At 51.1% G+C, this 57671-nt stretch carries 50 protein-coding genes and 1 riboswitch (1 of these 51 running past the window's edge); of the genes, 42 read left to right on the top strand and 8 right to left on the bottom strand.

Features of this window, described 5'->3' with window-relative positions; all coding sequences use genetic code 11:
- Positions 1-88: 88 nt before the first annotated feature.
- Entirely contained in the window at positions 89-391 is a 303-nt protein-coding gene (locus BLT35_RS27475; protein ID WP_074727064.1) for an ABC transporter substrate-binding protein, read from the top strand.
- 410 nt (positions 392-801) lie between these two features.
- On the opposite strand, the gene BLT35_RS03975 is transcribed toward BLT35_RS27475, so the two are convergent.
- Together BLT35_RS03975 and BLT35_RS03980 are read right to left on the bottom strand one after the other, a co-directional pair.
- Entirely contained in the window at positions 802-1098 is a 297-nt protein-coding gene (locus BLT35_RS03975; protein ID WP_074727065.1) for a hypothetical protein, read from the bottom strand.
- A gap of 39 nt (positions 1099-1137) precedes the next feature.
- Positions 1138-2328: a helix-turn-helix domain-containing protein gene (locus tag BLT35_RS03980; protein ID WP_074727066.1), complete on the bottom strand. Its 1191-nt coding sequence runs from the start codon at positions 2326-2328 to the stop codon at positions 1138-1140.
- Positions 2329-2729: 401 nt separating this feature from the next.
- Between BLT35_RS03980 and BLT35_RS03985 the strand changes: the two genes are divergently transcribed.
- The 7 genes from BLT35_RS03985 (at position 2730) to BLT35_RS04015 (ending at position 9487) form a co-directional block, all read left to right on the top strand.
- Positions 2730-4043 carry an NtaA/DmoA family FMN-dependent monooxygenase gene (locus BLT35_RS03985; RefSeq protein ID WP_062409365.1) on the top strand — a complete coding sequence of 438 codons (1314 nt, stop codon included), beginning with the start codon at positions 2730-2732 and terminating at the stop codon, positions 4041-4043.
- Between the two features lie 2 nt (positions 4044-4045).
- Positions 4046-5407 carry an LLM class flavin-dependent oxidoreductase gene (locus tag BLT35_RS03990; RefSeq protein ID WP_062409364.1) on the top strand — a complete coding sequence of 454 codons (1362 nt, stop codon included), beginning with the start codon at positions 4046-4048 and terminating at the stop codon, positions 5405-5407.
- Positions 5408-5433: 26 nt separating this feature from the next.
- Positions 5434-6333: a transporter substrate-binding domain-containing protein gene (locus tag BLT35_RS03995; protein WP_074727067.1), complete on the top strand. Its 900-nt coding sequence runs from the start codon at positions 5434-5436 to the stop codon at positions 6331-6333.
- 17 nt (positions 6334-6350) lie between these two features.
- Complete coding sequence (locus BLT35_RS04000; protein WP_235594139.1) at positions 6351-7037, top strand: amino acid ABC transporter permease; 687 nt, start codon at positions 6351-6353, stop codon at positions 7035-7037.
- A gap of 23 nt (positions 7038-7060) precedes the next feature.
- On the top strand, positions 7061-7774 hold the full coding sequence (locus BLT35_RS04005; protein ID WP_062409362.1) for an amino acid ABC transporter permease: 714 nt from the start codon (positions 7061-7063) through the stop codon (positions 7772-7774).
- Between the two features lie 8 nt (positions 7775-7782).
- Complete coding sequence (locus BLT35_RS04010; RefSeq protein WP_062411002.1) at positions 7783-8544, top strand: amino acid ABC transporter ATP-binding protein; 762 nt, start codon at positions 7783-7785, stop codon at positions 8542-8544.
- Between the two features lie 100 nt (positions 8545-8644).
- Entirely contained in the window at positions 8645-9487 is an 843-nt protein-coding gene (locus BLT35_RS04015; RefSeq protein ID WP_074727068.1) for a sulfurtransferase, read from the top strand.
- Between the two features lie 89 nt (positions 9488-9576).
- Here BLT35_RS04015 and BLT35_RS04020 read toward each other — a convergent pair whose 3' ends face one another.
- From BLT35_RS04020 to BLT35_RS04030, 3 genes are read right to left on the bottom strand one after another with little or no spacing between them, the layout of a single operon-like run.
- On the bottom strand, positions 9577-9873 hold the full coding sequence (locus BLT35_RS04020) for a hypothetical protein (RefSeq protein ID WP_074727069.1): 297 nt from the start codon (positions 9871-9873) through the stop codon (positions 9577-9579).
- Positions 9851-10099 (bottom strand): hypothetical protein, encoded by a 249-nt coding sequence (locus BLT35_RS04025; RefSeq protein WP_074727070.1) that lies wholly within the window; start codon positions 10097-10099, stop codon positions 9851-9853. Before BLT35_RS04025 ends, BLT35_RS04020 begins: the two co-directional genes overlap by 23 nt.
- A gap of 1 nt (position 10100) precedes the next feature.
- Positions 10101-11435, bottom strand: a complete 1335-nt coding sequence (locus BLT35_RS04030; RefSeq protein ID WP_074727071.1) for an LLM class flavin-dependent oxidoreductase — start codon at positions 11433-11435, stop codon at positions 10101-10103.
- 907 nt (positions 11436-12342) lie between these two features.
- On the opposite strand from BLT35_RS04030, the gene BLT35_RS04035 reads away from it, so the two are divergent.
- From BLT35_RS04035 to BLT35_RS04105, 15 genes are all read left to right on the top strand, one after another.
- On the top strand, positions 12343-12525 hold the full coding sequence (locus tag BLT35_RS04035) for a YezD family protein (RefSeq protein ID WP_054818916.1): 183 nt from the start codon (positions 12343-12345) through the stop codon (positions 12523-12525).
- A 208-nt stretch (positions 12526-12733) separates the two neighbouring features.
- Positions 12734-13693 (top strand): aldo/keto reductase, encoded by a 960-nt coding sequence (locus BLT35_RS04040; protein ID WP_074727072.1) that lies wholly within the window; start codon positions 12734-12736, stop codon positions 13691-13693.
- A gap of 95 nt (positions 13694-13788) precedes the next feature.
- On the top strand, positions 13789-14898 hold the full coding sequence (locus BLT35_RS04045) for an ABC transporter ATP-binding protein (RefSeq protein ID WP_074727073.1): 1110 nt from the start codon (positions 13789-13791) through the stop codon (positions 14896-14898).
- 37 nt (positions 14899-14935) lie between these two features.
- Positions 14936-17911, top strand: coding sequence for an extracellular solute-binding protein (locus BLT35_RS04050; protein ID WP_062409345.1), 2976 nt, complete (start codon positions 14936-14938; stop codon positions 17909-17911).
- On the top strand, positions 17874-18797 hold the full coding sequence (locus tag BLT35_RS04055) for a carbohydrate ABC transporter permease (RefSeq protein WP_254777515.1): 924 nt from the start codon (positions 17874-17876) through the stop codon (positions 18795-18797). The genes BLT35_RS04050 and BLT35_RS04055 overlap by 38 nt, the downstream gene beginning before the upstream one ends.
- Positions 18798-18845: 48 nt before the next feature.
- Positions 18846-19649: a carbohydrate ABC transporter permease gene (locus tag BLT35_RS04060; RefSeq protein WP_082661008.1), complete on the top strand. Its 804-nt coding sequence runs from the start codon at positions 18846-18848 to the stop codon at positions 19647-19649.
- Between the two features lie 14 nt (positions 19650-19663).
- On the top strand, positions 19664-21817 hold the full coding sequence (locus BLT35_RS04065) for a YIP1 family protein (protein WP_254777504.1): 2154 nt from the start codon (positions 19664-19666) through the stop codon (positions 21815-21817).
- Positions 21814-24084, top strand: coding sequence for a DUF5696 domain-containing protein (locus tag BLT35_RS04070; RefSeq protein ID WP_074727076.1), 2271 nt, complete (start codon positions 21814-21816; stop codon positions 24082-24084). The genes BLT35_RS04065 and BLT35_RS04070 overlap by 4 nt, the downstream gene beginning before the upstream one ends.
- A complete protein-coding gene (locus BLT35_RS04075) occupies positions 24081-24947 on the top strand; it encodes a carbohydrate ABC transporter permease (protein WP_054818923.1) in 867 nt (288 codons plus the stop codon). The genes BLT35_RS04070 and BLT35_RS04075 overlap by 4 nt, the downstream gene beginning before the upstream one ends.
- 63 nt (positions 24948-25010) lie before the next feature.
- Positions 25011-25943: a carbohydrate ABC transporter permease gene (locus BLT35_RS04080; protein WP_306274332.1), complete on the top strand. Its 933-nt coding sequence runs from the start codon at positions 25011-25013 to the stop codon at positions 25941-25943.
- A gap of 22 nt (positions 25944-25965) precedes the next feature.
- Positions 25966-27282: an LLM class flavin-dependent oxidoreductase gene (locus BLT35_RS04085; RefSeq protein WP_062409341.1), complete on the top strand. Its 1317-nt coding sequence runs from the start codon at positions 25966-25968 to the stop codon at positions 27280-27282.
- 24 nt (positions 27283-27306) lie between these two features.
- Positions 27307-28623: an LLM class flavin-dependent oxidoreductase gene (locus tag BLT35_RS04090; RefSeq protein ID WP_062409340.1), complete on the top strand. Its 1317-nt coding sequence runs from the start codon at positions 27307-27309 to the stop codon at positions 28621-28623.
- A 22-nt stretch (positions 28624-28645) separates the two neighbouring features.
- Positions 28646-30106 carry an ABC transporter substrate-binding protein gene (locus BLT35_RS04095; RefSeq protein WP_083351178.1) on the top strand — a complete coding sequence of 487 codons (1461 nt, stop codon included), beginning with the start codon at positions 28646-28648 and terminating at the stop codon, positions 30104-30106.
- A gap of 22 nt (positions 30107-30128) precedes the next feature.
- Positions 30129-31451, top strand: a complete 1323-nt coding sequence (locus BLT35_RS04100; protein WP_074727078.1) for an LLM class flavin-dependent oxidoreductase — start codon at positions 30129-30131, stop codon at positions 31449-31451.
- Between the two features lie 41 nt (positions 31452-31492).
- Positions 31493-32863 carry an ABC transporter substrate-binding protein gene (locus tag BLT35_RS04105; RefSeq protein WP_074727079.1) on the top strand — a complete coding sequence of 457 codons (1371 nt, stop codon included), beginning with the start codon at positions 31493-31495 and terminating at the stop codon, positions 32861-32863.
- 23 nt (positions 32864-32886) lie between these two features.
- Here the strand turns inward: BLT35_RS04105 and BLT35_RS04110 are convergent, their stop codons facing one another.
- Positions 32887-33915, bottom strand: coding sequence for an NAD(P)-binding domain-containing protein (locus tag BLT35_RS04110; RefSeq protein WP_074727080.1), 1029 nt, complete (start codon positions 33913-33915; stop codon positions 32887-32889).
- A gap of 352 nt (positions 33916-34267) precedes the next feature.
- On the opposite strand from BLT35_RS04110, the gene nfsA reads away from it, so the two are divergent.
- From nfsA to BLT35_RS27870, 10 genes are all read left to right on the top strand, one after another.
- The gene (nfsA, locus tag BLT35_RS04115; RefSeq protein ID WP_054818935.1) at positions 34268-35020 is read left to right on the top strand and encodes an oxygen-insensitive NADPH nitroreductase; all 753 of its coding nucleotides are present in this window, start codon (positions 34268-34270) and stop codon (positions 35018-35020) included.
- 139 nt (positions 35021-35159) lie between these two features.
- Positions 35160-36521 carry an LLM class flavin-dependent oxidoreductase gene (locus tag BLT35_RS04120; protein WP_074727081.1) on the top strand — a complete coding sequence of 454 codons (1362 nt, stop codon included), beginning with the start codon at positions 35160-35162 and terminating at the stop codon, positions 36519-36521.
- A 42-nt stretch (positions 36522-36563) separates the two neighbouring features.
- Positions 36564-37541 (top strand): aldo/keto reductase family protein, encoded by a 978-nt coding sequence (locus BLT35_RS04125; protein WP_074727082.1) that lies wholly within the window; start codon positions 36564-36566, stop codon positions 37539-37541.
- A 172-nt stretch (positions 37542-37713) separates the two neighbouring features.
- The gene (locus tag BLT35_RS04130) at positions 37714-38322 is read left to right on the top strand and encodes a PadR family transcriptional regulator (RefSeq protein WP_074727083.1); all 609 of its coding nucleotides are present in this window, start codon (positions 37714-37716) and stop codon (positions 38320-38322) included.
- Entirely contained in the window at positions 38319-40151 is a 1833-nt protein-coding gene (locus tag BLT35_RS04135) for an ABC transporter ATP-binding protein (protein ID WP_083351179.1), read from the top strand. Before BLT35_RS04130 ends, BLT35_RS04135 begins: the two co-directional genes overlap by 4 nt.
- Positions 40152-40180: 29 nt before the next feature.
- Positions 40181-41944: an ABC transporter ATP-binding protein gene (locus tag BLT35_RS04140; RefSeq protein WP_062409332.1), complete on the top strand. Its 1764-nt coding sequence runs from the start codon at positions 40181-40183 to the stop codon at positions 41942-41944.
- Complete coding sequence (locus BLT35_RS04145; protein WP_074727084.1) at positions 41919-43745, top strand: ABC transporter ATP-binding protein; 1827 nt, start codon at positions 41919-41921, stop codon at positions 43743-43745. Before BLT35_RS04140 ends, BLT35_RS04145 begins: the two co-directional genes overlap by 26 nt.
- A gap of 73 nt (positions 43746-43818) precedes the next feature.
- The gene (cysK, locus tag BLT35_RS04150; protein ID WP_074727085.1) at positions 43819-44763 is read left to right on the top strand and encodes a cysteine synthase A; all 945 of its coding nucleotides are present in this window, start codon (positions 43819-43821) and stop codon (positions 44761-44763) included.
- A 348-nt stretch (positions 44764-45111) separates the two neighbouring features.
- Positions 45112-45597 (top strand): amino acid ABC transporter permease, encoded by a 486-nt coding sequence (locus BLT35_RS04155; protein ID WP_302848185.1) that lies wholly within the window; start codon positions 45112-45114, stop codon positions 45595-45597.
- A complete protein-coding gene (locus BLT35_RS27870; RefSeq protein ID WP_074727087.1) occupies positions 45578-45826 on the top strand; it encodes an ABC transporter permease subunit in 249 nt (82 codons plus the stop codon). The genes BLT35_RS04155 and BLT35_RS27870 overlap by 20 nt, the downstream gene beginning before the upstream one ends.
- A gap of 211 nt (positions 45827-46037) precedes the next feature.
- Here BLT35_RS27870 and BLT35_RS04165 read toward each other — a convergent pair whose 3' ends face one another.
- Positions 46038-46526: a cation:proton antiporter regulatory subunit gene (locus BLT35_RS04165; RefSeq protein ID WP_054818933.1), complete on the bottom strand. Its 489-nt coding sequence runs from the start codon at positions 46524-46526 to the stop codon at positions 46038-46040.
- Between the two features lie 21 nt (positions 46527-46547).
- The gene (locus tag BLT35_RS04170) at positions 46548-47765 is read right to left on the bottom strand and encodes a cation:proton antiporter (RefSeq protein ID WP_062409328.1); all 1218 of its coding nucleotides are present in this window, start codon (positions 47763-47765) and stop codon (positions 46548-46550) included.
- A 499-nt stretch (positions 47766-48264) separates the two neighbouring features.
- Positions 48265-48368: riboswitch (purine riboswitch) on the top strand.
- Between the two features lie 170 nt (positions 48369-48538).
- Between BLT35_RS04170 and BLT35_RS04175 the strand changes: the two genes are divergently transcribed.
- The 9 genes from BLT35_RS04175 to BLT35_RS04215 all read left to right on the top strand — a co-directional run.
- Positions 48539-49147, top strand: a complete 609-nt coding sequence (locus BLT35_RS04175; protein WP_074727088.1) for a xanthine phosphoribosyltransferase — start codon at positions 48539-48541, stop codon at positions 49145-49147.
- 1 nt (position 49148) lies between these two features.
- Positions 49149-50438, top strand: a complete 1290-nt coding sequence (locus BLT35_RS04180) for a nucleobase:cation symporter-2 family protein (RefSeq protein ID WP_062409326.1) — start codon at positions 49149-49151, stop codon at positions 50436-50438.
- A gap of 203 nt (positions 50439-50641) precedes the next feature.
- Positions 50642-51652, top strand: coding sequence for a LacI family DNA-binding transcriptional regulator (locus BLT35_RS04185; RefSeq protein WP_074727089.1), 1011 nt, complete (start codon positions 50642-50644; stop codon positions 51650-51652).
- A 181-nt stretch (positions 51653-51833) separates the two neighbouring features.
- Positions 51834-52886, top strand: coding sequence for a sugar ABC transporter substrate-binding protein (locus tag BLT35_RS04190; protein WP_062409324.1), 1053 nt, complete (start codon positions 51834-51836; stop codon positions 52884-52886).
- A gap of 76 nt (positions 52887-52962) precedes the next feature.
- Positions 52963-54471 (top strand): sugar ABC transporter ATP-binding protein, encoded by a 1509-nt coding sequence (locus BLT35_RS04195; protein ID WP_074727090.1) that lies wholly within the window; start codon positions 52963-52965, stop codon positions 54469-54471.
- Entirely contained in the window at positions 54468-55493 is a 1026-nt protein-coding gene (locus BLT35_RS04200; protein WP_082660823.1) for an ABC transporter permease, read from the top strand. Before BLT35_RS04195 ends, BLT35_RS04200 begins: the two co-directional genes overlap by 4 nt.
- Before the next feature lie 71 nt (positions 55494-55564).
- On the top strand, positions 55565-56566 hold the full coding sequence (locus tag BLT35_RS04205; RefSeq protein WP_074727208.1) for a dihydroxyacetone kinase subunit DhaK: 1002 nt from the start codon (positions 55565-55567) through the stop codon (positions 56564-56566).
- A 46-nt stretch (positions 56567-56612) separates the two neighbouring features.
- Positions 56613-57269, top strand: a complete 657-nt coding sequence (dhaL, locus tag BLT35_RS04210; RefSeq protein ID WP_062409322.1) for a dihydroxyacetone kinase subunit DhaL — start codon at positions 56613-56615, stop codon at positions 57267-57269.
- Between the two features lie 126 nt (positions 57270-57395).
- A protein-coding gene (locus BLT35_RS04215; protein ID WP_062409321.1) for a class II aldolase/adducin family protein crosses the window boundary here: on the top strand, positions 57396-57671 show its start. Its footprint extends 390 nt past the window's final position; the window shows 276 of its 666 coding nt (coding positions 1-276); its start codon is at positions 57396-57398; its stop codon lies off the right edge, out of view.

Genomic DNA, 57671 nt, shown 5'->3' on the forward strand with positions numbered 1-57671 from the left:
GTGTTTTTCTATTTTTACAACATCCGTATTGAATCTGCTGTTTGTCTAGTCACATCATGCAATTAAACCGATTTTCGCTCTGCGAAAGTTGAGTTTAAAAGATTTAGTCGGGAAAACCGTTTCCATCACAACCAAAGGCAGTACCGTGGAAACCCAACTTCGCATGCTTTTAAAACAGGAGGGCTTGGCTGTTACAAACGATGAAACGGGAGTACAAATCATTGCCCGTTCTCCTTCCGATACATTGACAGCCTTCCGGCAAAATGAAGTTGATGCTGCACTCATCCCTGAACATTGGGGATCCCTGATTGTGCAGGAAGGCTACGCAAAAATATTGGTAAACTGGGATGAAATCCCCCAAATAACGGAAATATGCCGTTTACAATCTTAGCCGCCAGCGATAAATTTTTGAAAGAGCATAGGGACTTAGCCAAGAAGGCCATTAAAGCAAATCTGGCGAACGGGGTACGACTCACGGCTTGGCGCAATCGAATTCGACAGGGTTGCCTCAAAGCAGCATTTCATAGTTGTCACCGCCTCGCTGCCCAAACCGGTTTATCCGGATAGTTTGACCTTTCTTTTCGCGATGGTGCATGTGATGTGCCAGAAATACGCAGATAGCTTGCCGCTGCACAGGCAGGAGCAGCAGTTCGCCCGTGTGGGATATTACGTTGTCGCGGCAAAGGCGAACAGGCTGTTTATTGGAGCCCTTTATGCCATAGTCACGTCACATCCGGACTCTTGTCGTTTCACCTAATCTTTTTCCATCATACACTCACTCCCACTGTTGCTAGGTGGGGGTTATTTGACGTACACAGCGAAGCTGTAAGAAATGTAGTCCGCGAGAATACCGCCGAGGACGGGGGCGGCACTCCCGCCATGCCTAAAGAGATCTTTGCTTTTGTAGAGGACTGGACAGCCCCCAAAATGACTTGTATCCACGCCTAGAACACCCGTTCCTATTTGGCTTCGTTTGCTTAACCATTGACCGACAAAGTCGGGTCTGGGGATCGACATCACGTATTTGAGCGGATGGGTAAAGGACCCATGTCCCTGTTTATCATCGATTTGGTACAGCCGCAAAGTGATCGCTTTCAATTCAACATTCCCTTGCCTTCTTTATCCTTAGCAGTAACTTCAATAAAGAACCTCCTTTTGCCAAGCGCCTTTCATCGGAGATAAAGGAAGTGCCGGCAGCTGTAACTCCTGTGCAGCGATGCTCAGATATCTGATATTATATGAAATCTCCATTTGGCTTTCTGGGGATGTGTTTTGACCCAGATGCGCTGTGGGGTCGAAGTAATTCATCATGTTCAGATCGTGTTGGTACAGGGCTGCATCCCATCGGATTTTTGAAATGGACAGGCGGATCACATCGGAAGGGAAACCGGTTTCGGCCGCGAAAATTTGTACTGCCTTATTCGGTTGCTCCCGGATCAACCGGTGGGCATGCAGATGCGCCTTTAAATAAGCGATGGTCAAATCCTCGTGGTCCAGTGACCAACGTTCGTCCGCCACCACAAAGGCTCTGAACCCTAAGCCCAGCTCATAATTGAAGATCGATTTTCCGATGTTTTGGTGATGAACGAGGCTTAAGAAGGGCTCCCACATGATCGATGCGCTGATCCTCCCTTGGCGCAAGCTTTCGATGCTGTCCTCGATAGAACGGTGAATGATCTTCCACTCATGCATACTGTGGGCTTCCAGCATTTTTCTTAACCGGTACTCTGCATTGGTGCGGAAGGTCGTCGCTATGGGCAGAGCGGCAAGCTCGGATATGCTCTGCAGCGTCAAATAGGTTGGCACCACCATCCCGAATCCTTTGCCGTCTTCGGATTTCCCGCCAGCAGCAAGCAGAACCGGACGGAAGTCCGGCAATAATTTGCTGATGGTATGGCTGACCGCAAGGGCGTAATCCCCGAAGGTAGCAAGCTGTATTTGGCCCGCAACCATTCCTTTAACCAATTCCATCCCATCCTTGGCTTTGTGCCACTTGATCTCGATCCGGTTATGGGGACGGATGCGCTTGAGTTCGCCTTCAAGCAGTCGGAATTCCTTTATGATTAATGGGCTCCACATATGTGTTGACGCAGTGGTATAGCCGATGGTTAAGGATTCGTCTTCCGAGGAAGGGGGAGTCGAGTACCGCATTTGGCTTAGCTCCCTGTACCAGCGCAGTACCTCATTTCTATCGAAATATATTTCTTTGCCGATTTTTACGCTTGGCAGCTGCTTAAATTTGCGCCAGCGGTCAATGGTCGAGCGGCTAACATCCAATAGTTCCATAACCTCCAGGATATGAATTAAATTGAATTGCTCTTTAAGCATCTGACAACACCTCTTACCTGTAATATAATGGCAATTTTCTTCAATTTTGGTCAATGTTCTTTGATATTTGTCAAATGATTGACACAATGAAGTTTGAATCCTAGTATAACGATATGAATGCATGTATTTCAATCTTGTTTTGGAAGGAAGGGGGTGCCGCTGGCCGAATACGGATCATGCAGAACGGCTTCACAAATGGTTGAATGGTCAAAAAACGGGGGCTCGTTTATTTGATCTCACTCCTTATTCATCCGATCGACCGTGTGAAAATAAAATCATCCAATAATAGCTGACTGGAAAACCGGAGGCTAAGATTATCGCTGCGTGCCATATCAGTGGAGGTCGTGGATGTCTTAGCCTTCTATTTTGCAACCCCATTTAGGAAAGGAATCGACAATGACATGAACAAGAGAAAAAGTCAGCTGCATCTCACGGTATCCGTGCAGGGTGCCGGCTATCATCCGGGGAGCTGGCGTCATCCTAAAGCGGAAGCCGAGAAATTGCATGAATCGGCTTATTTCTACAGATTGGCACAAACGGCCGAGCGCGGAAAATTCGATCTGCTCTTCCTGGACCACACATCCATCGGCGAGCATTTACGCGCTGCGGGCAGAGAGCCCGGGCTGCTCCTGGAGCCGTTCACTTTGCTGGGGGCGCTGGCTTCGATCACAAAGCACATCGGACTGGGTGCTGCGATATCGACATCCGTTATGGAACCCTTCGCTGCTGCAAGACAACTGGCTGTCTTGGATCATCTCAGCGGGGGAAGAACGGCCTGGCTGGCGAGTACGGTGGAACACCTCGGGCCGAAGCGGCGTCTCGGGGGACCTCCCGAATTATCCGGCAGGGAGCTGATCGAACGGCAGCAAGAGTTTGTCGAAGTGGCAGGACGCCTTTGGGATAGTTGGGAAGAAGGGGCTGTTGTTATAGACAGGGAGCAGGGGCGCTATATCGACTCCGACAAAGTGCACTTGATCCATCACGTTGGGAAGCATTTTAGCGTACGGGGCCCTTTAAGTATACCTCGTCCGCCTCAGGGCCATCCTGTTCGGATCGGCTTGTGCTCCACCTCGGATAATTGGCAGGAGCCGGATTTCGACAGCATCGATATCCTGTTCAGTTCACAGTCTTTCATCGGGGACGCAGCCCATGCTTATGCGAGGGTAAAGAAACGCAGCTCCTTGCTGGGGCGATCCCCGGATAAATTGAAGGTGTTGACAACGGTGTTGCCGATATTGGGGGAAACCGAAGAAAAAGCCGGAAAAATAGCCTCCGAGTTCCGGGAGCTTATCGAACCGGAGGCTGGGCTTGCCATCTTATCCGATCTGCTGAATTCCGATTTGACGGGTTATCCTGTTGACGGTCCGCTGCCGGATATTCCCGGTTTGAGCAAGGCGATCAAAGCTGCGGGACTTGAGGGATTGAGTCTCCGCGAGCTTAGCCGCCGGATCCTGGAACTAAAAGGGACAAAGGTGTTTGTCGGCACTCCGGAGCAGCTGGCAGATTGGATGGAGGCGTGGTATCACGATTACGGCAGCGACGGATTTCATATTCAGCCTTCCGTTCTGCCGAGTGGACTTGAGGAGTTTGTCGAGCAGGTGATTCCAATCCTGCAGCATAGAGGCCTTTTCCGCACCGAATATACCGGGAAAACGCTGCGGGACCATCTGGGGCTTCCGATTCCGAAGAATGGGAGATTAAGAAAGGAGGGGTAACGATGGGAACTGCCAAAAAACAACTGCACCTGGGAGTCTTTCTTTTAAATACCGGCCAGCATATGGGAGGCTGGCGGCATCCGGAAACGATGGCCGATCGGATGCTTGATCTATCCTTCTATCAAGAATTCGCGAAGCTGGCGGAGAAAGGGAGGTTCGATACCATCCTGGTGCTGGAGCAAATCGCTATCGGTGAACGGAACGGCAAAGTCGTCGAGGAAAGGCCAATCCCCACGCCGGATACGGTGACCTTATTGTCCGTTATGGCGTCCGCAACAGAAAAAATCGGCTTAACGGGGACGGTATCCACGACTTACAACGATCCTTTCCATGTCGCTGCCAGATTGGCAACTCTGGATCACTTAAGCGGCGGCAGGGCGGGTTGGAATATGGTGACATCGCAGGATCCTCTGATCGCTTTCCAATTCAGCAAGGATGCTCATATGGACCACACCTTGCGGTATCGGCGTGCGAACGAATTCGTGGAGGTCGCCATGAAGTTCTGGGACAGCTGGGAAGATAACGCGTTGCTCGCCGCGCGAAGCAGCGGTCTTTACATAGATCCCGATAAAGTGCACGATATCCATCATTCAGGGACCTATTTCTCTCTAAGCGGCACTTCTTACATTCCGCGTCCGGTTCAGGGGCATCCTGTTCTTTTTCAGGCAGGGTCCTCGCGAAGCGGCCTGCAGTTTGCCGCCCAAAAAGCCGAAGTTGTCTTCACGGCTCAAGATAACCTTCAAGACGCCAAAGCCTATTATGCCGATTTGAAAGGAAGGCTGAAACGTTTTGGACGCCGGCCGGAGCAGCTTCATATTTTGCCTGGCCTCGCTCCGATGTTGGGATCTACGGAAGATGAGGCAAAAAAACGGATGGAGCATTTTAATGAGCTGATTTTGCCGGAGATCGCCGCAAAAATATTATCTGCAACGGTTGACGTGGACCTGTCGTCGTATCCGCTGGACAGCCCCTTCCCCTACTGGGAAATTGATCCGGAGGCCAATAACAGCAAGAAAAGCCGATTGCAGCTTTTGAAGGATTTGGCCCAACGCGAAGGGTTGACCATAAGGCAGATGAGCAAACACGTGATAGCCGCAGGCGGGCATCATACATTCTGTGGAACGCCGGAACAGCTGGCTGATCTCATGGAGGAATGGCTGGACCAGGGAGCGTGTGACGGTTTTAACATTATGCCGTCCCACTATCTTCGCGGGCTGGAGGAGTTTGTCGACCATGTTGTTCCGATCTTGCAAAAAAGGGGGCGGTACCGCAAGGACTATACCGGCAACACGCTGCGCGATCATCTGGGCTTGACTCCACCGCCCCATGGCTTGCCGGCGCTTCGACAAAGCACATTCATTTGATATGTAAATTCGGGAGGAATAATAACATGAAAACCATTCGTATTCACCTTATTTTAGCCGTGGTGCTCCTTATATTCTTGGCAGGCTGCGGGACAGCTGCGACCGTTTCGGAAGGCGGCCCGGGAAATGCCTCGGACCCAAACGCGTCTTCATCCTCCCCTAAGTCGGGTCCACAAGTGGTCAAAGTGGCTTTAAATTCCGTTCCAGTACCGTTATTCAGTTTTCTTGACGAGAACAATAAGCCGGCGGGTTTTATTATTGACTACTTGAGAGAGCTCGAGAAGAAGCTGCCGGAATATAAATTCGAGTACGAATCCGTAGATAATGAAGGCCAGTTGATTGGCACGGACTCCGGCAAATACGCTTTTGCGGCTAATTTCTGGTTCAAGAATCCGGAGCGGGAGAAAAAATATTTGTATCCGGAGCATGCTTTCGGATACGCGATTACAGCTTTGGTTGTGAGGCAGGACCGCAACGATATAAAAACTTTGGATGATTTGGTCGGCAAGAAATTAGTGCCGATGTCTCCGGTTTCCGGCTTCCGATACATTTTGAAGGACTATAATCTCAGGCACCCCGGCAAGGAGATCAAAATTGAGGATGTGGACAAAACGACGCACGCTGAAGATTTGAAGCTTGTTGACTCCGGCAGGTACGATGCCCACTTGATCAACGTTAATCAATTTGAAGACGTCATGAAGAAGCTCAATCTGAACGTGAAAATCGGCGGAGTGATTTCGAAAGAACCGGTATATTTTATATTCAACAAAAATCAGACGGAGCTTGCTCAAAAGGTGGATGCAAAAACCGTAGAGCTGATTGAGGACGGTACACTCTCAAAGTATTCGGAGCAATGGTTTAAAGTGGACGTCTTTAAAAGCTTGGAATATGTACAGCAAGGCTACAAGTTCCGGAAAGAAAATTAAGGATGTACGGTACCGGTATGGACGCCATATGGAAGCAGGTCATTCAAATCGCCGGGAGGCTGCCTGTTACGTTGACGATGTTGATTTTATCGGTTCTGTTCGGTTTGTTGCTTGGGTTGATTATCGCCCTTGTCCGAATTCAAAAAAGAAAAATTCCGTATGCCATAGCTACGTTTTACTTGTCATTCATACGGTGTACTCCGACAATCGTCCAACTTTTTCTGATCTATTACGGGCTTCCCCAGCTGCTCATCCTTTTTGGGCTTGATGTGAACAATTGGGACAAAATCATCTTCGCGGTCATTGCTTTCTCGCTGCATAGTGCGGCCTTCTTCTCCGAAGTCATCCGCTCGTCCTACCTGGCGGTAGGCATCGGTCAACTGGAGGCCGCATACAGTATTGGCATGAGCCACGCCCAATCGCTTAGACGCATCGTTTTACCGCAAGCCTTCGGCATCGCGATCCCGAATTTGGGCAACAATGTCATTATTTTATTAAAAGAAACGTCACTGGCTTTCTCGATTGGGATTACGGATATTATGGGACAAGTTCAGATCATGGTCGGAAACAGCTATGGCCAACATATTTTTCAAATGTATATTCTGGTCGCATTGGTTTATTGGGTGATAAGCATTATCCTGGAGAAAGGTTTCGGGAGATTGGAGAGGAAGTATAAAAAGGGCCATGTCAGCATTGCGAAATAGGGAGGAAAGGAAGGAGGGCAATATTGGCTAATTTCAGCTTGGAATACGCCATTGAATATTTTCCTGAAGTATTAAAGGGTGTCCCCGCAACGCTGATGGTGGCGGTGATTTCCATGCTTATGGGCACACTCCTCGGACTTGTCATCGCCCTATGCAGAATGTATAAAGTGCCGATCCTGGATAAGCTGGCTGCGCTGTATGTTTCTTTTATCCGGGGAACCCCGCTGCTCGTGCAGATTTATGTCGTTTTTTATGGTACACCGCTATTGATCGAGACACTGAACCGGGAATGGGGATGGCATTTGCCGATTCATGACATGTCTCCCCTTGCGTTTGCCTTCATTGCATTTACGATCAACTCGTCGGCATATCAGTCTGAAGTGATTCGCGGTGCGCTGATTTCAACGGATTCGGGGCAGATGGAGGCCGCGCTTTCCGTAGGGATGACGACAACGCAGGGATTATTAAGGATTATAGCTCCGCAGGCGTTTGTCGTCGCTCTCCCCAATCTGGGAAACATCTTTATCAATCTGATTAAAGGAACCTCGCTCGCATTTGCCATAAAGGTTCTCGAAATTATGGCCTATGCCAAAATTGTGGCCGGCGACAGCTACCGGTATCTGGAAATGTATTTTGATGCATCGATCATTTATTGGGTCATCTGTTGGACGTGCGAGAGGCTTTTTGCATGGCTGGAAAATAAATATAGCCGCCACGAAAGAAGGTTAACCGTATGAAAAAGAACATGATCACCATATCCAACATAAAAAAATCGTTCGGCCATAACCAGGTGCTCAAAGGCATCGATTTAAACGTGAGCAAAGGTGAAGTTGTCGTGATTATTGGTCCCAGCGGTTCGGGCAAAACGACGCTGCTGCGCTGCTTGAACTATCTGGAAAAGCCGGATGAGGGCAGCATCACCATCGGTGATTTTTCCATCGACTGCAAGCACGCGGGCAAAAAAGATATCTATCAGCTTCGTCGAAAGTCGGCTATGGTGTTTCAGCAGTACAATTTATTCAAGCATAAGAGCGCGCTGGAGAATGTGATGGAAGGCCTTGTGGTAGTTAAAAAGCTTCCAAAGGCAGAAGCCAGGGAAAGAAGCGTCGAGCTGTTGAAAAAGGTAGGGCTTGCGAATAAGCTGGATGCGTTCCCTTCACAATTATCCGGCGGACAGCAGCAGCGCGTGGGCATCGCCCGGGCGCTGGCGCTTAATCCTGACGTGATTTTGTTTGACGAGCCGACTTCTGCGCTGGACCCGGAGCTGGTCGGTGAGGTGCTGTCGGTCATTCGCAAAATCGCTAAGGAAGGAGTTACGATGATCATTGTTACCCATGAGATGGGCTTTGCGTTAGAGGTTGCCCATCACGTCATTTTTATGGACCAGGGCGTAATTGTTGAGGAAGGAAAGCCGCGCGAGCTGTTCAGCGATCCGAAAGAGGAACGTACCAGGCAATTCCTCAAGCGGATGCATCCGGAGCTGAATGCGCTGAGCTATTCCATCTGAGAGGACATTCCCGGATTCTGGGCAAAGTCAGGTTTGCAGTGAATCTGGCTTTTGATCACCGAAGGGATACATATGAACGATAGAAAAGGAGCGTACCGAGATGTCGTATATTGTAGATTCACATTGGGTAAAGGATCAGATCGAACGTCTGGGGGAGAATTTGGTGCTTGCCGATTGCCGCTTTGTTCTAGGCCAATCCGAATCGGGAAGAAACGCTTATGCTGAAAGTCATTTACCCGGTGCCATCTATGTGGATCTGGAAAAGGATTTGTCTGCTCCGGTCGGGGAACATGGAGGACGGCATCCGCTGCCTGATCCGCAACTGCTCGCTGACCGTCTGGGTCAACTTGGCATCCGTTCTTCCTCCACTGTCGTTGCTTACGATGACCAGGGCGGAGCCATGGCCTCCAGACTATGGTGGGTGCTGCATTATCTCGGGCATGATAAGGTGTCCGTGTTAAACGGCGGCTTTGCTCAATGGGTGAAGGACGGGTATGAAACCACAAAGGTGATACCGGACCCAACGCCCCGCACTTATGTACCCCAGATTCGGGAGGGACTATTATTGCATGCGGAGGATGTCAAAGCCAGACTTCATCGTCCAGGAACGATTTTGGTCGACTCGCGCGAGCCAAAACGTTATTTAGGATTGGAAGAACCGATCGATAAGGCGGCGGGACATATACCGGGAGCCGTTAACCTGTTTTGGAAGGAGGTGTTGACGACTCAGGGCCTATGGAAAAATGAGGAGGATCTGAAAGGTCATTTTGCTCAGCTTCCGTCTGACCGGGAAATCGTCGTATATTGCGGCTCAGGTATAACCGCTTGCCCCAATGTACTCGCTTTGAAATCGGCAGGCTTTGCCGATGTAAAGCTGTATGCCGGCAGTTGGAGCGATTGGATTTCGTATGGGGAGAATCCGATTGCGACGGGAAGCGAGTAACGCTTGCGGTCTCCAATAGACTTCATTTAAACGACGCAGTAATCCGCAAAGCCGCTGTTGACAGTGATTTTGCGGATGGCGTCCTTGTCTTATTCCTTTTCGATATTGCGCAGCGTTTCGATTTCGCGTTTGATCGCTATTTCCGCGTTGCGCAGCCCCGTATTTACGTCAATGCCGTCCAGAGCGACCTGCTTGGCCGCTTCCGACACAAATGTGAGCACCTGATCCTCATAACGGTGAATTTTATGATTCTTCTGCTGCTCGCCGACAAAGACATTTTCGATATGTTTCCCCGCGAGCACAGAGATATCCGCTCCGAATTCCTTTTCCAGGTCAGGGTTGATAATGGCAGGAACGCGCGCATTACGGGCCAGAATCCGCTGCACGAAGAGCGGGCTTCCTATCCTTGATGAATGCATCGCGTCCTCCCGTCTCGGAATCGAGAACCGGCAGCGCCAAATCTCTCATCAGCGCAGTAGGCCCGCCTGTATCATAGCCGATATAATGAATTCCGTCGTCGGTTCTCGTGAGCTTCTTGCCCAACTCCAGCACCATGACGGTAAGCAGCGAGGACAACAGCTTCAATGCCCGACTCTTGCATCTTAACATCATGTTAATTTCCCGCCTCTATACTTTGCCGGTAACGGGTGTTGGCGGGGCGAGCCAGTCCGTAATGGTCGCGAAGCGTCTTTCCTTCGTAAGCCGTGCGGAATAATCCGCGGTTCTGAAGTTCCGGCACCACCTTGTCGACGAATGCTTCAAGTCCGCTCGGATAAAGCTGCGGCATAATGTTGAATCCGTCGGCTCCTCCGTTCTTGAACCAGCGCTCGATGAGGTCGGCCAGTTGAATCGGCGTCCCCGTGAAGGTGATATGTCCGCGGGCTCCGGCCAGCCGGTACGTCAATTCGCGGATGGTCAGATTCTCGCGAACGGCAAGATCGACTACAAGCTGGTAACGGCCTTTCCGTCCATTTATCGCATCTACTCCCGGCAGCTCGTCGATCGGCAGCGGACCGTCAAGCGGATAAGAGGACAGGTCGATGCCGACCCGCTCGGACAATCTTTTTACCGCAGAGTCCAGATTAATAAATCCGTTCAGCTCTTCCTCGATTTCCCTGGCCTCTGCCTCCGTATCGGCAATAATCGGGCTGAGACCGGGAAGGATATGAAGCTGATCCGGCGTTCGTCCGTACTTCGCCAATCTGGATTTGACATCGCTGTAAAAAGCCTGAGCCTCTTCCAACGTCTGCTGCGCGGTGAATACAACCTCGGCTGTCCGGGCTGCAAGTTCCTTGCCCTTCTCCGAGGAGCCGGCCTGGACAAGCACGGGATAGCCCTGAGGAGGGCGCGGAATATTAAGCGGCCCTTTGACGGAGTAATATTTTCCTTTGAAGTTGATTTCATGAACCTTGCTGTCGTCCACCTGAACGCCGCCTGCCTTGTCGTACTTGACTGCATCATCCTCCCAGCTGTCCCACAACTGCTTGGTCAGCTCTACGAATTCTTCGGCGTAGTCATAACGAAGCGAATGCTCCGGATGCGCATCGAGGCCGAAGTTGTAGGCTGTGGACTCCGTTCCGGTCGTCACGATGTTCCAGCCCGCCCGGCCGTTGCTGATATGGTCCAGTGACGCGAATTTCCGCGCTACGTGGAACGGCTCGTAATAGGTGGTGCCGACTGTCGCGATCAAGCCGATATGCTCTGTTACGGCAGCCAGCGCCGCGAGCTGGGTAAACGGCTCCAGCTTGCCGGACGAGCGGCCCGAATAGCCGTCCGCTACGAATAGGGAGTCCAGCAATCCCCGTTCCGCGATTTGGGCGATTTTTTGATAATGGCGAATGTCAAGTCCAAGCTCCGGCGTGCTGGCGGGATAGCGCCAGGCGGCTTCATGATGCCCCGTTCCCGTAATAAAAGCATTAAGATGCAGCTTGCGTTCCTGTGTACTCATGGCATTTCCTCCAGACGTTTTTTTGATAAAAGACAAGTCTGATGACCTGTCTCCGGTTAACCGGTCGATATGACGAAGAAACGTTCTGCCTACGGGCACGGGGTTGGCAATGTCCGACAGCCGCCATGGTTATGCTGAAAAACAGGATGAAATGATGTCGCAATGATGGGAGGCGGACAAGTTCCCGGTCAGGTCGGCTGCCTTGACGATCGGCATAACAAAGATCTGCGGAGTAATAACAAAAGCCGGAGACGAGCTTGCTGCTCAAATCTCCGGCTATCCGGTCGAAAGCTTATTATTCCTAGTTAATAAATAAGGATTCTGTTCATCTATCATAACAACCTTGTTTTGAGCTTGTCAAACCCGTTTTTTTACTAAAAAATGGATTTTCGCATAAATGGAAATTAGTTTGGTAAGTATGTTGACATACAAAATGGAGGATGCTAAGATTGGTATCAACAAAAATCGAACCAAGTCGATTGGAATTGTGTGTGATAATTTGAAACAGTTAAATCACCATTGACCATTCAAATGGAGATGTATATTTCAGTTTCGTTACGGTCACTTGCGAAAGTGCGTTAACCGGCGAAATCGAAGGATACATCTTTTTTTACTGGATAACAATAGCGGTTTGCTTTATGCTAACCAGTAAAAAACGTTGTATGATAGGTTCAACATTTTGAAAGGATGGAAGGGAGGTGCAGTCCATTCAGACAGGATACTGCCGGTCGTACAAGTCAAGGGGGAAAGCTTGAAAGGCGTATGGAATCTCCGATATGTTAGGAATAAGGAAAGTACGGCGCTCGCTAGAAAACTGGAGGCGCATGATGTCCGAATCAGGATTCGGTTATCATGCGCCTCTTTGAATGGGGACAAAATTCAAAACTTTTGGAGAGGATGTTGAACTATGCTGCAAGTTGCTAAGGTAACTGATGAATGGTTGGAACGTATTAAAGAACAGGTAACGGGCATCCAATACGGAACCGTTCAGATTACCATACATAACGGTCAAATCGTTCAAATCGATCGCACGGAACGCAGCCGCTACGATGTGGCGAAAGCGCCGGCCGCCGTTAGAAGACAAAGATAGCCGAAAAAGGAGGAGATCGACTGCGCTCAAAAATCGTTATTTTGTCTTCCGCTTGCCGGAGGAGACCGCCGACCGTCCGAACAGCGCATCGTCTCGGTTGGGCGAAGAAGCGGCGTTCATTGTTTTTTGATAGGCGGAGGATGATTCCGGCCTATCCGGATCGCAGATGCAGTTGTAATCAATTCAATTTAATCAGGAGGAGCAAAGAATGGAATATCGCAAATTGGGAAGAACGGGGTTAAAGATATCGGCAGTGAGTCTGGGGACGATGGCGTTCGGGCGCTGGATCGACGAGCAGGCTTCGGCAACGATACTGAATCTCGCGCTGGATCACGGCATCAATCTGGTGGATACGGCGAATGTGTACGGGGGCGCCGAACGGATTCTGGGCAACTTGCTGAAGGAAAGAAGACATGATATCGTACTGGCCACCAAGGTGCATGGCCGGGTTGGCGAAGGGGTGAATGACGGTGGGCAAAGCCGCTATCATATTTTCAAGGCGGTGGAAGACAGTTTGAGAAGGCTGAAAACGGACTATCTGGATCTGTATCAGGTTCATCGCTTCGATCCGAATACTCCGCTGGAGGAAACGCTGCACGCGCTGGACGATCTGGTGCGCCAAGGCAAGGTCAGATACATTGGGGCTTCCAATTTTGCGGCATGGCAGCTCGCGAAGGCTCATGGAATAAGCGCGCTGCACGGCCTGCACCGCTTCGAAAGCCTGCAGCCGGAGTACAGCCTGATCTCGCGGGAAATCGAGAAGGAGATTATCCCGTTCGTGCAATCGGAAAATGTGGGCGTGATTGTTTACAGCCCGCTCGGAAGAGGGATCTTGTCAGGCAAGTACCGCGCTGGAGAAGCGCCTCCGGAGGGATCGCGTCTGGCGGCCGGCGAACAAAGGCTGGAGCAGCTGCTGCAGAAAAATGCGCTTCAAATTGCTGAGGCGATCAAGCCGCTGGCTGAAGAACGGGGCCTGACCCGCGCGCAATATGCGCTTGTTTGGGTACTGAGCCGTCCCGGCATTACCTCGGCTATTCTGGGAGCTTCGAAGCCGGAGCATATTACGGAAGCCGCGAAAACGTGGAACGAAAGATTAAGCAGTGAGGAGCTTGCCAAGGCGGACGAAGCCACGGCGAATATTCAGGCCAAGGAAGCGGTGCCCGGCTGACCGGATATTTTTGCCGCAGCCGAATCAAATAGAGGTTATCAGAGCAAGCTGTGATATCCTCGTTTTATTATGCAAAGATCTGATGGGAGGGCACCATGGCAAGCGTTCGTATTCATCATTTGTACAAGAGGTATGGCAAAGACAAACATGCAGTTGTAAAAGATTTCCAGTTAGAGATCAAGGACAAGGAATTTATCGTGTTCGTCGGGCCGTCCGGCTGCGGCAAATCGACGACGCTAAGAATGATAGCCGGACTTGAGGATATTTCCGAAGGCGAAATTTATATCGGCGATCAATTGGTCAACAAGCTTCCGCCCAAGGATCGGGATATTTCTATGGTGTTTCAAAACTACGCCCTGTATCCGAACCTTACCGTATACGAGAATATTGCGTTTGGCCTCAGAATGCGCAAGCTGCCCAAGCATGAAATTGATTTGGCGGTAAAAAACGCCAGCCGGGTATTGGAAATCGAGCCTTACCTGTACCGCAAGCCCAAGGAACTGTCGGGAGGACAACGGCAGCGGGTGGCGCTTGGGAGGGCGATTGTCCGCAAACCCAAGCTGTTTCTGATGGATGAGCCGCTGTCCAACCTGGATGCGAAGCTGCGCGCAACGATGAGGATGGAAATCACGAAGCTTCATAAAAAATTGGGAACAACGTTTATATTCGTGACGCACGATCAGGTGGAAGCGATGACGATGGCGGATCGGATCGTTGTTATGAAGGGCGGCGTTATTCAGCAGTGCGATACGCCGGAGCTGATTTATTCCAAACCGGCTAATACGTTTGTGGCGGGCTTTATCGGATCCCCACAGATTAATTTCATCCACGGCAAAATTGTAGAAAATCCGCAAGGGAAGCTGGAGTTTCAGACGAATCGCTTTCAACTGAAGATTCAGGACATGGAAGAGGAAATTTTGCGCAAACATAACCAGGTAAACAAATCAGTTATATTGGGGATCAGACCGGAGCATGTCAGGCTGGAAGGCTTGTACTCGGAGACGGTGATAACCGGAATTTACAAGGAGAACGAATTGATGGGCGCAGACCGGTTTCTGTATCTGGATATCGGGCAGGAAAAACCGCTGATCGCTCGCGTCGATCCGGACATTCAGTTTGCGGAGAATGAGAAAGTGAAGGTTGAACTTCATCTTTCCAAGGCACATTTTTTCCATAATGACACAGGGGAAAGATTTGCGGAATGAGCGGATTTCTGTATAGGGGGCGAGGTGAATTCTTGTTTTGAGAAAGAAACGCAACAGGTTTCTGCTTGGCAGTACGATGATGACCGCAGGATTGCTGCTATTGTTCTTCGGAGCGGTTGAAACCGCATTTCAGACCGGCGATGAGACGGTCCGTTACGATGACTTGGTTTCCACATTCGAATATGAGACCGATCCGTATTTCAGCTCGGCGCTGGCGAAGTGGCGGGAGCAGGGGGTCAGGGACGCGACAACCAGCGTTTACGCAGAAGGGGCGAAGCCATCCGCCGTTTCGGACGGGCAAGCGATCTATGCCGGAGAATATGCCGGCAAACCGAATGTGCTGATATGGAAAACGGAAAATACCGGATGGGTTGAATATCAAGTTGACGTTGCAGAGAATGCGCTGTATGAAATCCATGTATCGTATTATCCGCTCAAGGAGGGGGGGCACAAGGGGCCGGTCCAATGGGATGTGACGATTGACGGCGAAAGAGCTTTTCGCGAAGCGTCCTCAACCGTCCTGTACCGCACTTGGGAGGATGTCCGTCCTATCCTGAAAAACTCGGACGGCGACGAGATTCGCCCCCGGTCGATCGATGTATCGGACTGGAGCATAAGGCCGCTGATCGATTCGGGAGGAGCATACACGCAGCCTTTACAATGGCACTTTACGGCGGGAACGCACACGATTCGCCTTACGGGTTATACTCCTGTCGCGATTGAACGCATCGAGCTTGCGCCGAGCCAACCGGTACCTGCTTACGGGGAGGTTGCGGCCAAACATGCGGATGTGCCCCCCATAGATGGAGAGGCGTTGACGCTGCAAGCGGAGGATTTCGCTTACAAGAATGATACGGCCATTAAGCTTTTTTCGGATAAAAATGCCAGAACCGTACCGCGATATACCGGTCGGATCATCTACAATACCGTTGGCGGTCTAAGGTGGCTGGAGCAAAATCAGGAAATTACCTGGTCGTTCGAGGTGCCGGAGACCGGCCTGTACAAAATCGGCTTCCGCGCACTGCAAAACACGATCGCGCAGAAAACGTCCTTCCGGACGATCCGGATTGACGGGCAGGTGCCGTTCCGGGAGTTTTTGGCTTACGGATTTCCGTATTCCGCGTCTTGGAGAGGCGTCATCTTGCAGGATGACGACCGGAATCCATATTTGGTGAAGCTTGAAAAAGGGGCGCATACGCTGTCGATGGCCGTGACGCAGGCTCCGGTCAAATCCATCATTGTGGACATCGAAAAGACGATCGCCCATCTCGATTCCATCGATTGGGATTTGCGTACGATAACGGGCACGAAAAACACAGGATCGCTGGACCGCAAAGGGACGCTGGACCGCAACCGGACCTGGTCAATGGACCAGGACTTTCCCGGTCTGACGGACCGGATCGAGCTTGCGGCAGCGGTCATGGAGTCGCTGTCCAGGCGGGTGGTCGAGGCCAACGGAAACAAAGACTCCATCAGCCAGGGGCTGGAAACGTCGGCGAAGGATTTACGGTCACTGCTGGAGAAGCCGGAAGAAATTCCTTATAACATCGATGAAATATCATCGATGCGGGAGAAATTCGCCACGTTCATTGATACCTTGTCCAAGCAATCGCTGCAGCTTGACGAAGTGTATATCATTCCGGAAAAAGCCGATGCTCCCTCCATGGAAGCGGGCTTCTTCGAACGCATATGGGGCAGTGCGGCCAACTTCGTTTACTCGTTCGATCCGAGAGACAGTCTGAGAAATCTGGATGATACCAAGCTGAACATATGGGTTCAGAGGGGACGGGACTACGTCGATCAATTGCAGCAATTGGCCGACGAGTCGTTTACGCCGGATACGGGCATCGAGGTAAAGGTGAATTTGCTGCCGAATCCCGAGCTTTTGCTCATGTCGAACGCCGCAGGTGTCCAGCCGGATATCGCGCTTGGCCTGACGCAGGATTTGCCGGTCAATTATGCGATCAGAGGCACGCTGCAGGATCTGTCGAAGCTTGAAGGCTTTGAGGAACTGCATGCGAAATTCAGTCCCGGCTCCTGGCTTCCGCTTTATTATGACGGCGGCTATTACGGCGTGCCGGAAACCCAATCGTTCCAGGTGCTTTTTTACCGGAAGGATATATTGGAGCGGTTGAAGGTCGGCATACCGGACACCTGGGAGGACGTCTACGAATTGCTGCCGACTTTGCAGCAAAATTTCATGAATTTTTATGTCAATCCCAATGAATTCACTTACTATTTCTATCAGAACGGCGTGGAATTTTATGAACCAGGCGGTGTAAAGCTGGGACTGGATCGGCCGGAAGCGTACAAGGCCTACAAACAGTGGACCGACTTGTTCAATACGTATGCGGTGGAGCGCGAGGTGCCCAGCTTCTATCAGCATTTCCGCAGCGGAACGATGCCGATCGGCATATCGGATTACAATATGTACGTTCAGTTGTTGGCGGCAGCTCCGGAGCTGAACGGCCGGTGGGGGATTGCATTGATACCCGGCACGAGGCAGTCCGACGGTACGATCAGCCGGTGGGCGGGCGGCGGACAAAGAACGGGCGTTATATTTGACCAATCCAACAAAAAGGAAGAGGCCTGGGCCTTTCTGAAGTGGTGGCTTTCCGCCGAGGTGCAGGAGCAATACGGCTCCGATCTGGAGGCGGTTAACGGCGTAGCCTTCCGCTGGAATACGTCCAATGTGGAAGCACTCCGCAACTTGCCGTGGAAAAAGGAGGATGCCGAGGTCATTCTCAAGCAGTGGATGTGGTATAAGGACATCCCTAACGTGCCGGGCGGTTATTTCCTCGAACGCGAAATCCATAACGCCTGGGTTCGAACTGTGGTTAGGAAAGCCAACTACATGTCGTCCCTGGAGCAGACCGTTAGAGATGTTAACCGGGAGCTTCTAAGAAAACAGCAGGAATTCGGCTTTATAGACGAGCAGGGCAACCGGGTAAAGGAATTGGACATTCCAATCGTCGATCGGCCTTGGGAAGGGATTGACCGTTATGTGGAATAGAGTGTGGGCATATCGGACATCGTATCTTTTTATTGCACCTTTCTTGATTTGCTTTGCTCTTTTTATTGTCATTCCGATCGTTGCGGCGATTGGCCTGAGCTTCACCTATTATAACGGGATCGAGCCACCGCGATTTATTGGATGGAGCAACTATCAATATCTGATTGCACAGGACCTGCTGTTTCTGAAATATGCGCTGCCGAATACGTTTAAGTTCGCGGTCATTGTCGGACCGGGCGGCTATGCGGCGGCGTTCCTCCTTGCCTGGCTTATTTCGCGTCTACGCGGAAGGTACCAAAAGTGGGTTGCGCTTGCTATGTATACGCCGTCGCTGACGATCGGGATTGCAATGACCATCATATGGCTGCCATTGCTGTCCGGAGACCGCATCGGATATTTGAACAGCTTCCTGCTAAGGCTGGGCCTGATCGACGTGCCTAAGCTTTGGGTGACCCATCCGGATCTGCTGATGAATTCGATGATCGTGGTGACGTTATGGTCCAGTATGGGCGTAGGATTCCTGGCGATGCTCGCAGGCATTCTCAATGTGGATACCACGCTGTATGAGGCGGGAAGAATCGACGGCATCAAAAATAATTTGCAGGAGCTGTGGTATATTACCATTCCTTCTATGAAGCCGCAAATGCTGTTCGGCGCCGTCATGGCGATTGTGACGACCTTTAAGACGGGCGCCATCGGCGTCGAACTGTCCGGGCAAAATCCGACGCCGGAATATGCCGGACATTTGATCGTCAACCATATTAACGATTACGGCTTTATCCGGTTTGAAATGGGGTATGCAGCGACGGTTTCCGTATTTCTGCTTATATTAATGTACTTTGCGAACAAGCTTAGCTGGGGATTGTTCGGCACCAAGGAGGAATGACATTTGAAAAAGTCGAACCTCGCTGCAAGAATCAGCTTTAACGTTTTTATGCTGGCGTTATCTGTCATCATGATCCTGCCTATTGTTTATGTATTCAATCATGCCTTCAAGCCATATCATGAATTGTTCGTGTACCCGCCCAACTTTTTGGTTAAGGAGCCGAATTTTCAGAACTTCGTGGAGCTGTTCTGGGTAACGTCGAATTCCATTGTTCCGGTATCGCGGTATCTGTTCAACAGTCTGTTTATATCGTTTCTGAGCGTCATCGGCATAACGGTGGTAAGCGCGCTATGCGCTTATCCGCTGTCGAAGCATCCTTTTCCGGGGAAAAATATGATATTCTCGACCATTATCCTGATGCTGATGTTTACGCCGGAAGTGATTCAAATTCCCCGCTATCTGGTCGTCAGCTATCTGGGGATTATGAATACGTATCTCGGCCATCTATTACCGGTGCTTGCCTTGCCGGTGGGCGTGTTTCTGCTTAAACAATTCATGGACCAAATTCCGGATACGCTGCTGGAGGCTTCCAGAATCGATGGGGCAAACGAGCTGATCGTATTTGTGCGCATCGTCATTCCGATGTGTATGCCGGCTGTCGCTACCGTAGCGATTCTGTCGTTTCAGAATTCTTGGGGAAATGTGGAGACATCGATGCTGTTCATGCAGGATGACGAGATGAAGAACTTCCCGTTCTTCCTGTCCACGCTGACCAATAATCTGGCCAACAACGTGGCGAGACAGGGCGCTGCAGCGGTTGCTGCGCTGATTATGCTCGTGCCGAACTTAATCTTTTTTGTCATTCTTCAAAGCAAGGTCATTTCAACGATGGCCCATTCGGGTATTAAATAAATGGGGGGAACCGTTTGAAGAACAGGACGCTGCGGATTCTTCCGTTCATGCTTGTCATCTCGTTCGCGATAGGCTTCACGCTGCCGGGCTTGCAGGCATCAGCCTCGCAGCTGCCTTATGAAACCTTCTATAAGGACGGCTTCGGCCAACTAGTGAAGACGCAAGCGGCGTATATTCCCGGAAGAATTATCGGTTACAACGAAGACATTCCCGTACAGGACGAAAATGCCGATTCCGGAAGGCCCGCCAAGCTGCAGCTGAATCAGCCCAAGGATATATTTGTGGATAAGCAGGATCACATTTATATCGCCGACACAGGCAATAACCGAATCGTGCATCTCGATGATGAAGGAGCCTATATTCGCGAGATTACGGTAAGCGAAAGTCCGCTTAAAAGACCGAGCGGGGTTTTTGTCGATAAGAACGGCGTTATTTATGTCGCGGATACGGGCAATAACCGGATCGTCCGTCTCGATGCGGACGGCAAGCTGCTGAAGTCGTTCGGCCGGCCGGAATCGGCTTATATTCCGGAGTCCTTCAAGTACGATCCGATTAATCTGGTCGTCGACAAGCGAGGCTTTCTTTATGTTACGACGCTCGGAGCGTATCAGGGACTGGTGCAGCTTGATCCGGAAGGCAATTTTGTAAGCTTTTTTGGTCCCAATCAAGTGGCGTTTTCATTGTTTGACGCGTTTAAGCGGTTCGTATATACGAGGGAAATGTACCAGCGGGAGCTGAAGAAGCTTCCGGGGGCCATTGCGAACGCTACGATTGACGACAACGGCTTTATTTATACCGTAACGAAGGAAATCCAGACCGGCCAGATCAAGAAGCTGAATATCGTAGGTCTCGACCAGTTGGAAGGGAAAAGCGATTTTGCGGAGCTGCAGACGGACCGCTCCTATGGAGAATATATTCATTACTGGCAGAGAGACGTAAGTCCGCAATTAAGCGATATCACGGTCGATGCGGCCGGCAATATAACCGTTGTCGATACGGTATGGAACATCATTAGCCAATACGATACGAATGGCAATTTATTGTTTTTCTGGGGGGGCGACGTCATTACGGCCACCTCCAAGACAGGGGTCGTCAAGACGCCGGCGGCTATTGCGGGCAATTCGAAGGGCGAGCTGCTGGTGCTGGACAGCACAAACAATCTGATTCAGGCGCTAAGGCCGTCCGAGTTCGGCGAGCTGGTGCATAAGGCGAATGCATTGACCCAGGAAGGGCGATACGAGGAGAGCGAACCGCTATGGAACGAGGTGCGCCGTTTGAATGCGCAGTACTCGCCAGCCCTGATCGGTCTGGCCAAGGCGGCTTACAAGAAAGAAGACTACAAACGTGCGGAGGAACTGTTCTACCAGGCGGGCGTAGTCGGAGGCTATTCTGAATCATTCTGGCAAAACCGATTGATATGGTTTCAAAAACGGTTCGGGCTGCTGATGAACATAGCGATCGGGTTCGGCATCCTTTATCTTATTTGGGCCAGAGTGTCCCGCAGGCTGCGTCCCAAGAAGGGCTGGGGCTTCCGCTTTCGTCTGAAGAGCTCCCTGGTTGAACGCCTCAAGCATGTTTTTTATTTGATGAAGCATCCGATTGACGGATTTTATGCCATCCGATACGAGGGGAAGGCCGATTTCGCCAGCAGTCTGATCCTTCTTGCCCTGGCCGTTGCAGCCTTTGGGTATATGCAGTCCGGCACCAGCTTCATGTTTAATCCCGCCATCCATGTCGGTGTCGATTTGCTGCCTTTAACGGTGCAATTTGTAGGCATATGGCTGGGCTGGGTCATATCCAATTATTTGATCAGCTCGCTGCTCAGAGGCGAAGGGCGGTTCCGGGACGTATTTTTCAGCAGTTCTTACGCTCTATTTCCAATTATTCTCATCGGAATACCTGTGACGCTGCTGTCAAACACATTGACTTTAAACGAGCTAGCGATTTTCAATTTCCTGAAGCTGACGATCTTCGTTTGGATTGCGCTGCTGACGATTTGGATGGTTCAGGGCATACACAATTACACCTTTATCGAAGCGCTGTTCATCATTTTACTATCGCTCCTGACTCTTGTGATCATCATTATTCTGATCTTTATTTTTATCAGCCTCAGCATCGAGCTGGTTAACTTCATCTATTCGTTATATCAGGAGGTGTTCATCCGTTGACAGGCCGCAGAATCGCTTATGTTCCTATAATTAAAATCACATTTGCTGCAGCGTTGCTGGCATTCATAGGATGGCTCGCCTTACAGCTTTGGAATCCATGGAGCAAGGAGGAAACGGCATTCGTTGATATCTCGGCTTTATTCGAGAAGCAAAGGGCAAGTCCTTATCGGGCGGGCTTGCCCGACGAGCGGAACTTTAAGGTGATCGCGGAGAACGACGCCTTCAGGCTGCTTGCGGATGCAACGACGGCTCACTTCCAGATCGTCGATAAGTCGACCGGCAAGCTGTGGCGCTCTTATCCGGATCCCGAGCATTGGCAAAATGAAACCATTCCGGGAACCTGGAAAAATCATTTGTCTTCCCCGATTATGATCGAATATGTAAACGCCAAAAATTACAAATCGTCGTCGGTTACAGCGGGATTAATCGAAAACCAGGGTTACCTGGAGCAGTTTCAAACGACCGGAAACGGGTTTACCGTGACGTTCGCCTTTCCCAAGGTACAGTTTAAAATTCCGGTCGAAGTGACGCTCCATCAGAACTATGTCGAGACGAAGCTGATAGATTCCGGCCTCGTAGAAGGTGAACTGAGCTTGTTGAATGTGAAGTTGTACCCGCTGTTCGGAGCGCAGCCGTCGAACGGCCAGGAGGGGTATATTCTGCTGCCGGACGGCTCCGGTTCGCTCATTCATTTCCAACAGGATCGCATTATGCCGCAGCTCACCTATAACGAAAGCGTATATGGTCACGATTTGTCGTATTACAACGAGAATACGGGCAGGCAGCGCATCGCGATGCCGGTATACGGGTTGAAATCGGGTGATCAGGCCTTCGTCGCCATTATTGCGCAAGGAGAGGAATTTGCCAATATTTATGCGGCGCCTTCGGGCGCAGTCGGCCTTTCCAACTGGGTAACGACCGAATGGAAGTATCGAAAGCGATTCTTCCAGAGCGTCAGCAGAAGTACGGGCGAAGGCTTCTATACTTACAGCGGTGACAAATTTCTGACGGACAGCCGGGCTACGAGATATTACCCGCTTGCTCCCGACAAAAGCGATTATGTCGGCATGGCGGAGGTGTATCGGCAGTATTTGATTGAGGAGCAGGGCGTGAACCCTGTGACGCCGGCCAGGCAGGACATTCCGTTGTATCTGGATATCGTAGGTGCGGATATTGAGCAAGGCTTATTTTTCGACTCCTATTTGAAGGCGACCACGACGGAGGAAGCGGCTGAACTCGTCCGGCACATTTACGATCTTGGCATCCGGCATCTGAACATTAACTATGCGGGCTGGCAGCAGGACGGTTACAGCACGCATGGAGGGTATTTCCCGGTTGACAAGCGGATTGGCGGCAACAACGGCATGAAGCAGTTTATCTCTTTCGCGCATTCGCTGGATATTCCCGTCTACTTAACGGCGAACTATACGATCAATACGAACGGGGATGACGGTTTCTGGTGGAGAAGGGACGGGCTGCGCAATTTGGCGGGTACGGTGCTGGAAAATCAGAAACATCCGGATCAGGATGAAAGTATTTTTGTAAGCCCCGGATTTTACGAGAAGGTCGTTTATTCGGATTTGGACGAATTCAAGAAGCTGGGTGCGGACGGCATTTATTTCGAGGATGGCATCGGCCAGCAGGTGAATACCGATTTCAACACCCGCTACCTGTCCAGCCGTGCCGATGTCGTGGATATCCAACGCCGAATCTTAACGCGATCGAAGGAGGAGCTTGGCTCCGTCATTGCCAACAACGTGAATTTTTATGCGCTGGACCAGATCCGTCATGTGCATCGCCTGACCAGCGACTATTCGTATGACGTGTTCATAAGCGAGGCCATTCCGTTCGCCCAGATCGTTCTGCATGGACTTCGCACGTATTCGCTGGAATGGTCGAATGTGCGGGACGAGTGGGAAAACGAATTTCTGCGCAGCGTCGAATACGGCGCTTATCCGGCGTATGTCTTGAGCGGAGACCGCGCCGATAATTTGAAGAGATCGTATTCGTTATGGCACTACAGTCTGAATTACAAGGACTGGATCCAACAGATCGCCCAGGAATACCAAAGAAGCAACGAAGCGTTGGCGGAGGTCCAGGATAAGTTTATTACGGGACACCGCACGCTTGCGCCGGGTGTTAAGGAAACGGAATACGGCGGAAATTACCGGATTATCGTCAATTACAACCATACGGAATTCCGCAAGGACGGCGTCACCGTTCCGGCAAGAGACTTCGTAGTCATGAAAGGAGAAAATACGCCATGAAATGGAATCGCGGATTGGAGACGAATACGCTTCGCAAGATCGAAGGTTCCCTGTTTATCGCGCCTTGGGTGTTCGGATTCTTAACCTTTGTCGCCTTTCCGCTCGGCTATTCGCTCTATATGAGCTTTCATCAGGTCAAAATTACAGTCAACAGCGTCAATTATACCTTTATCGGCTTTCAGCATTACAGGGAGATTCTTATCGCCAACGGAAGCCTACTGTATGAAGAGCTGCTGCCTTTCCTGAGGGAATCGGCGATGATGATCCCGATTATTCTGGTATTTTCCTTGCTTGTCGCGATTTTGCTGAATATGCGGTTTCCGGGGCGAACGCTGTTCCGGGTGATATTTTTTCTGCCCGTTATTTTCTCCTCGGGGCAGATTGTTCAGGAGTTTATCGCCCAAGGCGAAGGCTCGCTCAGCATCATGGAAACGCTGCGCATCGATTATTATTTGCAGCAATATATGCCGTCCGCATGGGTGGGGCCGATTCAGAAGGTAATGAACTCCTTCGTGCTGGTGCTCTGGTATTCCGGCGTCCAGATTCTGATTTTTCTGGCAGGAAGACAGACCTTGCCGCCCGCCGTCTACGAAGCTTCCCGGATCGACGGCTCGAGTCCGTGGAATACCTTCTGGAAAATCACGCTGCCGGGACTCGTGCCGTATATTTTCCTGAATCTGATGTATACGGTCGTCGACTTGTTCACCTTCCCGTCCAATCCAATCGTCAGCCGGGTAAACACAAGCAACTACGGCAGCTCAAGCGCGTTGGCATGGATTTATTTTTCCATTATTTTGACGTTTGTTCTGCTTACTTTATGGCTTTACAGCCGAGTGGACAAATCGATTTCGGGCAAACGATAAACGCGAGGAGGTGAAGGTTACGTGAAAATAGTCAGAAGAGAGAGCGGAACGGCGGCAAAATGGTTGTCGGAGGATAAGCTGCGCACCGGGCTTCAGGCGCTTCGCTATCGGACTTTAGGCACGGAGATCGACAAGGGGCTGCTCTTCAAAGCGACGGTATACATTATTCTGATCAATGTCGCTTTTATTTACATCAAGCCGATTCTGTATATGATGACGACGATGGTCAAGGATGCGAAAAACATTCTCGACCCTTCGGTTATCTGGGTTCCACGATCGATATTTTTGGGCCATCTGAAGGAAGCGAGCGAAATGCTCAGTTACGGTAGCAGCTTCCTTATCAGCCTGTCGCTTGCGTCTTCGGTGGCCGTACTGCAGGTATTTTCCTGCGCCGTAGCGGGTTATGCCTTCGCAAGACTCGATTTTCCGTTGAAAAAGCTGTGGGAAGCGCTGCTGCTGTTTACCTTTATCATGCCGCCGCAAGTTACGATTTTGCCGTCGATCATGCTCTTCAAGGAGTTTGGCTGGCTCAACACCTTTTTGCCTATGGTCGTTCCGGCTTTATTCGGGCACGGACTGAAGGGGGCGATGTTCGTCATTATTTATCGAGCCTTTTATTCCACGCTGCCCAAGGAGCTTGACGAGGCTGCGCGAATCGACGGGGCAGGACCCTTCCGCATGTTTTTCCGCGTGATGTTTCCAATTTCCAGGTCGGCGACGGTCGTCGTCATGTTGTTCTCGTTTGTATGGAACTGGAACGATTTTTATTTCCCGTCGCTCTTTATGTTCACCGCCGAGAATGTGCCTCTGTCGATTACGTTGGCGCGTATGGCCGGGGAAATGGCCGTCGCGGAGGGAGCGGGAGAAATTACCGTTTATGCCGAGGCGATCAAGATGGCCGCTTCTTTCCTGATTATTATGCCGCTGCTGGTCGTCTATCTGTTTGCACAGCGCTGGTTCATCGAAGGCGTGGAACGTACGGGGTTGGTGGAGTGAGAATGGAAACGGGAGGAAAAGGATGAAGAGTCAATCGGAACGAAAGCTCAACCTCAATGCTTTTCTTGCGGCTTCGGGACATCATCAGGCGTCCTGGCGGCATCCAGATGCACATCCGGAGAAGGGCCTGGACATTAAGCATTATTTGAAGCTAGCCCGAATTGCCGAACGCGGCTTGCTGGATTCCGTCTTCCTGGCTGACGGGTATTGGGCTAACGCCGGAACGCTGGAGCCATTCACAATGCTGTCGGCGCTGGCGGCGGGGACGAAGCATATCGGCCTGATCGCAACAGTGGAAACAACCTATAACGAGCCGTTCCACGTTGCCAGAAAGTTTGCTTCCCTCGATCACATCAGCAAGGGCAGAGCGGGCTGGAACATCGTAACCGGCGCCGGTCCGGCGTCGGAGCAGTTCAGCAGGGAGCGCCATCCCGAGCACCATGAACGCTATGCATCGGCTGAGGAATTCGTCGAGATCGTCAAGCGTCTGTGGGACAGTTGGGAGGACGATGCAGTCCGCAACGATAAGCACGGCGGCGTACGGATCGACGAGAGCAAGGTCCATACGATCGATTATGTCGGCCAAAGGTATACCGTGAAGGGGCCGTTAAACATTGCGCGCCCGCCGCAAGGCTATCCGGTGCTTGTGCAGGCCGGCTCCTCCGAGACGGGCAAGGAATTCGCCGCCAAGGTGGCGGAGGCGATCTTCACCGCGCAGCAGACTTATGAGGAGGCGCAAGCCTTTTACCAGGATGTCAAAGGAAGGCTTGCGAAATATGGCCGTGTGCCCGGGCAGTTGAAAATTTTGCCGGGGTTGAGTCCGATTCTGGCCGATACGGAAGCAGAAGCCCGGGATATTGAGCAGGAGCTGTTCGATCTGATTGACTTGGATCGGACCATCGATCAATTATCGTCCCGACTGGGTATCGACCTGACCGGTCACCCGCTTGATCAGCCGGTTTCGCTTGAAGGCGCCCTAACAACCGGGCAGGTCAACGGAATGAAAAGCCGTCACCAGTTGATTCTGGATTTGGTTGAGCGGGAGAGACCGACGCTCAGGCAGTTGATTCATCGACTGGCAGGGGCAAGAGGACATTTCACCTTCACGGGAACGCCGCTCCAGTTGGCGGATTTGATAGAGCGCTGGTTCCGGAACGGGGCGGCGGACGGCTTCAATGTGATGCCGCAGCTTTATCCCGGCGGACTGGAGCGGTTCGTCGATAAGGTCATTCCCGAATTGCAAAATCGTGGATTGTTTCGTACAGCTTATGAAGGAACGACGCTAAGAGACCATTTGGGACTGGCGCGTCCCGAAAATACAAGGCATGTCCATAAATAAAACGGAAAACGAGGTGTTTTTACAATGAGCGAAACGAATCGTAAAGTTCATTTGAACGTCTTTTTACGGGCAACGGGTCATCATGCGGGGGCCTGGCGGCATCGCGATTCCCGCCCGGATCTCGAGCTGGACATCGATTACTTGGCGAAGCTGGCGAGAATCGCCGAGAGGGGCCTGCTGGATTCCGTCTTTCTCGCTGACGGCTATGCGGGCGGAGGAAGCAAGCTGGAGCCGTTCACGCAGCTGTCCGCGCTCGCTGCCGTTACAGAACATATCGGTTTAATCGCAACGGTGGGAACGGTCTATAATGATCCGTTTCATGTTGCGAGACAATTTGCCTCTTTGGACTATATAAGCGGAGGCAGAGCCGGATGGAATATTGTCACGGGCGCCGGATCGGCGGCTCATAACTTCAGCAGGGAGAAGCATCCCGAGCATGCGGAGCGGTATGAAACCGGCGAGGAGTTTGTGGAGGTAGTGAAGCAGCTGTGGGATAGTTGGGAGGACGACGCCCTTCTGTTCGATAAAGAAGGAGGCAGGCTGGTCGATCCGAATAAAGTGCACGAGATTCATTTCAAGGGGCATACCTATTCCGTGAAGGGACCGCTTAACATTCCTCGTCCGCCGCAGGGCTATCCGGTGCTTGTGCAGGCTGGCTCCTCGGAGCAGGGCAAGGAGCTGGCGGCCAAGACGGCGGAGGTCATCTTCACGGCCCAGCAGACGTTCGATGCGGGGCGGGAGTTTTACAGCGATGTGAAATCCCGGCTGGCCAAGTACGGCAGAACGGCCGATGAGCTCGTTATATTGCCGGGGCTTGCGCCGATCGTGGCGGATACGGAAGCGGAGGCGCGCGATATCGAAGCGGAGCTGCATGCCCTGGTCGATACGAAGGAAGCGCTCAGGAGCTTGTCGGAGCGTTTTACGGTAGACCTGAACGATTACGATCTGGATGCGCCGGTGCCGCTCGATAAGGCAAAGCCGGCAGAAGAGTTCAACGGCATCCGAAGCCGCCAGGAGGTCATCATCGACGCAGCCCGGCGCGAAAACTTCACGATACGCCAGCTGCTGTATCGCAGCAACGGCGGGCACGGTCATATTACCTTTACGGGCTCGGTGCTCCAAACGGCGGACCTGATTGAAAAGTGGTTCAGAAATCATGCTGCGGATGGCTTTAACGTCCTGCCGCAATTGTTTCCTACGGGACTGGAAACGTTCGTCGACAAAGTGATTCCCGAGCTGCAGAACCGCGGTCTGTTCCGCACCGAGTACGAGGGCACGACGCTGCGTGAAAGCCTCGGGCTGAAACGCCGGGCGAATACGCGCCATCTTCAAAATATTTAACGGCGGAACAAAGGGCTGCAGGATGAAAAAGCAGGCAGCCGCCACTACGCCTACGCCTGAAGAGGTACAGGATTCCAAATTGACAGGAATGAGAGGGAAGAGAATGAAGAGAATGAAGAGAACAGGAACCATTTTTATCGTATTATTGATCTTAGCCATCGTTGCCGCATGCAATGGCGGAAACAAGGCCCCCGCAGATTCAGGCAGCGGAGGAGACGGCTCTGCCCAGGCAGACGGCGCTTCCTCGGGGGATTTTAAGAAGCTTGGGGAGAAACCCCTAACATTGAAATTCTATAGTACGGGAGCCACCTTCACGGACGTGGAATTTGAAGTCATGATTGCAGGGCCGATTCGGGCCAAATATCCGAATGTCACGATCGAGCGCATTACGCCGGCGGCAACGACTACGCCGGAGGAGGTACTGTCCACCCATGTGCCGGATATCATATTCGGCAGCGTACAGCAGCGGGTTATCCGTACGGGGGCTTATCAGGATCTGCGCGAGCTGATCAAGAAGCATAACTTCGATGAGCGCCGGCTAAAGCCGATCGGCTACAACTATATCAAAGAAATAACGAAAGGGAAGGGAGATGCGGTTCTGGCGCTTCCTTTCAATATCAATCAGCACGTGATGTACTATAACAAGGACATCTTCGACAAGTTTGGAGTGCCTTATCCGACGGAGAAGCAGCTGACATGGGATGAAGCCGTCGAGCTGGGGACGAAGCTGACGCGAACGGAAAACGGCGTGCATTACATCGGTCTTGTCGTCGATAACCTGACCGGCTTGGCCAAATCGTTAAGGCTGCCGTATCTCGATCGCCAGACGGGTCAAGCTGCGCTCGATACGCCGGATTGGCTGCGCGTATTCGAACTGCAGAAGAGAATATTTGAAATTCCGGGGTATGTCACGCCGGAAGGCACGTGGAACTGGACGCGCGACCATTTTATGAAGGATCAGAATATCGCGATACGCGTATCCTGGCTTGCCAATATGGTCGGACCGCTGGAAGAGCTGCGCCAGCAGGGCGTTGAATTTAACTGGGACATTGCGCCGGCTCCCAATTTCAGCGATCAGTTGGGCAAGACAAGGGAAGCGCAAATTCACGCCATAGCGATTAACAGCCAAAGTCAGCACAAGGATGAAGCCTTCCAGGTCATCGCCGAAATCTTGTCGGATGAAGGGCAGCGCATCATTGCGAAGAACGGGCGCGTGCCTGCCATTATCAATCCTGAGCTAGAAAAAGATTACGGAGCGGATATTCCTGTGCTGCAAGGAAAAACGGTGCAAAACGTCTTTGTCGGCGAGCCGCTTCAGGAGCATTATATTCACCCTTACGAATCGGAAATCAGCAAAAGGCTCCTCGAGGCGGCGGAAGATCTGGCCGTCAAGGGCCTCGATGTGAACTCGGCGATTCGCAAAGCGACGGAAGCCATCAACAAGGATGTCGAAACGTTAAAAACAACAATTGGACAATATTAATGATTCAAGGGAGTGAAACCGTATGAGCCAAAAGCACCGTCAACTGCATTTGAACGCCTTCTTGTACGGGACCGGCCACCATGAGGCTTCATGGCGGCTTCCCGAAGCCCGACCGGAGCTGAATCTGGACTTTAACCATGTGCTGCAAATTGTGCATACGGCCGAGCGGGGCTTAATGGATTCCGTCTTTCTTGCGGACGGGTACACAGGCCGCTCCAACAAGCTGGAACCGTTCACGGAACTGGCTGCGCTGGCCAGCCGGACGAAGCATATCGGCTTGATCGCCACTGTGGGAACGACCTATAACGAGCCGTTCCATGTTGCCCGCAAATTCGCTTCGCTGGATCATATCAGCAAAGGACGGGCGGGCTGGAACATTGTGACGGGATCCGCATCGGCCGCACACAACTTCGGCAGAGAGGAGCATCCCGAGCATTCACTCCGCTACGAGGAGGCCGATGAGTTCGTGGAGGTCGTGAAGAAGCTGTGGGACAGTTGGGAGGACGATGCGGTTATCAACGACAAAGCCTCCGGCGTACGCATCGTGCAGGACAAAGTCCATACGATCGATCACAGCGGGAAATATTATCGGGTCAAAGGTCCGCTTAACATCGCTCGCCCGCCGCAGGGCTACCCTGTGCTGGTGCAGGCGGGCTCGTCTGAGAGCGGCAAGGAATTCGCAGCCAAGGTTGCGGAGGTTATATTTACCGCCCACCAAAGCATTGAGAGCGCGCAGGAGTTCTACAAGGACGTGAAATCGAGGCTGCCGAAATACGGCAGAACCCCCGAGCAGCTTAAAATATTGCCGGGCATCAGCCCGATTCTGGCGGAAACGGCGGAAGAGGCGAAAGAAATTGAAAATCGGCTGTTCGATTACGTCAACAAGGATGAAGCTGTAAGACGGCTATCGGAGCGGCTTGGTTTCGACCTGTCCAATCAACCGTTGGACGAGCCGCTTTCGCTTGAAGGCGTGCGCGAAACCGGGGAGGTTAACGGCAACAAGAGCCGCCATCAGCTCATTCTCGACCTGATCCGCAACGAGAATCTGACGTTGAAGCAGCTTATTAACCGATTGGCCGGCGCGAGAGGACATTTTACCTTTACCGGGACTCCGCTTCAACTGGCCGATGTCATCGAGACTTGGTTTTTAAACGGCGCAGCGGACGGCTTCAATGTGATGCCGCAAATCTATCCGGCCGGGTTGGACATTTTCGTGGACAAGGTTATCCCCGAATTGCAAAATCGCGGATTGTTCCGAACGTCATACGAAGGCAGGACGCTCAGAGAAAACCTTGGGCTCTCCAGACCGGCCAATACACGTTTTTCGTTTAAGGCGGCACGGTAAGCTCCCAACCAAGCATTTTGATTTAAGGAGAGAATGTAATCATGAAGAAGCTCACACTGGGCATGACGGTGCTATTGCTGCTGGCTATATTGACGGCATGCACAAGCAGCGGAAAAAACGAAGGCCAATCGTCAAATTCGGCCGGGACGGATTCTCCTGCCAAAGCGGAGGCGGAGTTCAAAAAGCTGGGAGACGAGCCGGTTACGTTAACGTTTTTTAGTACAAGCGGAACGTTTCCGGATGTCGAATTTCAGACGCTGATCGCCGATCCCATCAAGAAGAAATACCCGAATGTAACGATTGAGCGCATTAAACCGGCCGCCTCCACCACGAACGAGGAAGTGTTATCCACGCATGTGCCGGACATTATCTATTCTTCTTCATCGTCGCATCAGAGAATTATCCGCACGGGCGCCTATGAGGACTTGCGGGAACTGATCAAACGCCATAACTTTGACGTGAGCCGCATCAAGCCGATTCTATGGGATTATATCAAGGATATCACAAAGGATACGGGCGGCGAGATTTATGCGATTCCGTTCAATGCCAATCAGCACGTATTGTATTACAACAAAGACATATTTGATAAATTCGGCATCGAGTATCCGACCGACAAACAGTTGACATGGGATCAAGTGCTGGACATTGCGGCGAAGCTGACCCGAACCGAAAACGGAATTCATTATATCGGATTGTCGGTAGACAATTTGACAGGGTTGGCGAAGGGGCTCGGCCTTCCTTATGTGGACCGCAAGACGGGCAAGGCTGCGCTGGATACGCCGGAATGGCGGCGTATATTCGAGCTTAACAAGCGTATTTTTGAAATTCCGGGTTATGTGACGCCGGACGGTACGTGGAACTGGGGGCGCGACCAGTTCATGAAGGACCAGGTGATTGCCATGCGGGTTACCTGGCTTGCCAATATGGTCGGTCCATTGGAGGAGCTGCGCCAGCAGGGCGTTGAATTCAATTGGGACATCGCTCCTGCCCCGAACTTTGAGGACCAACTGGGCAAGACGAGAGAAGCGCAAATCCATTCGCTGTCGGTTAACAGCCAAAGCAAGCATAAGGACGAGGCGTTCCAGATTATCGCCGAAATCCTGTCCGACGAGGGACAGCGTATATTGTCCAGAAACGGCCGTGTGCCGGCAATCATTAATCCAGAGCTGGAAAAGGAGTATGGACTGGACATTCCGGTTCTGCAGGGCAAATCGGTGCAGAACGTATTTATCGGCGAACCGTTGCAGGAGCATTATATCCATCCGTATGAGCTGGAAATTACGCCAAGGCTTACGGAGGCCGCCGAGGATCTGGCCGTTAACGGGCTGGACGTAAACTCCGCGATCCGCAAGGCGACCGATGCGATCAACAAGGACGTGGAGACGCTGAAAACGACCCTTGGCACGCCGTAAGCACGGTAAGTAAAGGAAAGACTTTAGAACCCTTTCCTTGCGCTTTGCTCTCTAGTATGCGCCAAATAAGGAATGATGGTGCGGCACGCTTGGCGAAGACCGGCTATAAAGCCGAATGCGGGTCCATGGGTATGGCTCGCTAGAGATCCGACAAAGAACAGTCCGGGTACGCTGCTTTCGAAATGCTGGCTAAGAAGCGGGAACCGTCGGAACGGGCCGTCTTCTCTCCGAATCGCTGCAAGCAAACCGGATGGCAGGAAAGGGAGCAGGTCGAGGTCGATGCGATAGCCGGTTGCGCATATGACATGATCGACAATACGCGTATCGCCGCTGGAAAGCGTCAGTCGAACCTTGCCGTCCGGGCCGGCCTCGGCTTGTTCGATAGAAGCTCCTCCGGTAGCCGGAACTTTGCCTTCCACGTAGGGTTTTAGAAATAAGGCGACGGTTCCCTGGCGCGGAGTGTTCCACCGCTCTTGCTTTTGCTCCAGCGGAAGCCGGTAGAACTGTTCGGCGGATTCAATCAGCCTCAGGCCGGACGCCGTGTTATCTTCCTCGGCGTAACGAACGGCATCCCTGCGGAACAGCAGTTCCGCTTCGCAGCCTGCGAGATGCAGCAGCGCCGCAGCCTCCCAGGCGCTCTGACCGCTGCCGATGACGGCGACCTTCTGCCCTTTGAAGCGGTTGAATTCGGTTTGGCCGAAGGTATGCGTACGGAGAGAAGGAGGCAATCCGGACAGTACATCCGGGATGTAGCTGAAGTGCTGCAGACCCGTAGCGACGATTGCATGCGCGCCGGTGAACCGGGTTCCCGATTCCGTTGTGACCGTGATGGCGGAAGCGGCATAGTCCAGCCGCACCACAAGCTCCGGAGTAAATTCGACGTTGGCATGACGCGCGAACCAGAAGGCATACTCCACGAAAGCCGGACGGGGGAAGGGCGATTCGAGCGGGGTTCCCGTCTCTGCGCAGAAGCGATCGATGGTCAGCGAATTCTCTTTGTCGGAGAAGCTGATATAACGCGGATTCGTGCGGATGAACATGTTTTGCGGCATTTGATCCTTCTAGAACTGCATAGGCAGGCCAAGCAACACATAGGATAAGCCGCTCGCATTCGCATGAGCAGCGAGGGAGATCCCGTAGGGACCGGCCCCGATAATGATCAAGTCAATCATGTGGAAGCCTCCTGTTCATCAAGTTCGAAATGATACCCAAAATTATACTATATTTACTATTAACGACAAGTTTTAATTTGATATTTTAATGATTGACAGCTGAATTATTCCATGATAAATTTTTTCATATTAAACAAATTGGAATAATTGGAAATTATTATCTACCGGTCAACCGGAGACACCAGCCTCATGTGTCTCCGGTTTTTTTGACAAGAAATGGAGAGGGATCCTGATGAATCAAACCATCGAATTGTTAAAAAAGCATCGCTCTATTCGAAAATTCAAGGAAACGGCGATACCCGAGGAGCATCTGACTGAAATCATACTGGCTGCACAAGCTGCATCGACCTCCTCGAATATTCAAGCCTACAGCGTCATTGCCGTCAAGGACCCTGAGAGGAAACGGCGGTTCGCCGGATTGGCCGGCAATCAGCAGCAAATCGTGGAGAGTCCGGTATTCCTCGTATGGTGTGCCGACCTAAACAAAATCAGAACGGCGATTCGCCTGCACGAGGACGTGGAGCTCAAGCAGAACGTGGAGCTCTTCCTGCTCGGCACGATCGATGCGACCCTGGCGGCCCAGAATGCCACCGTCGCGGCGGAATCGCTCGGCTACGGCATGGTCTATATCGGCGGCATCCGCAACAACCCGCAGGACGTGACGGACTTGCTTGAGCTTCCGCAGCTGGTATATCCGGTGTTCGGCATGTGTCTGGGCGTACCGGATCAAGAGCCGGATATCCGCCCAAGATTGCCGCTGGCGGCCGTCTATCATCAGGAGGTATACAGCAAGGAAGGGCTGGAAGATGAAATTAAAGCTTATGACGAAATTACACGGCATTATTACGCCACGCGCAAAGGCGGCGGCAGGGGCGGAGAGCAGGAAACCAAGTGGTCGAAGGAAATGCTGAGAAGATTCAACGGGGAACGTCTTCGCGGTCATATGCACGATTTCCTGTTAGGCCGGGGCTTTGAGTTGAAGTAAAAGGCGCACACATCCATGACGATATAGAAACGATGCGTTTCGCATGAGACACAGCGGCAATACGAAAAGGCCGGCGAGTGCGGGTTAACCCATCTTCGCGTTTCGCTGATCTTAAACCTACATTTACGAGGTGTTGAACATGAGTGATTCATCCTTGGACAAGAAAGCGCATTTCAACGTGTTCCTGCGGGGGTCCGGACATCATGCCGCAGCCTGGAAGCATCCGGCTTCGAGGCCCAAGGAAGATCTGGATCTGGAGTATTACGCCAATATCGCAAGAATAGCGGAGCGCGGCTTGTTCGATTCGCTGTTTATGGCGGACAACTACTCCGGTCTTGGCAGAAGGTTGGAGCCGTTTACGCTGCTGTCCGCGCTGGCGGCGCTGACAAAGCATGTCGGTCTGATCGCCACGGTCAGCACGACCTACAACGAACCTTACCATGTGGCGAGGAAGTTTGCTTCGCTTGATCATATCAGCAAAGGAAGGGCCGGATGGAATATTGTGACCGGTCATTCGCAGGCGGACGCGGGCAATTTCAGCAAACCGGAGCATCCCGAGGTGTCGCGGCGCTATGAGATCGGAGACGAATTCGTGGAGGTGACGAAGCAGCTTTGGGACAGTTGGGAAGAGGACGCTCTTGTGTATGATCGGGAAAACGAAGTGGCCGTCGATACGAGCAAGGTGCACGAGATCAATTTTAAAGGAACATATTATGCCGTGACGGGGCCGCTCAATATTCCAAGGCCGCCGCAAGGCTATCCGGTGCTGGTGCAGGCGGGCTCGTCCGAAAGCGGAAAGGAGCTTGCGGCGAAGACAGCGGAAGTCATATTCACGGCGCAGCAGACGCTGGGTGCGGCTCAGGAGTTTTATACGGACGTGAAGTCCCGCCTGAAGAAGTACGGCCGGACGCCGGATCAGCTTCTGATCATGCCGGGGCTCAGTCCCATTGTCGCGGATACCGAGGCGGAGGCCAAAGATATCGAGGATGAATTTAACGCACTGCTGAATACGAAACAGATGCTGCACAAGCTATCGAACTATTTTACGGTAGATCTGTCGGATTACTCGCTGGACAGCCTCGTTCCGGTTGACAAAGCAAAACCTTACGGGTCGATTACGACCGGCATTACGAGCCGCCAGGAGGTGGTCGTTGACGCCGCCCGCCGCGACAGGATGACCATCCGGCAGTTCATCGCCAGAAGCGCGGCGGGACACGGGCATGTGTCCTTTACCGGGTCCGTCCTGCAAACGGCGGATTTTATCGAGACGTGGATTCGCGAGAATGGGGCGGACGGTTTCAACATTTTGCCGCATATCTATTACAGCGGGCTGGAAACGTTTGTCGACAAGGTGATTCCGGAGCTGCAAAATCGGGGGCTGTTCCGTACGGCCTACGAGGGAAAGACGCTTCGTGAAAATCTCGGCCTTGCCCGGCCGGAAAACAAGAACAAGGCGATATGGGCATTGGAAAGGACAGCTTTGAAAGCTCAAAACGGTTAAAGCGAAACGATAACTTATAACGATCAGAGGAGGAATAAAGGTATGTCTGTACAATATCGTCAATTAGGAGCAAGCGGTCTTAAAGTAAGCGAGATCAGTCTGGGAAGCTGGTTAACCTACGGAGGCTACGTAGAGCGCGAAAACGCGGTCAAATCGATTCAAAAGGCTTACAGTCTCGGTGTAAACTTCTTCGATACGGCGAATGTGTACGCCAAGGGAGAGGCGGAGAAGGTGGTGGGTGAGACGCTTCGCGCCTATCCGCGCGAATCTTATGTTCTGGCTACCAAGGTTTACGGCAAAATCGGGGATGGCCCGAATGACCGAGGCTTATCCCGCAAGCATGTGATCGAATCGGCGAATGCCAGCCTGAAGCGGCTGGGGCTGGAGTATGTGGATATCTTCTACAGCCACCGATTCGACAGTGATACGCCGCTGGAAGAGACGCTGCGGGCGTTTGACGATTTGGTGCGGCAGGGCAAGGTGCTGTACATCGGGGTTAGCGAGTGGACGGCGGCGCAGATTACGGAAGCTTTCGCGATTGCCGATAAGTATTTGCTGGACCGCATCGTGGTTAACCAGCCGATCTATAATCTGTTCGAGCGGTACATTGAGAGAGAGATTATCCCGCTCGGGCAGAAGAAAGGCTTCGGTCAGGTTGTGTTCTCGCCGCTGGCTCAAGGCTTGCTGACCGGCAAATATTCGTCGAACGGAAAGGTGCCGGAGGACTCCCGGGCCGCCAAGCATGAAAATTTCAAAAACAAAATTACGGAAGAAAGGCTGGCTAAGGTCGATCAGTTGAAAGGCATCGCTTCCGAGCTGAATATTACGGTCGCCCAGCTTTCGCTCGCCTGGATATTGCGCCAGCCGAATGTATCCAGCGCGCTGATCGGGGCAAGCCGTCCGGAGCAGGTGGAGGAGAACGTGAAGGCGTCTGGCATCGTGCTTGACGATGCGGTCCTTGAGCGTATTGCCAAAGTTATCGATCTTGAACCTGCAGCATCGAGAAGAGGCTCATTCTAATCTGTTGTCAGCTGTAATGCGACAAACTCCAGTAAATGCACTTGATTTACTGGAGTTTGTTTTGGGGAAAAGCAGTTATAGATGCGGAATTTGGAAAAAAGGATTGCCAATTAACGATATATCGCATAAAATTCTAATTAATACGATATATCGTTAATGGAGGCAGCACAGCATGAAAAAGGAATGGCAGCAAGAGGAACGTTTATTTTTGTTTCACGGTCATGAACGGGAAGCCTTTGGTTCAGGCAGGCGGTATTTCAGCCGCGGCGGCGTGAAGTATGCGCTGCTGGAGCTGCTGCAGCAGGAGAATATGCACGGCTACCAAATGATGAAGGCGCTGGAGGAGCAATCGGGAGGTACGTATAAGCCAAGCGCGGGCTCCATCTACCCTACGCTGCAGATGCTCAGAGATCAGGGGTTTGTCGAAGCCTACAAGGTGGACGGCAAAAAAATTTTTCATATCACGGATGAAGGCCGCGCTTATTTACAGGAGGAGAAGGATCGTCCCGAGCTGTCCGAAGCCGGGGAGCAAGGCTGGGAGGAGCGGGAGCAAAGCCTCCCGGAAGAAGACAACGGACACTGGGAGGGCGTGCGAAGAAACCGGAGACTGACTCCTAAGGGAAAGGAACTGCTGCATCTGCTGAAGGCTGCGGAACGCGCCGCGCTGTCCGATGCGGACAAAGCCGTTGAACTGCGCGAGCTGCTCGATAACCTGCGAGATTCGCTGCGCCGGATCGTAGCGGATTCGGGCAGAAACGGCGGAGAGGGCGGGCGTCCATGAGTGACCATCCGGCGGGAGCCTTCCGGGCCGGCGGCGGATTGGGAGGCATGAGAAGATACGGCAGCGGCGAGAAAGCCAAGCCGGCCAGCATCTACGGTATGTTCGCGCGAATCTTTACGCATGCGAGGCTGGAATGGCCGGCTATCGTTACGGCGGTCGTGTGCGTGATCGCCGTTTCACTGCTTGAATTTGTCGTCCCCCAGCTTACGCGCTACACGATCGACCATCTGATTCCCGGCAAGCGTTTCGACGGGCTGGTTCTGATTGGCGCCGGCGTTCTCGGCGCGGCCGTCATGCTGGGCGTACTGCGTTATATAAGCACGTCGCTGATGGCCTCCATCGGGCAGAAGGTGCTCTACAAGCTCCGCAATGATCTGTATCGCCATATGCAGAGCCTTGATGTCTCATTTTTTGACCGCAACCGCACCGGGGATCTGATGTCCCGCGTAACCCATGACGTCAGCATCTTACAGCAGTTGATCTCTTCCAGCATGATGCAATTGTTTACCGATTTTTTCACGTTTACAGCTATCGCGGTGTATATGCTCTGGATTGATTGGAGGCTGACGCTGCTCCTGCTTGCGATCTTCCCGGTTATGATTTTGACGACGAAGCTGTTCGGGAAAAGAATTCGCGCCTCGTTTCGCAAGGTGCAGGAATCGATTGCCGATGTGAGCGACCATCTGCAAAATACGCTGACCGGCATCCGGCTGATCAAATCGTTTACGGCCGAAAACTACGAGTCCGAACGATTCTCCCATCGCACCAGGGAAAACATGGACGCCAATATTCAGGTCGTCCGCTTGCGGGCCGCGTATGAGCCGATTATCGATTTTCTTAATTTTACGGGATTGGCTATCGTGCTTGTGTTCGGGGCCTGGCTTTCGATGAAGGGACAGATGACGGTAGGCACCATCGTTGCTTTTACCGCTTATTTGCGCCTGCTGCAAAATCCGATTCGCCATTTCAGCCGGGTGATCCATACGATCCAGCAATCGGCGGCCGCGTATGAACGCATTATGGAAGTAATGAATACGAAGGCCGATATTTGGGAGAAGGAGGACGCGATTGCGCTGCCTCCCGTGCGCGGGCATATCGTATTCCGGAACGTGAATTTTGCTTATTCGCGCGAGTCGGAAGTGCTGTCCGGATTCAATCTGGAGCTGGAGGCCGGCAAGGTTACGGCTTTGGTCGGTTCATCAGGCTCCGGCAAGACGACGATCGCGCATCTGATTCCCCGCTTCTACGATCCGCAAGCCGGGGACATTACGATAGACGGTTACTCCCTGAAGGATGTGACTCTCTCCTCCCTTAGAGAGCAGATCGGCATCGTATCGCAGGATATTGTATTGTTCAACGGGACGATCATCGAAAACATCCGTTACAGCAACAGCCATGCGACGGAAGAGGAGGTCAGGGCGGCAGCGGGGGCGGCCAGCGCCAGCGGATTTATCGAGGCATTCCCGCAGGGCTACGATACGCCAATTGGCGAACGCGGCGTCAAGCTGTCGGGCGGGCAAAAGCAGCGGATATCCATCGCAAGGGCCATCCTGAAAAATCCGCGCGTCATTATTCTCGATGAAGCGACGGCTTCGCTCGATACCGAATCGGAGCAGCATATCCAGGAGGCGTTGGCGCGGCTGCTGAAAGGGCGCACCTGTCTGGTGATCGCCCACCGGCTATCGACGATCCAGCAGGCGGACCGCATTCATGTGCTGGAGCAAGGCCGCATCGTTGAGAGCGGGACGCACGAAGAGCTGCTGCGCCTGCAAGGCCGCTACAGCCGGCTCTATGCATTGCAATTTCCGCAAACGAAAGCGGTGAGATAACGAACCTTCAGACAGGAAGTGATCGTTTTTTGAAATCCCAACGAATACTGGCCGATTTTTTTCGGAAAACGTGGTACATCTACTTGTTCTCGTTGATATTTCATCTGATTTCCAACCTGATCCATGTTTATTTTCCCAAGCTGTTGGGGCAATTCACCGACAAGCTGCAGTTGGGCGAGCTGACCCGCGGCATGATTGTCGATTACAGCTTGCTGCTTTTGCTGGTCGGCATAGGTCATGTGCTTTTCCACGGAACGGCCCTCTATTTGGTCATGTATGTCGGCAGAAAGTTCGAATATCTTGTCCGTGGCCGCTTGTTCCGGCATTTTACGCAAATGAGCGAGCGGTTTTATTCCAAAAACGGCGTCGGCAAACTGCTCAGCTACTTTATGAATGACGTGACGGCTGTCCGGGAATCGATCTCGATGGGATTCAATTCAACGGCCAACGCAATCATGCTGCTGGTGGCGGCTGTCACCATGATGATCGTCAGCGGCATTCCCTATTATTTGATTGCCGTCTCCGTATTCCCGCTGCTGCTTATTCCGTTAATCGTCGTTTATTTGGGACCCATTATAAGGAAGCGATCCCTGGAGGTGCAGGAGGCGCTTGGCCGAATGACCGAAACGGCGGAGGAACAGTTCGGCGGCATCCGCGTCACGAAGAAATTTGCGGTGGAAGACATTATGGAGCGGCGCTTCGGCAAAACGGTGGAGCGTATTCGCCAAAACCAACTGCGGCTCGTGCGGGTATCGTCCTTCTTTCAGGCGCTTATTCCGTTTCTCGGTACGATCGCGCTGATTACCGCGCTTGCTTTTGGCGGTTATCTGACGGTTACGAAGCACATTACGCTCGGTAATTTCGTTGCCTTGACGCTCTATGTCCGCATGCTGATGAATCCGCTGCAGCAGATCGGCAACGTCATCAATACCATCCAGCGCTCCCGGGCTTCGCTCGAAAGGCTGAATGAGCTGCTCTCGCAGCAATCGGATATCGTGGAGCCGGAGAATGCGAAGTCCATCGATCTGTCTGCGGCGGGCATAAGGGTGGAGAATCTTTCGTTTGCATACGGCGCATCCTCTCATCAGGTGCTGAAAAATATCAATTTGCATATCAGGCCCGGGAAGACGCTCGGCATCATCGGCCGTACGGGCAGCGGAAAGACGACCCTGATGAAGCTGCTGCTGCGCACCTACGATCCGCCGACGGGAACGATATGGTACGGAAATACGGATGTCAGGGAGATGTCGCTTGAGAGCTTGCGCAGCCAAGTCGCGTACGTTCCCCAAGACGGCTTTTTGTTCAGTACGACGATTAGGGAAAATATTGCTTTCTATCAGCGCGATACGGAGTTTGAAAATGTAGAATCCGCCGCGCGCCAAGCCCAAATTTACAACCATATCGTCGATTTGCCGGACCGGTTCGAAACCAGGCTGGGTGAGAGGGGATTGACGTTGTCCGGTGGACAGCGGCAGCGGACCAGTCTGGCCCGCGGGCTGATCAAGAACGCTCCGGTTATGATTCTGGACGATAGCGTCAGCGCGGTAGACGCCGTGACGGAGAAGGATATTATCGATTCGATCCAAAAAGAGAGAAGAGGGAAAACTACGATTATTATTGCGCATCGCATCAGCGCGATCAAACACGCGGATGAAATCATAGTGCTCGATGAAGGCGTGATCGTACAGCGCGGGACGCATTCGGAACTGCTGCAGGAACAAGGGTTTTATGCTGAGCTTCATGCCATACAGGAGGAGGGGAGCCAGCATGCGACCGCCACAAGCCATTCATAATTGGCAGATGGATCAGAAGGCCGATCTTAACCAGCCGGAACAAAAGCCGCAATATATCTCGGCCTTTCGGGCTTTGTCAGGGTATATCAGGCTGCATCTATGGGCGTTTATCGGCGTTTTTTGCTGTACGCTCATTGCGATTTTATCCGAACTGCTGCAGCCTTTCTTAATGAAAATCGCGATTGACGACAATCTGCTGGCGGGCAAAAACGACTACAAGGGCTTGCTTGTGATTTGCGCCATTTACCTGGCCTTGTCCCTGTCCAGCTTTGTGTTCACTTATCTGCAAAGCAATTTGCTCCAGCATATCGGCCAAAGCATTGTCGCGCGCATTCGCAACCAGCTGTTCGGCCATATCATGAAACAATCGATGCGTTACTTCGACCGGATGTCCAGCGGCAGTCTGATCACCCATGTATCGAGCGATACGGAAGCGTTGAACCAGTTTTTCAACCAGGTGCTGCTCAGTTTGTTCCGGGACGGCCTTACGCTGATCTTTATTATCGTGATGATGTTCCAGCTTGATACGACGCTGGCGCTTTACTGCCTGATCTTATTGCCGATTATATCGCTGGTGGCCATCGCTTTCCGCTCCTTTATGAGAACGACCTATCAGCTTGCAAGAACGAGGTTGTCCCGAATGGTGGCGTTCGTAGCGGAAAATCTGTCCGGCATGAATCTGATCCAGGTGTTCCACCAGCAAATGGAGCAGGAGAAGCAGTTTAATGAACGAAACGGATCGTACTTCAAAGCCAATATCAGAGAAATTCGGACCAATGTCGTGTTTGGCCGGACGTTTGATATTTTGAGCAATCTCTCGATTGCGTTCGTCACTTGGATCGGGGGAAGCGCCGTACTGGATCACAATCTGGAATTTGGCGTCCTCTATGCGTTTATTACTTACATCCGGCAGTTTTTCCAGCCGATCAATACGATTACCCAGCAGTGGAATACGCTGCAATCGGCTACCGTCGCCGTTTCCCGGATATGGACGGTGTTCGACAGCAAGCCGGACATTACCGATCGTGCGGAGCAGCGGGAGGTCCTGCTTCCGGAGAAGGTGAAGGGGCGCATCGACTTTGACGACATTTCTTTCTCTTATGAAGAGGGCATTCCGATTATCCGCAAGCTGGATTTGCATATTGAGCCGGGCGAGCTGATCGGCGTGGTTGGGACGACCGGCGCGGGTAAAAGCTCGCTCATCAGCCTGCTGTGCCGCTTCTATGATGTGAAGGAAGGCCGTATCCGGATTGACGGGACGGATGTGCGCGATATTCCGCAGTCTACGCTTCACAGGGTCGTCGGCCTGGTCCAGCAGGAGCCGTTTCTATACTCGGGCAGCATCATCGATAACGTCCGAATGTTCGACGAATCAATCACCCGCGAGGAGGTTATTCAGGCTTGTGAGTTTGTGGGCGCGGATTCCATCATTCAAAAGCTGCGCAACGGCTATGATACTCTGCTGTCGGAGCGGGGCAGCGGCTTGTCTGCCGGGGAGCGGCAGATGATCTCCTTCGCCAGAATTATCGTGTTCAAACCAAAGATTCTCATTCTGGATGAGGCAAGCGCCAATCTGGATTCGCATACGGAGCAGCTGATCCAGAACGCGCTTCATGTCGTCTCGCAGAACCGGACGACGATCGTGATCGCGCACCGGCTGTCAACGATTATGCAGGCCGACCGGATTATCGTGATGAGCCGCGGCGAAATTGTGGAGCAGGGCAGCCACAAGCAGCTGCTGGCGTGCGGCGGCCATTACCGGGAGCTGTATGAGCATTCGCAGGGGCATGTCGCGGTTTAGCGTCATTGCCGCTGCTTCCAAATTATATCGGCACATGCCGCGAGGTCATTTGATCATAGAGGAGGCTGGAGACATGAGTTTGGTTGTCAACAATATTACCGATTTAATCGGCAGAACCCCGCTGGTCCATTTGAACAAAGTGGTTCCTGAGGGAAGTGCGGACATTTATCTCAAGCTGGAGTTTTTTAACCCCGGCAGCAGCGTCAAGGACCGCATCGCGATCAGCATCGTCGAGGAGGCTGAGCGGGAAGGCAAGCTGAAGCCGGGAGATACGATTGTGGAGGCGACAAGCGGCAATACCGGAATCGGGCTTGCGATGGTTGCGGCAGCCAGAGGGTACAAGGCGCTTCTGGTTATGCCGGAAACGATGAGCCTGGAGCGGCGCAATCTGCTGCGCGCCTACGGTGCCAGCCTTGTGCTGACGCCCGGAGCCGAGGGGATGAAGGGCGCGATACGCGTGGCCAAGGAACTGGTTGACCGCCACCCGGAATACTTTCCCGCCCGGCAGTTTGACAACCCCGCCAATGTGAAAATCCACAGGGAGACGACGGGGCCGGAGATCGTCAAAGCGATAGAGTCGCTTGGCGGCACGCTGGACGGATTCGTTGCCGGCATCGGCACCGGCGGAACGATTACGGGCGCTGGAGAGGTGCTGCGCAAGCATTATCCGTCCATCCATATCGCGGCGGTCGAGCCTGCGGCATCTGCGGTGCTATCGGGCGGCAATCCGGGCTCGCACAAGATACAAGGGATTGGAGCGGGTTTCGTGCCGGGAATACTGGACACGAGCATCTATGACGAAATTATCCAGGTGACGAATGAAGAGGCGTTCGAAACTGCACGGCGAGTGGCGAAGGAAGAAGGCATACTGGGCGGCATATCTTCAGGAGCGGCTATACATGCGGCACTGCAGCTGGCGGCCAGACTTGGAAGCGGCAAGCGAATCGTCACGATTATTCCAAGCAATGGAGAACGTTACCTCTCTACAGTGCTGTATGCGGAGGAACAACAGATATAATCGAACAGAATTCAAGCCCTCTGTTTTAGTGAAACAAACACCGGGGCGCCGGGGATTATCCCGTAGTACAAAAGGTATCCCGCTTACAGGCTTTTCACAGCATAAGCAAGCGCAATATCATAGCAAATACCACCTTTCATCGGGTGGTATTTTTTATGGTTTATGCCGGTTTTGTACGGATTGCGTTGTCACGAAAGCCATTTGGTTGAGATCCGGCCGAACTTCTATATATTCCTCGCTCTACCTTTGTTTCCTGTATGTTTTTTTATGCAAAGGGAACTGGGATAAAATCGCATCCTATCTGTCTGATAAAGCCCAAATATTTACAACGTATTATGTATCGGGCAAATAGCTCGCAACACACCTTTGTTAATTCAGCTATTTTTTCTGTACTTTGCTTTGCCAAGCCTGGGCATAAAGATTCCGGGTGATACAACGGCGATTATTGCCATGACTTTTCTCGGAGGGGGCTACATGACAGAGGTGTTCCGTTCGGGGTTGGAGGCGGTACAGAAGAGTAAGGTCGAGGCTGGACTAGCCATAGGACTGTCTAAGGGACAACTTCTAAGATTTATTTTGCTTCCGCAGGCCGTCCGAATTTCTATTCCTGCGTTCATAGGGAATTTCATTTTTCTGCTTAAGGAGACATCGGTCGTCTCCGCCATCGCTATTCCCGAACTGCTTTATACAACAACGGATCTGATCGCGACTTATTATAAAACGTTTGAGATGTTTATCATGCTTGCGGCATTTTACCTTATCCTCATTCTTCCGTTGTCCCTGTGTTTATCCTTTTTCGAAAGGAAGTTAACCTATGGACAATTCGGTAATTAGTTTATTGTTTACATCCCTTCCGTTATTGTTTAACGGAGTTATTCAAACTTTATGGATTGCTGTTTATTCTTTATGTATAAGTACAGTCTGCGGTATTGTATTTGGAATTTTCAGAATGTCCTCTATCCGGGGAATTCAAATGAGAACCTATGTAGAAATATTTCGGGCAGTACCCGTTCTTGTATTTATGTTTTTCTTTTTTTCGGACTTCCCATTCTGTGGGGGATAGAAGTCCCCGGTATGCTGGCAGCCGTTCTTTTGCATAAACTTTATGACGAATACCTGAAAAAAGAATTTGGTCCTGAAATCAATCCGGATGATATTGTTGTTGAAGGCGGAAAACTATAAATATTTACCTAACAAAGAAAAAAGAAGTGCATCCGTTTTCTTCATGAATCGGATGTACTTCCCATTTTTGGTATTTACTTGATCTTCTTTGATTATCCGTTCACTAAGAGATCTTTAAGCAGCTTAATTTGCTTTCTTTCTCCAGCTATAACAAGCGTCATATCCGCCGACAGCCGGTCATCCGGGCCGGGATTGATTTTCTGTCGATGCTTCTCCACAATGGCAAGGATCGTGGCTCCGGTCCTTTGACGAACTTGCAATTCAGCGATAGATTGATTAATGCATTTAAAGTGCGACTCGACTTTGCACCATTCAATAACCAATTCGTCTAGGGATACCTCAATCGTTTCCAACGCTTGGGGTTTATAGTTCATTCCGCCGATGATAGCCGCGATCTGTCTGGCTTCATCGTCATCCAGGGTGACCTGGGAGATGGTCTTGTCCGGGTCGTCATCTTCGAAATGGTATAGTTCCCTTCTGCCGTCGTCATGAATGACAATCACCATTTTATCCCCCGATCTCGCTTCCAACTGGAATTTTTTTCCGATCCCCGGCAGATCGCATTCTCTTATCGTACTCATTATCAATATCCTCCGTTCGGATTACCCCATATTTTTAAGCTTTTCTTGTGACTTGCTCCATTTGAATATTTTATTTAAGCCATTATAAATGTGTTTCGACTCTTTTGCCAACAGGGGTCCAACAATTGCCAATACCAAGACATAAAGAGCGGAAAATGGTTTAAGCAGCGGCATTAGCCCTCCGGCTACGCCTAAGTTAGCTACAATGATGGTAAATTCCCCACGCGCCATAACGGTAAGCCCGATATTCATAGAAGCCTTATGGGACAGACCTGCCTTGCGACCGGCTATCATTCCGGAAATCATATTTCCCAGGATGGTCAGCAGCACGGCTCCAATAGCTAACCATGCAGCATTGCCAAGGGTTAGAGGATCAATACTTAAACCAAAGCTAAAGAAGAACACGGCACCGAAGAAATCCCGGAATGGAATAACCAGATGCTCAATTCTCTTGCTATGCTCCGTTTCGGATAAAGCCAAGCCAAACAACAATGCGCCGATCGCTTCGGCTACATGTAAGGTTTCTGAGAATCCGGCAATGAAAAATAACGTAGAAAATACGACAATAATAAAGATTTCATTTGAGGTGATATTTAACAATTTGTTTAATACAGGAGTTCCTTTTCTGGCAATCAGGAAAAACAAAAGCATATACCCGATGGAGATCCCTACAGAAAGAAGGATTCCTCCGATGGATGTCGCGCCTCCCAGAAGCAGGCCTGACATGACCGACAGGAATACGGCAAGAAAAAGGTCATCGAACAAAATCATACCCAGGATTAACTCGGTTTCGGAGTTCCCGGTACGTCTGAGGTCAACCAGAACTTTAGCCACGATCGCCGTAGAGGATACGGACAGCATGCCAGCGATGATTAAAGTTTCATACAATGGGAAATTGACCAAAAAACCATAAGCTAACCCAATCGAGAAGTTCAGTAGAACGTATACTGTTCCTCCAAAAACAATGTTACGGCCGGATTTGATCAATTTGGAAACAGAGAACTCCAGTCCTATGTAAAATAGAAGAAAGAGTACCCCGATTCGCCCGAGGAATGAAATCACTTCCTGGCTTTCTATAAATGTAAAGTCAAATATACCGAGTGTCGGCGCATGCGGGCCGACGACCATGCCGAGAATAATTAAAAAGGGTATGATGGAGAACTTTAGTTTGCCGGCAATGACGGAAGCAATTGCAATTAACATTAATGCGGTTCCAACCTCAAAAATCATATGATCCAATGTTTATCCCCCCTGTTGTTTCTTACTTGGTAACCTGAAAGAAAGTCTTCACCCCTTTTGCATAAAATATTCTGTCCCGGTATAGACACAGCCTTAGTATGACCCGTCAGTAGTTGTAATATCAGTAAAAATATCCATTTCGCGCTTCATCGCAACGCCTAGGGTTCAAAAAAGGCAGCACCCCCGTTTCCGCTGATGGCACACACGAAAGCTTGATTCGAAAACGCCATTTTTCTCATGACTAATCCCTCCATACGATAAAATAACCCCTATACGGGGCTTACCAACATCATAACAAATTCCCTGCTTTTGTCCAGTTCAATTCCATATCGCACGTCCTTCCAATCTTTTATACAAGCCTTATTGAAAGAGGTTTTCAAAGCGACAACGTTTAAAGAAAGCCACAAGATGGTTCTATCATGTTCAAACCGGCGAAATGTGTCAGATGTTGTGAAATTTTCTCTTGAAACGATGGAGAAGAGTGTGTACTATATACAAGGTAAAACCTCATACAACAACTCGTATAATTTTGGGAATATGGCCCATAAGTTTCTACCGGCCGACCACTATAATCGGCCGACTATGAGTGAAAGCGCATCTAGGGTTCCGTTTCTTTTTTTGATTTTACAAAGAAAGAAAGGCTGGTCCAAGCGATGCGGACACTTTTGTGTTACACCAAAAGGGATAAAAACCCAGAAGGACAGGCTTCACTTGAGAGGAACTGCTCAAGGAGCCTGTCCTTTTTCAGTTGGAAAAGGAGCGATAAACGCAGAATGGAATTATTGATGGAACGTATTCGTCAAGAGGGATTGATTCTGTCCGACACGGTGCTGAAGGTGGATTCGTTTTTGAATCATCAGGTGGATACGCAGCTCGCATTGGAGATTGGACGGGAGTTTGCGCGGTTGTTCGGCGATAAGCCCGTAACCAAGGTGCTGACCATCGAGGCCAGCGGCATTCAGTTTGCGATGGCGACGGGAATTGCGCTGAATGTCCCCTTTATTTATGCAAAAAAGAAGAAGGCCGTCACGCTTTCCGAGAAGGTGTATTCGGCACCCGTATATTCGTTTACCCGGCAAGAAATGTACCAGGTTAGCGTTTCGCAGAAATACCTGAGCCCGGGCGATAAAGTGCTGATTATAGATGATTTCCTGGCTACAGGCGCGGCGCTGGCGGGGCTGGTCGATATCGTAAGAGAATCGGGAGCCGAGCTGGTAGGGGTAGGCTGCGTGATCGAAAAAAGCTTTCAGGAAGGCCGCAGTCTGCTGGAAAAAAAGGGTGTCCTTGTACATTCCTTGGCCCGGATTGCTTCGATGTCGCCGGGTGAGATTCATTTTGTGCAAGACCATCGTTTATGCCATCAAGGTCAAGGGAGAATGTAGCATGTTAAGCAAACAAAAAGTCATTACCCTGGGTTTTCAGCATGTGCTGGCCATGTATGCCGGGGCTGTTATCGTACCGCTGATTGTCGGGGGAGCGCTCAATCTGACCAGCTCGCAAATCGCATATCTGATCGCGGCCGATTTATTTACATGCGGCATCGCCACGATCCTGCAGGTGATGGGAACAAAATATTTTGGCAGCGGGCTGCCCGTTATTTTGGGATGTACCTTTACGGCAGTCGGTCCGATCATTGCCATCGCCTCTACGTCGAATTTGGCGACAGCGTACGGAGCCATTATCCTGTCCGGTTTATTCGTTATTTTAGCCGCCCCGCTGTATGGAAAGATGCTTAAATTTTTCCCTACCGTTGTGACCGGTTCGGTCGTGACGATTATCGGTCTTTCCCTGATTCCGGTAGCGATGAACAACGCCGCTGGCGGTCAAGGGAGCCCCGATTTCGGCCAGCCGGGCCATTTGCTGCTCGCGCTGTTCACGCTGCTGGTTATTCTTGTAGTGAACCGGTTGGCTACCGGATTTTTACGGGCCATTTCCGTGCTTGTCGGGTTGATTGCCGGAACGGCCGCAGGCTATGCCATGGGTATCGTCAGCTTCTCGTCCGTTTCGTCAGCGTCATGGATTAGCGTTGCCCAGCCTTTTTACTTCGGCATTCCTGAAATCAGCATCACCGCGATTATTACCATGATCATCGTAAATATCGTCAGCATGGTGGAGTCCACAGGCGTTTATTTTGCCGTCGGCAAAGCCACCGATCAAAAAGTCGAGAACAAGCAGATCGTCAACGGGCTGCGTTCCGAAGGTCTTGCCATTATGCTGGGCGGGATTTTCAATGCGTTTCCTTATACCGCTTTCTCTCAAAATGTCGGCTTGATTACGCTCACTCGCGTGAAATCACGGGATGTCATTTTTGCTGCGGGAGGCATCATGGTTGTTCTGGGCTTGCTGCCTAAGCTGGCGGCCTTAACGACCGTCATTCCCAATGCGGTGCTTGGGGGTGCGATGATCGTCATGTTCGGATCGGTCGCTGCCGCGGGGATATCGATTTTGTCGGGTGTTGACCTGCGCCAGGGAGACAATCTGCTGATTGCCGCCTGCAGCATCGCTGTCGGTCTGGGCTCGGCCACCCTTCCCCAGATGTTCGACCAGCTTCCGGGCTTCGCCAAAATGTTAATGCAAAACGGCATCGTGTCCGGTTCCTTGACCGCCATTCTTTTGAATCTGTTCCTGTCCAAGCGAAATGCCGCCGCCGCGGAGGTTGTTCAGGAAGCTTAATACGTCGTTGCCAATCGCTCCCGTACCTGGTTTTGGGGGCGATTTTTTTTATGAAGCCGGGAAAGTAACAAAAAAGGAAAAATTTTAAAATTTATCATTGAAATGAAAGCGCTATCGTTTTATAATGAGTTCAATGAAACGTTTTACTGACAAACGGACCCATTTTATTCATTTTTTAATAACGTTTCATTAAGGAGTGGATCATGACGCCGACTATAAAAGATGTAGCCGCCGCCGCGGGAGTTTCCATCGGTACGGTTTCGAAGGTGATTAACAAATCGGGCTTTGTCAGCGAGAAGATCAGAGAAAGAGTCCTGCTTGCAATTACTCTATTAAATTATAAACCAAATGCGGTGGCCAGGAGCTTGAAACAATCCAAGACGCATTTGATCGGCATCATTGTCGATGATATTTCCAACCTGTACATGATGAAAATCATAAAATCAGTCGAGAATCTGGCGACGGAAATGGAGTACAATCTCATTTCCTGCTCTCACAATAACCGGCCGGAGGAAGAAAGGAAGGCGCTCCAGCGGCTGATGGAAAAGCGCGTGGACGGTATTATCATGGTGCCTACAGGAAGCAACTTGGATGAACTCAATATGCCGAATAACATTCCCGTGATCTTGATTGACAGAAAGGTTGAAAATGCCCGCTTCGATACGGTAGTCCATGAGAACATCAATACTTCGATCACGCTGGTTCAGCATTTGTATTTGCATGGCCGCCGCAAATTTCTTTTTATCCATGGGGCCCTCCGTCATTCGGTCGAGATCGAAAGAGTTAACGGTATCAAAAAAGCGATTCATCTTCTGGGGCTCGATATGAGCGCACAAGTGTTTCTAGAAGTCGGAGCGGCGCTCGGACACATTTCGGCAGAAGTGCGAAAATATCTGGAGCATTCGGGATTGCCGGAGGGCATATATGCGACGAATCACTTGGCTTTAGCCGGAACGGTTAGAGCTTTATGGGATATGGGCGTTCATGTGCCGGAAGAAGTATCGGTGGCGGGCTTCGGTGATATTGATACCTATGGCCTGTTGCGTCCAAGCTTCACTTTAGCGAAGGAAGACCCCTGCGAAGTAGGGAAAATCGCTTCCGAGCTCCTTTTTGAAAGGATCGAATTCGATAAGCAAGTTGACCAGCCTAAAGAGTTTCTTGTAACGCCTAAAATAACGATCGGGACTTCTTGCGGTACTCACGTCAGACCATAAAGTACCACAAGAAGTTTTATTTAAGGCATGCAGTAAAACGTTTCACTCTAATTGAAAGCGATTACATCAAGGTTGGGAGTGATGCAGGGTATAAAAATCAAAATACTGGTCGCTACATTCGGTTGGATTCAGGCATGGTAAAAAGGCGGTTCTCATTACAACATTATGGAGGGTGATGTCGATGAAAAAAATGTTTAGTTTGCTTTTTGCAGTAACCATGGTGGTTTTGCTGGCTGCTTGCGGATCGAACAGTAGTAATGAAACGGGTAATTCTTCCGCTAAAAATACTCCGGAGCCCGGCACTAATGCGGAAAACAAGCCGGATCATGGAAAGCTGACCATCGGGATGTCGAACTCCATTTTAAGCATAGATTTTTTCGTTGCGCTCAAGCAGGGTGTTGAGCAGGGGGCCGCTAAAAACGGGTACCAAGTCATTAATACTAATGCCAACGGTGATGCAGCCAAGCAAGTTGCCGACATTGAGGATATGATTCAAAAAGGCGTGGACGCGATTATCGTAAACCCGCAGGATGTCGATGCTATTGTTCCTGCGATTGAAAAAGCGAATCAAGCGAAAATCCCCGTGATCGCCTTGGACCGGGGTGCCTCGGCCGGTGAATTGCTGTCCTTCCTTGAAACGGATAACGTGGAAATGGGACGTAAAGCAGCAGATTATATTGCGGAAAAATTGAAAGAAAAGAATGGGGATTACATAGGAAATGTGGTGGAATTGCAAGGGCTGTTAGGAACGACTGCAGCCCGCGACCGAGGCAAGGGATTTAATGATCAGATGCAGCAGAAATACCCGGACATCAAAATCGTTGCACGCCAAGCGGCGGACTTTAACCAGGAGAAGGCGCTGAATGTGACGACGAATATTCTCCAGGCCAACGCCCAAATCGATGCGATCTTTGGACATAATGACGACAATACGGTAGGCGCTGCCAATGCGATTGATCAAGCCGGACGATTTAAGCCGATCGGAGATAAGGAGCATATCGTCATTATTGGGATTGACGGCACCCGCCAAGCGATCCAGGCCATTAAAGATGGACGAATCGATGCCACGATTTCTCAAGTTCCCATCGAGATGGGGGAAATGGCTGTAGAATATGCGAAGCAGGCTCTGGTGGATCAAAAAACGGTAGAAAAGCATACCTTTACCCGTAACTTCCTTGTCACCAAGGAGAATGTAGATAAAGAAAAATTGTGGGCAACGGAACTGAAGAACTGAGCCATTCGCGAAATTGAAATTTAAAGGGGTACAGCTTCGCCATTCGTACTCTTCTAAACCAAGATAAGGGGGGCCAATGGTGGCTGAGTCAGCAACCTTATTGAAGATGACGGGGATCTCCAAATCCTTTGCCGGGGTCAAAGCCTTGGATCAAGTTCATTTAGAATTGAACAAAGGTGAAGTCATCGGTCTTCTCGGGGAAAACGGAGCCGGAAAATCGACATTAATGAAAATATTAAGCGGCATCTACACACCGGATACCGGCGAGATCTGGTTAGAAAATCAGAAATTATCTCTGCGGGGTCCCAGGCACTCCCAAAGCGCAGGAATCAGCATCATTCATCAGGAGCTCAATTTATTGCCTCATTTGACCGTAGCGGAAAATATTTTTATTCAATCCTTGCCGCAAAAAGGAATCGCATTGGATAAGAAAAAGCTGTTCCAGGATGCCCAGCAGCTTCTTGATGAGCTTGGATTCCATATTCATCCGAAGACCCTTGTCGGTGAGCTCACCGTGGGCGCCCAACAGATGGTAGAGATTGCGAAAGCCTTATCCTTTCAATCGAAAGTGATCATTATGGATGAGCCCACATCAGCGATTACGGAACAAGAAACGGCAAAGCTGTTTGAAATCATACGTTCTTTAAAGGCAAAAGGAATTGCGACGATCTACATCTCCCACCGCATGGAGGAAATTTACGAAATCTGCGATCGGATTGTCGTTCTTCGCGATGGCTGCAATGCCGGAGAAGGGTTATCTGCCGACCTGAAGCCGGAGCAGATTGTGAGGATGCTGGTCGGAAGGGAAATGACGCAAATCTTTCCCCAACGAAAGGGACGGCCTGGCGGGGAAGTGGTGATGGAAGTAAAGGACTTCACTCGAAAGGGCGTATTTGAGAATATCTCTTTTCGGCTGCATAAAGGGGAAATTCTCGGCTTCTCCGGATTAATGGGCTCCGGCCGAACCGAGTTAATGGAATCTGTTTTTGGAATGGAGCCGGTTACCGGTGGGGAATTCATGGTTCATGGGAGCCGGGTCAACATCCGATCGACTCAGGATGCGATCGCAAAGGGGTTCGCCCTGGTTCCGGAAGATCGCCGAAAGCATGGCTTGATCGGTCATTTTACCGTGATTCAAAACGTAACGATCGCGACCCTGAAAAATATATCCGGATTTCTTCAAAAAATCAATTTTAAGAAAGAAAGGGAAATTGCCGATCGGTATATTGCCCAACTCCGCATCAAGACCCCCAGCGGGGAAACCGTGATTTCCAACCTGAGCGGAGGCAATCAACAGAAGGTCATCATCGCGAAATGGCTGGAGTCCCAACCAAGGATTCTGATTCTGGATGAACCTACGCGAGGCATTGATATCGGAGCTAAAGCCGAAATTTATCACATCATCCATGAGCTTGCCGCCCAAGGTACGGCTATTATTCTTATTTCTTCTGAATTGCCGGAGGTGATTGGCCTGAGCGATCGGATTCTGGTGATGGCCGGCGGAAGAATCACCGGCGAATTCCATCGGGAGGAAGCCACGCCTGAAAAAATTATGCTTTGCGCTACAAGAGGGGGGTACACATGAACGAAGAAAACTTGGCAGCCAATCAGTCCTCCACAGACAAAATAGGTATTGCCGGCAAGAAGGCACTATACGCGAACCAACAGAATCAGATGCTTGCCTGGTTATCGAAAAATAAAGTGCTTATCGCGTTATTGCTGCTTTGCGTATTTTTTTCTATATCTACAGAACAATTTTTAAGGATGGATAACATTCAAAATATCTTTTTGCAAAGCGCCATCATGGGAATTGTTGCCATCGGCATGACTTATGTCATTATTACAGCCGGCATCGATCTGGGGGTCGGTTCGATTGTTGCAGTCACCGGAATGGTCATTGCAGGTATGATTAATTCCGGCGTACCGATCATCGCAGCCATCCTGGCGGGGCTGTTGATCGGGATGATAAGCGGCATCATCAACGGATTCTTCATTACCAGATTTCATATGGCGCCGTTCATTGTCACTTTGGGAATGATGGCTGCGGCCCGTTCGGTTACCCTTGTATATTCCGATGCCCAAACGATCTCGGTATATAAGGACCCGTTCCTGCAATATCTCCGAATGGGCAAAATCGCGGGTATTCCGGTGATGATCCTGATTACCGCGGTATTGTTCCTGATCGCCGGCTATGTGCTGTCTAACACGGTATTCGGCCGTCATGTATATGCGATAGGAAGCAACAAAAAGGCGGCTGAAGTTTCCGGTATTCCTGTAAAACGGATCGAAATGATGGTATATGTGATTGCCGGCACATTGGCTGCGGTCGGCGGACTCATGATGACCGCGAGGCTGGGGTCCGGGACGCCTCTCGCCGGAGTAAACCTGGAGTTAATGGCCATCGCCGCTGTGGTGATTGGCGGAACGAGTCTTTCCGGCGGAAGGGGAACTATTTTCGGCACGCTGATCGGGGTTCTGCTCATTAACGTATTAAATACAGGCATGAACCTCATGAATATATCTTCCCACTACCAGGGATTAATCATGGGTGCGGTTATCCTCTTAGCTGCGCTGATTGATTCTGTAAGCAATAAAAAATCCAAATAAATGGATGGCCTGCATTTCTATAACATTTAATTATTGGAGGAAGATCAATCATGGAGCAAAAAACCAATGGGATGAAAAAATTTATTAACGATCCTGAAACCGTAGTGGATGATATGCTGGAAGGCTTGCTTATTGCCCATTCCGATCAATTGAAGAGCGTCCGAAGCGATAACCGCGCCCTGGTTAGAGCTGATTCCCCTATCCAGGGGAAAGTGGCTATCGCTACCGGCGGGGGCTCCGGGCATCTTCCTTTATTTCTTGGTTATGTCGGCAAAGGAATGCTTGACGGCGTAGCGGTAGGAGACATTTTTGCTTCTCCAAGCTCGCAGCAAATGCTGGATGTCACCCGTTCGATCCATGGCGGAGAAGGCGTCTTATATATTTACGGGAATTATGGCGGAGATGTCATGAATTTTGATATGGCCGCTGAATTAGCCGATTTGGACGGTATTCGTGTGGAGACGGTCGTGGCCACCGATGATGCGGCCTCGATGCCGAAGGGATATGAACACCAACGCCGAGGCGTAGCGGGGATGTTCTACCTGTACAAATTAGCCGCTGCCAAAGCGGAGCAGTTTGCCAGCCTCGATGAGGTGAAACGAATCGCCGAGAAAGCAAATTCAAACGTGCGTACCATGGGGGTTGCCCTTACCCCTTGCATTCTGCCTGCCGTCGGCCGCCCTACGTTCGAAATCGGAGAGGGAGAAATGGAAATCGGGATGGGAATTCATGGGGAGCCGGGCATTCAACGCGGAAAACTTCAAACCGCCGATGAAGTGGCGCAAACCCTGGTCACCGCCATTCTTCAGGATATGCCGATCGATAAGGGCAGCGATGTGTCTGTTCTGATTAATGGACTGGGCGCTACGCCGTTAGAAGAGCTATATATTTTTTACCGGTCTGTTCATAAGCTGTTAGAGGAGAAAGGGATCCATATCTATAACCGTTATATCGGCGAGTATGCCACATCCTTGGAGATGGCGGGTCTCTCCATATCCATCCTGCGTCTTGACGATGAATTGCGCGAACTGCTGGATGCCCCATTTGCCACTCCGTTTCGAATTCAGAATTAAATCACTTCCTGCAAAGATACAAAGGCTGGCGACAAGGAGAGATCATATGAAAGAAACACTGAATGTCCAAGACATCAAAAACATTTTACAAGAGATCAGCAGAATTATGGATGAAAACAAAGATTACCTGTGTAAGCTGGATGGCGCTTTAGGAGACGGCGATATCGGATTGACGATGTCGAAAGGATTTCGGGCCGTGGTTGAAAACTTGCCGAATACCTCCAACGAGAATATCGGTGTCGTATTGATGAATAGCGCTGTGGTGATGGGGGAAACGGTAGCTTCAACGATGGGAACCTTAATGGCTTCCGCCATCATCCGTGGCGGGAAAGTGACTCAGGGCAAATCGGAATTGACTGCCGAGGATTTGCTGACAATGACCAGAGCGATGGTTCACGCTTTAGTGGAGCGCGGTAAAGCGAAGGCTGGCGAAAAAACGGTTTTGGATTCGATTATTCCGGCGATGGAGGCATTAGAGGCGGCTGCGAAAGAAGGCAAGTCTTTGAAGGAGACGATTAACGAGGCTTATGCTGCGGCAGACAAGGGTGCCAGGCACACCATTGAAATGCAGGCCAGACACGGCAGGGCCGGGAGGTATCTCGAACGTTCCATCGGGCTTCAGGATCCGGGAGCTACGGTCGGCGCACTCTTCTTTAAAGGATTTTCAAACTATGTCAATGCCGGGACGTTTACTTCAGCATAGAGGTGCGGGTTCACACTGCCGCTCATGCACACCCGTAAAATGAAGGTGAATTTCACTGCCGTTATCGTTTCGGCACCGAAAGGAGCTCTCCTGAATGAAAAACCGGTTTGGAGGTGAATGTCCCGAATGAATCCGGATGAGGCCAAAGCCATGATTCTTGATATTGGACAACGAATGTACAGCAAAGAGTGGGTGGCGTCCAACGACGGGAACATCAGCGTAAAATTGGACGCCGACCGGGTATTGGTTACCCCTACCCGGCAAAGCAAGGGCTATATGACCGCTGGGATGCTATCCATTGTCGATCGGCAGGGGCATGTCCTCGAGGGTACCTATCAGCCCACTTCAGAGTTAAAGATGCATCTTAAAATTTACGAAATGCGTCCGGATGTCAACGCTGTC

Source organism: Paenibacillus naphthalenovorans, from assembly GCF_900099895.1.
Classification (GTDB): domain Bacteria; phylum Bacillota; class Bacilli; order Paenibacillales; family NBRC-103111; genus Paenibacillus_G; species Paenibacillus_G naphthalenovorans.

Bases quoted from the DNA above. Each gene is read 5' to 3' on its own strand.
- BLT35_RS04000 (WP_235594139.1), top strand. From the start codon at position 6,351: ATGGACGCCATATGGAAGCAGGTCATTCAAATCGCCGGGAGGCTGCCT.
- BLT35_RS04175 (WP_074727088.1), top strand. From the start codon at position 48,539: ATGGAATTATTGATGGAACGTATTCGTCAAGAGGGATTGATTCTGTCC.
- BLT35_RS04195 (WP_074727090.1), top strand. From the start codon at position 52,963: ATGGTGGCTGAGTCAGCAACCTTATTGAAGATGACGGGGATCTCCAAA.
- BLT35_RS04025 (WP_074727070.1), bottom strand. From the start codon at position 10,099: ATGATGTTAAGATGCAAGAGTCGGGCATTGAAGCTGTTGTCCTCGCTG.
- BLT35_RS04120 (WP_074727081.1), top strand. From the start codon at position 35,160: ATGAGTGATTCATCCTTGGACAAGAAAGCGCATTTCAACGTGTTCCTG.
- BLT35_RS03980 (WP_074727066.1), bottom strand. From the start codon at position 2,328: ATGCTTAAAGAGCAATTCAATTTAATTCATATCCTGGAGGTTATGGAA.
- BLT35_RS04185 (WP_074727089.1), top strand. From the start codon at position 50,642: ATGACGCCGACTATAAAAGATGTAGCCGCCGCCGCGGGAGTTTCCATC.
- BLT35_RS04075 (WP_054818923.1), top strand. From the start codon at position 24,081: ATGAAATGGAATCGCGGATTGGAGACGAATACGCTTCGCAAGATCGAA.
- BLT35_RS04040 (WP_074727072.1), top strand. From the start codon at position 12,734: ATGGAATATCGCAAATTGGGAAGAACGGGGTTAAAGATATCGGCAGTG.
- BLT35_RS04100 (WP_074727078.1), top strand. From the start codon at position 30,129: ATGAGCCAAAAGCACCGTCAACTGCATTTGAACGCCTTCTTGTACGGG.
- BLT35_RS04200 (WP_082660823.1), top strand. From the start codon at position 54,468: ATGAACGAAGAAAACTTGGCAGCCAATCAGTCCTCCACAGACAAAATA.
- BLT35_RS04010 (WP_062411002.1), top strand. From the start codon at position 7,783: ATGATCACCATATCCAACATAAAAAAATCGTTCGGCCATAACCAGGTG.
- BLT35_RS04110 (WP_074727080.1), bottom strand. From the start codon at position 33,915: ATGCCGCAAAACATGTTCATCCGCACGAATCCGCGTTATATCAGCTTC.
- BLT35_RS04165 (WP_054818933.1), bottom strand. From the start codon at position 46,526: ATGAGTACGATAAGAGAATGCGATCTGCCGGGGATCGGAAAAAAATTC.
- BLT35_RS03985 (WP_062409365.1), top strand. From the start codon at position 2,730: ATGAACAAGAGAAAAAGTCAGCTGCATCTCACGGTATCCGTGCAGGGT.
- BLT35_RS04035 (WP_054818916.1), top strand. From the start codon at position 12,343: ATGCTGCAAGTTGCTAAGGTAACTGATGAATGGTTGGAACGTATTAAA.
- nfsA (WP_054818935.1), top strand. From the start codon at position 34,268: ATGAATCAAACCATCGAATTGTTAAAAAAGCATCGCTCTATTCGAAAA.
- BLT35_RS03990 (WP_062409364.1), top strand. From the start codon at position 4,046: ATGGGAACTGCCAAAAAACAACTGCACCTGGGAGTCTTTCTTTTAAAT.
- cysK (WP_074727085.1), top strand. From the start codon at position 43,819: ATGAGTTTGGTTGTCAACAATATTACCGATTTAATCGGCAGAACCCCG.
- BLT35_RS04030 (WP_074727071.1), bottom strand. From the start codon at position 11,435: ATGAGTACACAGGAACGCAAGCTGCATCTTAATGCTTTTATTACGGGA.
- BLT35_RS27870 (WP_074727087.1), top strand. From the start codon at position 45,578: ATGGACAATTCGGTAATTAGTTTATTGTTTACATCCCTTCCGTTATTG.
- BLT35_RS04145 (WP_074727084.1), top strand. From the start codon at position 41,919: ATGCGACCGCCACAAGCCATTCATAATTGGCAGATGGATCAGAAGGCC.
- BLT35_RS04060 (WP_082661008.1), top strand. From the start codon at position 18,846: ATGCTGGCGTTATCTGTCATCATGATCCTGCCTATTGTTTATGTATTC.
- BLT35_RS04105 (WP_074727079.1), top strand. From the start codon at position 31,493: ATGAAGAAGCTCACACTGGGCATGACGGTGCTATTGCTGCTGGCTATA.
- BLT35_RS04205 (WP_074727208.1), top strand. From the start codon at position 55,565: ATGAAAAAATTTATTAACGATCCTGAAACCGTAGTGGATGATATGCTG.
- dhaL (WP_062409322.1), top strand. From the start codon at position 56,613: ATGAAAGAAACACTGAATGTCCAAGACATCAAAAACATTTTACAAGAG.
- BLT35_RS04045 (WP_074727073.1), top strand. From the start codon at position 13,789: ATGGCAAGCGTTCGTATTCATCATTTGTACAAGAGGTATGGCAAAGAC.
- BLT35_RS04125 (WP_074727082.1), top strand. From the start codon at position 36,564: ATGTCTGTACAATATCGTCAATTAGGAGCAAGCGGTCTTAAAGTAAGC.
- BLT35_RS03995 (WP_074727067.1), top strand. From the start codon at position 5,434: ATGAAAACCATTCGTATTCACCTTATTTTAGCCGTGGTGCTCCTTATA.
- BLT35_RS04135 (WP_083351179.1), top strand. From the start codon at position 38,319: ATGAGTGACCATCCGGCGGGAGCCTTCCGGGCCGGCGGCGGATTGGGA.
- BLT35_RS04180 (WP_062409326.1), top strand. From the start codon at position 49,149: ATGTTAAGCAAACAAAAAGTCATTACCCTGGGTTTTCAGCATGTGCTG.
- BLT35_RS04015 (WP_074727068.1), top strand. From the start codon at position 8,645: ATGTCGTATATTGTAGATTCACATTGGGTAAAGGATCAGATCGAACGT.
- BLT35_RS04090 (WP_062409340.1), top strand. From the start codon at position 27,307: ATGAGCGAAACGAATCGTAAAGTTCATTTGAACGTCTTTTTACGGGCA.
- BLT35_RS04130 (WP_074727083.1), top strand. From the start codon at position 37,714: ATGAAAAAGGAATGGCAGCAAGAGGAACGTTTATTTTTGTTTCACGGT.
- BLT35_RS04190 (WP_062409324.1), top strand. From the start codon at position 51,834: ATGAAAAAAATGTTTAGTTTGCTTTTTGCAGTAACCATGGTGGTTTTG.
- BLT35_RS04085 (WP_062409341.1), top strand. From the start codon at position 25,966: ATGAAGAGTCAATCGGAACGAAAGCTCAACCTCAATGCTTTTCTTGCG.
- BLT35_RS04095 (WP_083351178.1), top strand. From the start codon at position 28,646: ATGAAAAAGCAGGCAGCCGCCACTACGCCTACGCCTGAAGAGGTACAG.